Annotated in this window: 49 protein-coding genes and 3 pseudogenes (2 of these 52 cut by a window edge); 25 read left to right on the top strand and 27 right to left on the bottom strand. The window is 70.9% G+C overall.

Annotated elements, in window-relative coordinates:
- Window positions 1-452: the 5' portion of a M24 family metallopeptidase gene (locus ACFY36_RS13390; protein ID WP_499746211.1), read on the bottom strand. It extends 652 nt beyond the left edge of the window; the window shows 452 of its 1104 coding nt (coding positions 1-452); it begins with the start codon at window positions 450-452; its stop codon lies off the left edge, out of view.
- On the bottom strand, window positions 449-1936 hold the full coding sequence (locus ACFY36_RS13385) for an MFS transporter (RefSeq protein ID WP_499746210.1): 1488 nt from the start codon (window positions 1934-1936) through the stop codon (window positions 449-451). Before ACFY36_RS13385 ends, ACFY36_RS13390 begins: the two co-directional genes overlap by 4 nt.
- 87 nt (window positions 1937-2023) lie before the next feature.
- On the opposite strand from ACFY36_RS13385, the gene ACFY36_RS13380 reads away from it, so the two are divergent.
- The 4 genes from ACFY36_RS13380 to ACFY36_RS13365 are packed head-to-tail and all read left to right on the top strand — an operon-like array spanning window position 2024 to window position 6418.
- Window positions 2024-3184, top strand: coding sequence for a threonine/serine exporter family protein (locus ACFY36_RS13380; RefSeq protein WP_499746209.1), 1161 nt, complete (start codon window positions 2024-2026; stop codon window positions 3182-3184).
- Between the two features lie 35 nt (window positions 3185-3219).
- Complete coding sequence (gadC, locus tag ACFY36_RS13375; protein WP_499746208.1) at window positions 3220-4650, top strand: glutamate/gamma-aminobutyrate antiporter GadC; 1431 nt, start codon at window positions 3220-3222, stop codon at window positions 4648-4650.
- The gene (locus ACFY36_RS13370; protein WP_499746207.1) at window positions 4647-5084 is read left to right on the top strand and encodes a hypothetical protein; all 438 of its coding nucleotides are present in this window, start codon (window positions 4647-4649) and stop codon (window positions 5082-5084) included. Before gadC ends, ACFY36_RS13370 begins: the two co-directional genes overlap by 4 nt.
- A complete protein-coding gene (locus ACFY36_RS13365) occupies window positions 5084-6418 on the top strand; it encodes a dipeptidase (RefSeq protein WP_499746206.1) in 1335 nt (444 codons plus the stop codon). Before ACFY36_RS13370 ends, ACFY36_RS13365 begins: the two co-directional genes overlap by 1 nt.
- A gap of 69 nt (window positions 6419-6487) precedes the next feature.
- Here the strand turns inward: ACFY36_RS13365 and ACFY36_RS13360 are convergent, their stop codons facing one another.
- On the bottom strand, window positions 6488-7489 hold the full coding sequence (locus ACFY36_RS13360; RefSeq protein WP_499746205.1) for a hypothetical protein: 1002 nt from the start codon (window positions 7487-7489) through the stop codon (window positions 6488-6490).
- A gap of 196 nt (window positions 7490-7685) precedes the next feature.
- Here ACFY36_RS13360 and ACFY36_RS13355 point away from each other — a divergent pair, with 196 nt between their 5' ends.
- Complete coding sequence (locus ACFY36_RS13355; protein ID WP_499746204.1) at window positions 7686-8228, top strand: LacI family DNA-binding transcriptional regulator; 543 nt, start codon at window positions 7686-7688, stop codon at window positions 8226-8228.
- 27 nt (window positions 8229-8255) lie between these two features.
- Window positions 8256-8480 (top strand): hypothetical protein, encoded by a 225-nt coding sequence (locus ACFY36_RS13350; RefSeq protein ID WP_499746203.1) that lies wholly within the window; start codon window positions 8256-8258, stop codon window positions 8478-8480.
- On the opposite strand, the gene ACFY36_RS13345 is transcribed toward ACFY36_RS13350, so the two are convergent.
- The 7 genes from ACFY36_RS13345 to ACFY36_RS13315 all read right to left on the bottom strand — a co-directional run bounded on the left by ACFY36_RS13345 (window position 8454) and on the right by ACFY36_RS13315 (window position 18136).
- A complete protein-coding gene (locus tag ACFY36_RS13345) occupies window positions 8454-12854 on the bottom strand; it encodes a caspase family protein (protein WP_499746202.1) in 4401 nt (1466 codons plus the stop codon). The two genes, ACFY36_RS13350 and ACFY36_RS13345, sit on opposite strands and share 27 nt — an antisense overlap.
- Entirely contained in the window at window positions 12851-13705 is an 855-nt protein-coding gene (locus ACFY36_RS13340; RefSeq protein WP_499746201.1) for a hypothetical protein, read from the bottom strand. Before ACFY36_RS13340 ends, ACFY36_RS13345 begins: the two co-directional genes overlap by 4 nt.
- Window positions 13706-13715: 10 nt before the next feature.
- Window positions 13716-14342 carry a GmrSD restriction endonuclease domain-containing protein gene (locus ACFY36_RS13335; protein WP_499746200.1) on the bottom strand — a complete coding sequence of 209 codons (627 nt, stop codon included), beginning with the start codon at window positions 14340-14342 and terminating at the stop codon, window positions 13716-13718.
- 72 nt (window positions 14343-14414) lie between these two features.
- A complete protein-coding gene (locus tag ACFY36_RS13330; RefSeq protein ID WP_499746199.1) occupies window positions 14415-15275 on the bottom strand; it encodes a YhjD/YihY/BrkB family envelope integrity protein in 861 nt (286 codons plus the stop codon).
- 2 nt (window positions 15276-15277) lie between these two features.
- On the bottom strand, window positions 15278-15460 hold the full coding sequence (locus ACFY36_RS13325) for a hypothetical protein (protein ID WP_499746198.1): 183 nt from the start codon (window positions 15458-15460) through the stop codon (window positions 15278-15280).
- 57 nt (window positions 15461-15517) lie between these two features.
- Window positions 15518-15937 (bottom strand): DUF7144 family membrane protein, encoded by a 420-nt coding sequence (locus ACFY36_RS13320; RefSeq protein ID WP_499746197.1) that lies wholly within the window; start codon window positions 15935-15937, stop codon window positions 15518-15520.
- Between the two features lie 60 nt (window positions 15938-15997).
- Window positions 15998-18136, bottom strand: a complete 2139-nt coding sequence (locus ACFY36_RS13315; RefSeq protein ID WP_499746196.1) for a winged helix-turn-helix domain-containing protein — start codon at window positions 18134-18136, stop codon at window positions 15998-16000.
- Window positions 18137-18444: 308 nt separating this feature from the next.
- On the opposite strand from ACFY36_RS13315, the gene ACFY36_RS13310 reads away from it, so the two are divergent.
- Entirely contained in the window at window positions 18445-20994 is a 2550-nt protein-coding gene (locus ACFY36_RS13310; protein ID WP_499746195.1) for a winged helix-turn-helix domain-containing protein, read from the top strand.
- On the opposite strand, the gene ACFY36_RS13305 is transcribed toward ACFY36_RS13310, so the two are convergent.
- Window positions 20991-21461 carry a zinc ribbon domain-containing protein gene (locus ACFY36_RS13305; protein WP_499746194.1) on the bottom strand — a complete coding sequence of 157 codons (471 nt, stop codon included), beginning with the start codon at window positions 21459-21461 and terminating at the stop codon, window positions 20991-20993. The genes ACFY36_RS13310 and ACFY36_RS13305 overlap by 4 nt on opposite strands.
- A gap of 59 nt (window positions 21462-21520) precedes the next feature.
- Window positions 21521-21904 (bottom strand): annotated as a pseudogene (locus ACFY36_RS13300) (transposase); the annotation flags it as partial.
- A 443-nt stretch (window positions 21905-22347) separates the two neighbouring features.
- Here ACFY36_RS13300 and ACFY36_RS13295 point away from each other — a divergent pair.
- The 10 genes and pseudogenes from ACFY36_RS13295 to ACFY36_RS13250 form a co-directional block, all read left to right on the top strand.
- Complete coding sequence (locus ACFY36_RS13295; RefSeq protein ID WP_499746193.1) at window positions 22348-23214, top strand: formylglycine-generating enzyme family protein; 867 nt, start codon at window positions 22348-22350, stop codon at window positions 23212-23214.
- Between the two features lies 1 nt (window position 23215).
- On the top strand, window positions 23216-24754 hold the full coding sequence (locus ACFY36_RS13290) for an arylsulfatase (RefSeq protein WP_499746192.1): 1539 nt from the start codon (window positions 23216-23218) through the stop codon (window positions 24752-24754).
- Complete coding sequence (locus ACFY36_RS13285) at window positions 24751-25662, top strand: HAD family hydrolase (protein ID WP_499746191.1); 912 nt, start codon at window positions 24751-24753, stop codon at window positions 25660-25662. The genes ACFY36_RS13290 and ACFY36_RS13285 overlap by 4 nt, the downstream gene beginning before the upstream one ends.
- A 62-nt stretch (window positions 25663-25724) precedes the next feature.
- A complete protein-coding gene (locus ACFY36_RS13280; RefSeq protein ID WP_499746190.1) occupies window positions 25725-26666 on the top strand; it encodes a phosphoglycerate dehydrogenase in 942 nt (313 codons plus the stop codon).
- A 54-nt stretch (window positions 26667-26720) separates the two neighbouring features.
- Entirely contained in the window at window positions 26721-27065 is a 345-nt protein-coding gene (locus ACFY36_RS13275; RefSeq protein WP_499746189.1) for a hypothetical protein, read from the top strand.
- A 59-nt stretch (window positions 27066-27124) separates the two neighbouring features.
- Window positions 27125-28396 (top strand): hypothetical protein, encoded by a 1272-nt coding sequence (locus tag ACFY36_RS13270; protein ID WP_499746188.1) that lies wholly within the window; start codon window positions 27125-27127, stop codon window positions 28394-28396.
- Complete coding sequence (locus ACFY36_RS13265; RefSeq protein WP_499746187.1) at window positions 28393-29139, top strand: class I SAM-dependent methyltransferase; 747 nt, start codon at window positions 28393-28395, stop codon at window positions 29137-29139. Before ACFY36_RS13270 ends, ACFY36_RS13265 begins: the two co-directional genes overlap by 4 nt.
- 92 nt (window positions 29140-29231) lie before the next feature.
- A complete protein-coding gene (locus ACFY36_RS13260; protein WP_499746186.1) occupies window positions 29232-29756 on the top strand; it encodes a hypothetical protein in 525 nt (174 codons plus the stop codon).
- The gene (locus ACFY36_RS13255; protein WP_499746185.1) at window positions 29753-30202 is read left to right on the top strand and encodes an RDD family protein; all 450 of its coding nucleotides are present in this window, start codon (window positions 29753-29755) and stop codon (window positions 30200-30202) included. Before ACFY36_RS13260 ends, ACFY36_RS13255 begins: the two co-directional genes overlap by 4 nt.
- A pseudogene (locus ACFY36_RS13250) lies at window positions 30199-30753 on the top strand (ion channel); the annotation flags it as partial. The gene ACFY36_RS13255 and the pseudogene ACFY36_RS13250, both read left to right, overlap by 4 nt.
- 31 nt (window positions 30754-30784) lie before the next feature.
- On the opposite strand, the gene ACFY36_RS13245 reads toward ACFY36_RS13250, so the two are convergent.
- Window positions 30785-31726: a LysR family transcriptional regulator gene (locus ACFY36_RS13245; protein ID WP_499746184.1), complete on the bottom strand. Its 942-nt coding sequence runs from the start codon at window positions 31724-31726 to the stop codon at window positions 30785-30787.
- A gap of 91 nt (window positions 31727-31817) precedes the next feature.
- Between ACFY36_RS13245 and ACFY36_RS13240 the strand changes: the two genes are divergently transcribed.
- Window positions 31818-35213 (top strand): bifunctional proline dehydrogenase/L-glutamate gamma-semialdehyde dehydrogenase, encoded by a 3396-nt coding sequence (locus ACFY36_RS13240; protein WP_499746183.1) that lies wholly within the window; start codon window positions 31818-31820, stop codon window positions 35211-35213.
- Window positions 35214-35279: 66 nt separating this feature from the next.
- Here the strand turns inward: ACFY36_RS13240 and ACFY36_RS13235 are convergent, their stop codons facing one another.
- Together ACFY36_RS13235 and ACFY36_RS13230 are read right to left on the bottom strand one after the other, a co-directional pair.
- Window positions 35280-35714 carry a VOC family protein gene (locus ACFY36_RS13235; RefSeq protein ID WP_499746182.1) on the bottom strand — a complete coding sequence of 145 codons (435 nt, stop codon included), beginning with the start codon at window positions 35712-35714 and terminating at the stop codon, window positions 35280-35282.
- 41 nt (window positions 35715-35755) lie between these two features.
- Window positions 35756-36886, bottom strand: coding sequence for an FAD-binding oxidoreductase (locus tag ACFY36_RS13230; protein WP_499746181.1), 1131 nt, complete (start codon window positions 36884-36886; stop codon window positions 35756-35758).
- A gap of 87 nt (window positions 36887-36973) precedes the next feature.
- Between ACFY36_RS13230 and ACFY36_RS13225 the strand changes: the two genes are divergently transcribed.
- The gene (locus ACFY36_RS13225) at window positions 36974-38812 is read left to right on the top strand and encodes a pectate lyase-like domain-containing protein (protein ID WP_499746180.1); all 1839 of its coding nucleotides are present in this window, start codon (window positions 36974-36976) and stop codon (window positions 38810-38812) included.
- A 158-nt stretch (window positions 38813-38970) separates the two neighbouring features.
- Here ACFY36_RS13225 and ACFY36_RS13220 read toward each other — a convergent pair whose 3' ends face one another.
- Window positions 38971-39714, bottom strand: coding sequence for a serine hydrolase (locus tag ACFY36_RS13220; protein WP_499746179.1), 744 nt, complete (start codon window positions 39712-39714; stop codon window positions 38971-38973).
- A 10-nt stretch (window positions 39715-39724) separates the two neighbouring features.
- Window positions 39725-39976, bottom strand: a complete 252-nt coding sequence (locus ACFY36_RS13215) for a hypothetical protein (protein ID WP_499746178.1) — start codon at window positions 39974-39976, stop codon at window positions 39725-39727.
- Window positions 39977-40053: 77 nt separating this feature from the next.
- On the opposite strand from ACFY36_RS13215, the gene ACFY36_RS13210 reads away from it, so the two are divergent.
- The gene (locus tag ACFY36_RS13210; protein ID WP_499746177.1) at window positions 40054-40827 is read left to right on the top strand and encodes an ACT domain-containing protein; all 774 of its coding nucleotides are present in this window, start codon (window positions 40054-40056) and stop codon (window positions 40825-40827) included.
- A gap of 697 nt (window positions 40828-41524) precedes the next feature.
- On the opposite strand, the gene ACFY36_RS13205 is transcribed toward ACFY36_RS13210, so the two are convergent.
- The 3 genes and pseudogenes from ACFY36_RS13205 to rho all read right to left on the bottom strand — a co-directional run.
- Entirely contained in the window at window positions 41525-42088 is a 564-nt protein-coding gene (locus ACFY36_RS13205; protein ID WP_499746176.1) for a GNAT family N-acetyltransferase, read from the bottom strand.
- A 41-nt stretch (window positions 42089-42129) separates the two neighbouring features.
- The gene (locus tag ACFY36_RS13200) at window positions 42130-42657 is read right to left on the bottom strand and encodes an AAA family ATPase (RefSeq protein WP_499746175.1); all 528 of its coding nucleotides are present in this window, start codon (window positions 42655-42657) and stop codon (window positions 42130-42132) included.
- Window positions 42654-43748, bottom strand: a pseudogene (gene rho / locus ACFY36_RS13195) (transcription termination factor Rho); the annotation flags it as partial. The gene ACFY36_RS13200 and the pseudogene rho, both read right to left, overlap by 4 nt.
- A gap of 163 nt (window positions 43749-43911) precedes the next feature.
- Between rho and ACFY36_RS13190 the strand changes: the two are divergent.
- Together ACFY36_RS13190 and ACFY36_RS13185 are read left to right on the top strand one after the other, a co-directional pair.
- Complete coding sequence (locus ACFY36_RS13190) at window positions 43912-44769, top strand: hypothetical protein (RefSeq protein WP_499746174.1); 858 nt, start codon at window positions 43912-43914, stop codon at window positions 44767-44769.
- The gene (locus tag ACFY36_RS13185; RefSeq protein ID WP_499746173.1) at window positions 44766-46151 is read left to right on the top strand and encodes a class I SAM-dependent methyltransferase; all 1386 of its coding nucleotides are present in this window, start codon (window positions 44766-44768) and stop codon (window positions 46149-46151) included. Before ACFY36_RS13190 ends, ACFY36_RS13185 begins: the two co-directional genes overlap by 4 nt.
- Here the strand turns inward: ACFY36_RS13185 and ACFY36_RS13180 are convergent.
- The 5 genes from ACFY36_RS13180 to ACFY36_RS13160 are packed head-to-tail and all read right to left on the bottom strand — an operon-like array spanning window position 46148 to window position 52957.
- The gene (locus ACFY36_RS13180) at window positions 46148-46474 is read right to left on the bottom strand and encodes a TraR/DksA family transcriptional regulator (RefSeq protein WP_499746172.1); all 327 of its coding nucleotides are present in this window, start codon (window positions 46472-46474) and stop codon (window positions 46148-46150) included. The genes ACFY36_RS13185 and ACFY36_RS13180 overlap by 4 nt on opposite strands.
- Before the next feature lie 9 nt (window positions 46475-46483).
- Window positions 46484-49444: an HD domain-containing protein gene (locus ACFY36_RS13175; RefSeq protein WP_499746171.1), complete on the bottom strand. Its 2961-nt coding sequence runs from the start codon at window positions 49442-49444 to the stop codon at window positions 46484-46486.
- 23 nt (window positions 49445-49467) lie between these two features.
- Complete coding sequence (locus ACFY36_RS13170; protein ID WP_499746170.1) at window positions 49468-50874, bottom strand: PIN-like domain-containing protein; 1407 nt, start codon at window positions 50872-50874, stop codon at window positions 49468-49470.
- 45 nt (window positions 50875-50919) lie between these two features.
- Window positions 50920-52020: a glycosyltransferase gene (locus ACFY36_RS13165; protein ID WP_499746169.1), complete on the bottom strand. Its 1101-nt coding sequence runs from the start codon at window positions 52018-52020 to the stop codon at window positions 50920-50922.
- Window positions 52013-52957, bottom strand: coding sequence for a glycosyltransferase family 2 protein (locus ACFY36_RS13160; RefSeq protein WP_499746168.1), 945 nt, complete (start codon window positions 52955-52957; stop codon window positions 52013-52015). Before ACFY36_RS13160 ends, ACFY36_RS13165 begins: the two co-directional genes overlap by 8 nt.
- Before the next feature lie 133 nt (window positions 52958-53090).
- On the opposite strand from ACFY36_RS13160, the gene ACFY36_RS13155 reads away from it, so the two are divergent.
- Together ACFY36_RS13155 and ACFY36_RS13150 are read left to right on the top strand one after the other, a co-directional pair.
- Window positions 53091-54233 (top strand): LCP family protein, encoded by a 1143-nt coding sequence (locus tag ACFY36_RS13155; protein ID WP_499746167.1) that lies wholly within the window; start codon window positions 53091-53093, stop codon window positions 54231-54233.
- A 116-nt stretch (window positions 54234-54349) separates the two neighbouring features.
- On the top strand, window positions 54350-55201 hold the full coding sequence (locus ACFY36_RS13150; RefSeq protein ID WP_499746166.1) for an MEDS domain-containing protein: 852 nt from the start codon (window positions 54350-54352) through the stop codon (window positions 55199-55201).
- Here the strand turns inward: ACFY36_RS13150 and ACFY36_RS13145 are convergent.
- Both ACFY36_RS13145 and ACFY36_RS13140 read right to left on the bottom strand, forming a co-directional pair.
- Window positions 55198-55677 carry a nucleoside deaminase gene (locus tag ACFY36_RS13145; protein ID WP_499746165.1) on the bottom strand — a complete coding sequence of 160 codons (480 nt, stop codon included), beginning with the start codon at window positions 55675-55677 and terminating at the stop codon, window positions 55198-55200. The genes ACFY36_RS13150 and ACFY36_RS13145 overlap by 4 nt on opposite strands.
- A gap of 176 nt (window positions 55678-55853) precedes the next feature.
- Window positions 55854-56396: a DUF6082 family protein gene (locus ACFY36_RS13140; protein WP_499746164.1), complete on the bottom strand. Its 543-nt coding sequence runs from the start codon at window positions 56394-56396 to the stop codon at window positions 55854-55856.
- A gap of 201 nt (window positions 56397-56597) precedes the next feature.
- Between ACFY36_RS13140 and ACFY36_RS13135 the strand changes: the two genes are divergently transcribed.
- Window positions 56598-56891, top strand: partial view of an HD domain-containing protein gene (locus tag ACFY36_RS13135; protein WP_499746163.1) — the 5' portion only. The gene runs 285 nt beyond the window's last position; only the first 294 of its 579 coding nucleotides appear in the window; its start codon is at window positions 56598-56600; its stop codon lies off the right edge, out of view.

Below are 56891 nucleotides of genomic sequence, written 5' to 3'. Positions count from 1 at the left end.
TCCAGCAGGGCCACCTCGTCCGGACCCTTCACCGCCCGCAGCATCGGCAGCGACGCCGTCATCGACGTGTAGCGCGACTGCGGCAACGCGGCCTGAAGGCCGAGCAGGTGCATGGCCCAGGCGTTGTCCGAGATGGCGTAGTGGCCGGCCGGGTCGAGCAGGCGCGACACCGGGCCGTACGGATCGGTGCCGTCGGCCCAGTCCGTCGTCTCCACCACCGAATATCCGGGGGCCGCGGCCGCGTCCGGGCGTTCCAGCGTCGGCACGATCAGGTGCGGGTCGTGGTCGCCGTCGAGGACCAGCAGGGTGAGGCGCTCGGTGATCGCGGTCGGCTTGTAGCCGGTGAAGTACGTCAGGTCGGGCCCGGGCGTGACCAGCAGCCCGGTCAGGCCGGCCGAGGCCGCCTGGGCCACTGCGGCCTCCATGCGGCGGGCGAAGTCTTTCGCAGTCATGCCGATGCACCTTCCGGAAGGGGCTTGGTCGGGATCGTGTGGCTCGACGCGGCGGCGGCCGCGGCGAGATGGACGGCTTGGACGGGCTCCGAGCGGTGCCGGCGCAACAGGACCACCAGGGCGATGCCGGCCAGCGACATGATGGCAAGGAACAGCGACGCGGCGCTGAGCCCGGCGGCCAGCGCGTCCGCGGCGGGTTCGCCCTGATGGTTCTCGGTGGCGGCGGCGGAGACGGTCGCGGCGGCCGCCACGGCCAGCGACCCGCCGACGTACCGCGCCATGTTGGAGATGCCGGAGGCCTGGCCTACCTGCGAGGGGTCGACCGACGAGGTCGAGGCCGAGGAGGCGGGACCGTTGGCGAATCCGAGGCCGACGGCGAGGACGATCAACGGCACGACGAAGGCCGCGTACGTCCAGTCGGCCGTCACGAAGATCAGCGCCCCGGCCCCGAGCGTGGCCAGCAGGAAGCCGCCGGCGACCGCGACCCGCCCGCCCAGCTTGACCGCCAGCGGGGTGATCAGCGGTGTCACGGCGATCATGGCGGCGGCGGCCGGCAGCGTCGCGAGACCGGCCTCGAGCGCGGTCATGCCGAAACCGGCCGGGTCCTGGAAGTAGAGCGAGAGCAGGTACATCAGCGCGTTGATGACGCCGGCCACGAGCAGGATGGCGATGGTCGATCCGACCAGCACCGCGTTGCGCAGCAGCTTGAGATCGACCAGGGGCGCGGCCGCGCGCTTCTCCACATAGACGAAGCCGGCTCCGCCGAGGACGGCGATGACGAGGCAGGAGATGGTCGGCACGGACAGCCAGCCCCAGCTGCCGCTCTCGCTGAGCGCCAGCACGAGCGGGACCAGCAGCACGGCGACGAGCACGGTGCCGAGGATGTCGATCGACCGGCTGCGATGTTCGTCGCGCGATTCCTGTACGGCCGCGAGCGTCAGCGGAACGCAGCCGGCGGCGATCGCGGCGTCGATCCAGAACAGGCCCTGCCATCCGGTCGAGCCGACCAGCACGCCGCCGATCAGCGGCCCGATGGCGGCGCCGATGGCCGACGCCGCGCCCCACATGGTGATGGCCTTCATCTGCGCGGCGCCGGACGAGGCGACCGAGAGCAGGCTCATCCCGCAGGCCAGGATCGTCGAGCCGGCCGCGCCCTGGATCATCCGCCCGGCGATGATGCCGGCCGCGTTCTGCGACAGCGCGATCAGCACGCACGAGGCCACGAACAGGACGAGACCGCCGAGGAAGATGCGGCGGCGGCCGAAGACGTCGCCCAGCGCGCCCGAGGTGACGATGACCGCCGCCCCGACCAGCATGTAGCCGGTCACCGCCCACTGAAGCAGGTCGAGAGAGGCGCCGACGTCCTGGCTGATCGCCGGGAGCAGGATCGTGACCGCGGACGTGTTGGCGTTCACCACCAGCGCGGAGACGCACGCCGCGAGGAGCACGCCGGTGCCCGCGGCCCGGCTCGTTGTCACCGTCATGCGATCAGGGTCGCTGCCGACTCCGTGCGCCGGGATCCTTCGTTCCGGATGAATCCGTTTCGCACCGCGCACGGTTAGCTTCGGCCGATGGAGATCCTCGGGCCGCTGGTGGAGTGGCTGCTGCGCGGCAGTTTCGAGGGCACAGCACGCAGCGAGCGGATCGTGCACGACGTCGCCAGGCGCTACGGATATTCCGTCGAGGTCACGTTCCTGGCCGATTCGGCGCTGCTCACGATCGACGGCAAAGCGTATTCGTACAGCCGGGAACCTGGTGTCCCTCCGCTGAACCAAGTCACCGCCTTCAAAAGGCTCCTCCATGGGCTGCCCGATTTGTCCGAGAAGCAGGCCGCGGAACAACTACGGCGAATAGCCGCGATGCCGCCCCGCTGGAACAAGGCCTGGCAGGTCGTGGGGCTCGTGCTGTTCAGCGTCGGTTTCGGCATCTCCGTGCAGGCCACGTGGCAACAGGTCGGTGTCTCCGCGCTCACCGGCCTGCTGGTCGGCGGCCTCGTCGTGTCGGGCCGGATGCGCCTGGCTCAGCCCTTCATCGCGTCCGCGCTGGTCACGACCGTGGTTCTTCTGCTGTACGACCGTGGGTGGCTCGACGGCGGGCCGATCCAGCTCATCGTGCCCGCGCTGTTCTACTTCATCCCCGGCGACGCGATCAGCGCCGGTGCCCTCGAACTGGCCATGAACCGGATGACCGCCGGCGCCGCCCGCCTCATCTACAGCACGGTCGCCCTGCTCGTGCTGGCGTTCGGCGCGCTGGTCGCGACCGTGCTGCTCCAGATGCCGCCCAGCGTCCTCTTCGACGTCACCGTGCCCGGCAACCTCGGCCCGTTCGAGGTGTGGGGCGGGTGGGTGCTGTTCGCGCTCGGGGTGATGTTCGTCTTCCAGATGGCCCCGCGCGACTTCCCGTGGGCGCTCGGGCTCATCCTGCTGACCGCGGCCGCGGCCGAGCTGGCGACGCGGGCGCTGGGCGATCCGTTCGGCACCTTCTTCGGCGCCGTGGTGATGACCGTGGTGGCGTTGCGCCTGGGGCGCAGGCGGGGACTTCCCCCGGCGTACGTCCTCTATCTCGGCGCCTTCTATGTCCTGACCCCTGGCTCGCACGGGCTGCGCGGGCTGGAGAGCTGGATCGGCGGCGACCCGATCCAGGGCGTGGGCGGCGTCGCCGACATGGTCGGGCTTCTCGTCGCCATCGCCGTCGGGATGCTCGTGGGGGCGACTCTCACTCGTAAGGGGTGAGGCGTGTCCCATCCGGCGGCACCGATGATCCGAGCATGAGCACGACGGATACGGCGCGCACGACCAGGGCGGTCAACTACATCTCGTGGGTGGCGCTGGCCCTGATGACGACGAGCTCGGTGGCCAGCCTCAGGCCGGCGCCGACCATGGCGGTCTACGGACTGGCCAGCATCTTCCTCTATCTGCTTCCGGCCATCGTGTTCCTGCTGCCGACCGCACTGGTCTCGGCGGAACTCGCCTCCGGCTGGAACGGCGGGGTCTACAAGTGGGTCAGCGAGGGCATCTCGAAGCCGATGGGCTTCCTGGCCGTCTGGTGCCAGTTCGCGATGACCATCTTCTACTATCCGAGCCTTCTGGGTTTCGTCGCCAGCACCCTGGCGTACGTCATCAACCCGGACCTGGCGTCCAGCGGCGTCTGGACCGCCATCGTCATCATGGTCTGCTACTGGACCGGCGTCTGGGTCTCGTCCCGCGGCACCAGCGGCGTGGCCGGGCTGGCCAGCGCCGGCCTGGTCATCGGCACCCTGATCCCGGGCGTGCTGCTGGTCGTCCTGGGCGTCGCGTTCCTCGGTCAGGGCAACGAGTCGGCCGCCCCGATGACCGCCGACAACCTGCTCCCGGCGTGGGCCGGCCTGTCCAGCCTCGTGCTCATCGTCAACAACTTCCTGTCGTACTCGGGCATGGAGATGAACGCGGTGCACGTGTCGTCGCTGCGCAAGCCCGGCCGTGAGTTCCCCCGGGCGATGTTCCTCGCCATGGGCCTGGTGCTGCTCATCTTCATCCTGCCGGCGCTGGCGATCAGCTGGATCGTCCCGGCCGACCAGCTGTCGCTCACGGCCGGCGTCATGCAGGCCTTCGACGCGGTGTTCGCCGAGTTCAACTCGCAGTGGCTCACCCCGATCCTCGGCGTCATGCTGGTCGCCGCCTCCCTCGGCGGCATGCTGACCTGGCTCGCCGGGCCGTCCCGGGGCCTGCTGCTGATCTCGCGCCAGGAGGGTTATCTGCCGCCGTTCCTGCAGAAGCTCAACAAGCACGGCGTGCAGCAGAACATCCTGGTCACCCAGGGCCTGGTGACCACGGTCATCGCGCTGGCCTACGCCCTCATCCCGGACGTGTCCAGTGTGTACTGGATCTTCTCGGTGATCACGACCCAGGTCTATCTGATCATGTACCTGCTGATGTTCGTGGCCGCGGTGCGGTTGCGCCGCAACAACCCCGACCACCCGCGCGGCTACCGGGCCCCCATGCTGACCGGCCTGTGCGGCGTCGGCTTCGCGGCCTCGCTGGCGGCGCTGCTCATCGGCTTCGTCCCGTCGTCGCAGTTCGGTGACGGCAACGTCGGCGCCTATCTGGCGATCGTGGCCGGCGGCGCGCTCGGGCTGGGCCTGCTCGTGCCGTACCTGTTCTACCGCTCGCGCAAGCCGTCCTGGAAGACCGCTCCGGCCGAGGAGGAGGCAGTCGCGTGAACGTCTCCGTGAAGCACAAGAGCAACACCGTGACGTACATCGTCCTGGGCATCGTCTTCCTCGTGCTGTTCGGCACGGCGCTGTTCGCCTTCAGCAGCGCCCACGAGTCGCGGCAGGCCGAAGAGAAAGCCCAGGAGCTGCAGTCGCAGCTCTCCGCCGCCGGCATGCGGGTTCCGGCAACCGATCAGATCGTCCGGGTCCTGGGCGACGACGGAGGCGCGGTCTGCGACAACCCGGCCAACGCGCTGCGCCGGGCCACCCTCTACGGCCTGCTCACCAACGGCGCCGCCGGTCCCGGGCAGCGGCCGGTCATCGCCGACAACCGGGCCGTGCAGGGCCAGCTGATGATCATCAAGGTCTACTGCCCGCAGTACGTGGACGACTTCCAGCAGGTCATCGACGACCTCAAACTCGACGACGTGGCGGCGACGTGATGCGTGATCGGATCGACGAACTGATGGGCCGGGCCCGCACGGACCTCGCCGAGCTGGTCTCCATCCGCTCGGTCGCGGACCCCCGCCAATATCCGGCGTCCGAGTGCGCCCGGGCCGCCCAATGGGTGGTGGACAACTTCGCCGAGGCCGGTTTCACCGATCTGGCGCTCAAGGAGACCTCGGACGGGAGTCGCGCGGTTTATGGCGTACGGGCGTCAAGCGTCCCGAACGCGCCGACCGTGCTCCTGTACGCCCACTACGACGTGCAGCCCCCGCTCGACGAGGCCGCCTGGCGGACGCCGCCGTTCGAGCTGACCGAGTCGGGCGGCCGCTGGTACGGCCGGGGCGCGGCCGACTGCAAGGGCAACATCGTCATGCACCTGACGGCGTTGCGCGCGCTCGGCCCCGACCTGCCGGTCAACCTGAAACTCATCGTGGAGGGGTCGGAGGAACAGGGGACCGGTGGCCTCGAGGACTTCGTCTCGCATCACCCCGGCCTGCTCTCGGCGGACGCGATCCTGGTCTGCGACACCGGAAACGCGGCGGTCGGCGTGCCGGCCGCGACGGTCACGCTGCGGGGTCTGGTCAACGTGGTCGTCACCGTGAGCACCCTTTCCGGGGAGCTGCATTCCGGAATGTTCGGGGGTGCCGCGCCCGACGCCCTGGCCGGCCTGATCCAGATCCTGTCGTCCTTGCGCGACAAGTCGGGCAACACGACGATCGCCGGGCTGGACCATTCACAGACCTGGACCGGCGCCCCGTATCCGACCGAACAGTTCCGCTCCGACTCCGGTCTGCTGCCCGGGGTGGGCCTGCTCGGCGACGGCACGGTGTCCGACATGATCTGGGCCCGGCCCGCGGTGACGGTGCTGGGCATCGACGCCCCGCCGGTGGTCGGCTCGGCCGCGGCGATCCAGCCGCACGCCCGGGCCCGCCTCAACCTGCGGGTCCCACCCGGCACCGACGCGGTGAAGGCGCAGGACGCCCTGATCGCCCAGTTGCACGCGGCCGCACCGTGGGGCGTGCGGGTGACGGTCGAGAAGGAGGCCATCGGCCAGCCGTTCGAGGCCCGGACGGGTGGACCGGCCTATCAGGCGCTGGCCGCGGCCATGAAGGAGGCGTACGGCCGCGACATGACGACACTGGGCCAGGGCGGCTCCATCCCCCTGTGCAACGTCTTCGCCGACACCTACCCTCAGGCCGAGATCATCCTGATGGGCGTCGAGGAGCCGCAGGCCCTGATCCACGCCCCGAACGAGAGCGTCGACCCGGCGGAGATTGCCGCGCTGGCCCACGCCGAGGCGCTGTTCCTCCAGACGTACAAGAAATCCTGAGACCCTGTTCCGTTCCGCCCCTCGCCCGGCCCTCTCTCGAGGAGGGCCGGGCGAGCCCGCGTCCGCGGGTCAACGGCGTCGCCGCCTTCTCGCCGAGGCCCGGCGCCGGCGATTCGGCTTATTGGTGAACGGGCCGGTCCGCAGAATCGCCTCGACGAACAAGCCGCCGGCCACACCGGCCAGCGCGCCGGCGGCGAACAGGCGCGAACCCGCGCGCTGCTGTTCGCGCACGTCGACCAGTGTGGCCCTGATCCCGTCCGGTTGATGGCCCGACCATTGCAGCTCAAATATGTTCTCCGAGTTGGCCATCTTTTTCTTCTGTGCCTCGGGGATCGAGTCCTGGAGCAGCATGTCGGGCTCGAGCGGCGTGAGGTGTGTCGTCACTTTCCCGTTCCTGGAGGTGTGCCATAGCCCGGGCAGACCGAACCCCGGGTCGAACCGGGCTGATCCCGTGGGGCCGCAACCACCGATGACCGGCAGTTCCACATTGATGTGTCCCGCGCCCGATCGGGTCATGGCGTTGGGCAAATCGGCCGAGACGATGTAGTACCGGAAGGGATCCTGGAGATCGGCGAAGCTGCCCGTCGTCACCGTCTCGATGTCGTTCCCTGTGCCGCCTCCACCGGTGAAGTTCATCATTCCTGATACGAACCTCATCCTGGTGAGCGAGGCCGGAACGGCATCACCCATCATCACGAGGGCCCAGGACGAATCGGCGTCGACCCGGGATCCGGGTGGAATCGTCAGGAGGATCTCGATGCCTTTTGCGGAGCGCAGGTCTCCTAGACCGACGTAATCGATGTTCTCGGTCACGGTGACATCGAGGGCGACATCGGCGGCCGGGTCGGACACGCAGAAGAAGATCTGGCCTCGGAAGAAATAGCTCTCCGGAAGCGCGGTGCCGGATTCGTAGAGCGTCAGAGCGAAGAAGCCCGCGGCCAGTGAGGCGAGCGTCAGAAGGAGGGCCGCGTAGATATTGGCCGGAAGTGGTCTTCCGGGCTTGATTTCCAGGCCGCGCGCGGGACGGCGCCGCCATCGCGCGGCGAGCACCTCGATCTGCCGTCCCGCCACTGCCCGAAACCTACTGGGGGAGGGCGGCTCGGGGATTGTCCTGTCGTTGATCCGGCAGGTGGCCGTATCGCCGTTCGTACTACGGGGATAGGGGAGTGGAGCGTGCCGAAGCGGCAAGTGACGATGGAGTCGATCGCGAAAGGCCCGGACCGGGCTCATCCAGGTGTTCTTCCCGGGCCTGTCGTGCGGGTGGGAGATGGAACATCTCCGGGGCATCGAAACTGTCGCACAGGAAGCAGGGGCCGGGCTTGTCGTCTCGGTTCTGCGCCGGGGCGAATTCGTTCGTACGGACGGCGCCATCCTCGCCGCCACCAGCGGCCAACTGGCGGGGGGCCCGGGCCGCGCCGCGCTCGAAGAGGCGGGGCTGACCGGTTTCATCGAGCACGGCTCCTATTCGTACGAGACCGGGCTCGTGGCCGCGAAGCGGCTCCTGGAACGTGAGAACCGGCCGACCGCCATCGTCGCGTCGAGCGACAACATCGTCCTCGGTGTCCTCGACGGCGCCCGGCGGCGCGGACTCGACGTGCCCGGCGACCTGAGCGTCACCGGCTTCGACGACCTGCCGGCCTCGCGCTGGTCGCCGCCGCCGCTGACCACCGTCCGGCAGCCGCTGCGCGAGATGGGACGGCTGGCCGGCCGCACCATTCTGCGGCTGCTCGACGGCAAGCCCGTCGAGTGGCACAACGCCGAGCTCACCACCGAGTTGATCGCGCGCGCGAGCACGGCCGCGCCCCGCTGACTTGACAGGCGAGGTGATGATCAAAGGGTGACTCAGCCCTCTTTCGGGGTGTGCCCGAACTGCGGCAACGATGACATCATCCGCATACCGCCCGACCGGCTCTCCGGCGCTGCCGTGAGTGGCGTCGCGGTCCACGCGTTCCGCCATGTGCTGTTCGCGCGCCTGATCTGCCTCACCTGCGGGCTCGTGCGTGAATGGGTCGACGACCGCCGGGATCTCGACCAGCTACGGAAGAAGTTCGGCCGGCGGTAGTAGGCGCCGGCCGGCCGATCCGTCCACGACCGCTCCTTCGATGACGGCGCCGGATGTCGGTGGGCGCATCACGGCCAGGCCGACCGCGCCGGCGTCGGTGACGGCGACGATGCGGCCGTGGCCCAGCGCCGCGAGCTTGCGGACGCCGGCGCCCAGGCTGATCACCTGGACCAGGCCGAAGGATCTGTCGTAGACCTTCACCGAGCTGCCCTGGCCGACGAACAGCAGGCGCAGCCGGTCGTCGTAGCAGGCGGCCGTCACCACCGATTCGAGCGGGACCGTACGGAGCAGCTCGAGCCCCCGGGCACGGGCTCTGAACCGCCGGCCGGGGCCCGCCGGGATGCCGAACAGCAGGAGGTGGCCGTCCACAGTGGCCACCGCGCGGTGCTCGGCGGCGTCGATCAGGATCCAGGACGCCGGGCCGTGCGCGGCGAAACGCGCGATGGGCCGCAGGCCCCGGCGCTGGTGGATCCACAGGCTGAGGGCGCCGTCGCGTTGCACCGCGCCGAGGTGCGCGGCGCCGTCGCCGATCGAGGCGAGCAGCGAGACGACCGGGTTGCCGGAGTCGCCGATGCGGCCCACCGTCGCGGCGGCCTCCGTTCGCGCGTCGATGAGGCGTACGGGGCCGTCCTCGGTCGCCACGAAGATCTGGGAGCCGCGGTGCGCGGCCACCGCGCTGATCCAGTCCTTCCGCCCGGTCCACAGGTCGGTCACCAGGACCGCGCCCGGGCCCAGCCGCCAGCCTCGCAGCGAGCGGTCGGCGCCCGGCCCGTAGACGATCGGCGCCCCGTCGACGGACAGGGCGCAGAGATCCCACACCTGGCCGGCCACCCGCTGGGACACCACCTCGGCGCCGTGACCGTCCCAGACGCGCAGCTTGGCGTCCGCGGTGGCCGCGACGGCCACCGCGGCGCCGTCGTACGTCGCGCCGGCCAGGCACTGCACGCTGAGTTCGTCGGCCTCCCAGCTCGCCTCGCGGACGGTGCCGGGCAGCACGTCCCAGACCCGCAGGGTCCGGTCCTCGCCCGCCGTCACCAGCATGGGCCGGCCGTCGAACTCGGTCGGCAGCATGAACAGGACCCCGCCGCGGTGTCCCTGCAGCGGGGGCTCCGAGCGGGCGCCGGTGGCGATCGGCCGGCACAGGATCTGCCCGTCGTCGTAGGCGATGACCAGGATGGGAGTCTTGTCCCGCTCGACGATGGTGGCGCTGGCGACGGACCGGTCCGACACGGACGGCCGGGCCCCCGGGAAGAGCATCTGGTCGGAGGGCCGGAGGCGGCCCGCCATCACGTCGCCGCGGGGATGAGGTGGCTGATATTCCTCGTACGTCTCCGGGTCGCCGTCGATGGCGAGCGCGCGGCCGAACGCGCCGATGGACAGTGACAGCGTGCCGGTCTCGGTGTCCCACACCTCGAGGGCGCTGGAGCTGTAGGCGACGAAGTACAGCGTCCCGCCGCCCCGCCCGACGGCGCAGGACCGGGCCGGAGTGTCGCTGAACGCCTGGAACTCGGCCAGCAGGGTCCGCTGCTCGATGTCGTGGACGCGGACGACGTGGGTGACGCTCCTCGTGACCGCGACGGACCGGTCGTCGAGATGTCCCAGCGACCAGAAGCGGTCGTCGATGAACTGCCGGATCGGGGGCCGGTCGGCCGGTTCCCCGGTCTCCGCGTCCCAGGCCCACAGCGCCCCTGAGCTGCGGGGAGCCAGGACCATCAGCCGCCCCTCGATGTGCAGGAGGCCCACACCGGAGCTCGGATCGGCGTCACCGGAGGAGAAACTGCCGACGACCTCGCCGGTGGGGAACACATAGGTGGTCACCTGGCCGACCCGGTCCGGCCCGGACCCGCCGGTGACCAGATACATCAGCGGTCCCGCGCTGAGCACGGCCGCCTTGGCCGGTGGCCGGTCGGCGGCCAGGGTGCCGGCGAGCACGAGGTTACCGGTGGCGAAGTCCCACACGTCGACGCCGCGGTCGGAGTTGGCGGTGACCACGACGCGGCGCGCGTTGAGCAGGCCCAGGGCGAGCGCGTTTATCGACTCCGACGCCCGGCCGAGCTCACGGTGGGGTGTCTGGGGCCGCCACCGCGCCCAGTCCACCGTCCACAGCCGGTCGGCCCGCAGCCGCGCGATCGCGGCGCAGAGCTCGCGCGCGCCCTGCTTGTGGGCGGCCAGTTCGAGGTACGACAGCGCCTCCGCGCCGACCAGGATGGTCAGCCGGTGTGCCGCCTCACGATAGGCCGCCGCCGACGCGCGGCCCTCCGAGGTGACGACCGCGGAGAGGGCGGTCAGCAGGTTCGTCCGCTCGGCGGCGAGCAGATAGGCGGGGTCGGCCAGGAGCGGGTCCAGTGTGCCGCCGCGGGCGGCGTGCAGGGCCAGATAGTCGAGGGTGTAACCGCCGGCCGCCGTCCACGCGGTCCCGCCGTGCACGTCGAGCGGCACCCGGTCGTACAGGACCTGGAAGGCGGCCCGGTGGGCCGATGCCTCGTCGTGGTCGCGCCGCAGATATTCGGCCAGGGCCTCGTGGTAGAGGCGGTAGGCCGACCGGTCGCCGACCCTCGTCTCGACGATGTAGCCGGCCGCCGCCTGCATGACCCAGCCCACGTCGTCGTCGGTGGCCGCGACGCCGGTCATCGCCGTGGCCAGGGGCGCCCAGATGTTCTCCCAGGGCAGGCCGTCGCCCTGGGCGAAGGCCAGCGGAGTCATCAGCCGATGCGCCTTGCGGGCCGAGCCGCCGAGCCGGTGTTCCAGGTCGGAGCGCATGGCGATCGCCGCGTCGCGGGGCAGCTCGAACTTCTCGGTGTCGATGACGGACACGCGGTTGGCCAGGCTCCGGCTGTTGATCAGCGCGACCAGGAACGAGTTCTTCGCGGCCTCGGCGACGCGGCGGGCCACCTTCGCCGCGATCTCGGGCCGGTCGCGGTACGGCGAGTCGGGCGACAGCTCGACCAGGCAGCGCCGGGCGTACGTGAGCATGCTGGCCGGGTCGGCGTAGGCCGGCTCCTCGGCGTCGAGCCGGATGAACGTGCGCATCTCGAACCGGTCGACCAGATGCGGGCGCATGCCGAGGAGCAGCTTCAGCCCGGCCGCCGCGGCCACCCGCACCAGCGGGACGAGGATCTGGTCGACCACGGCGTGCGGGTCCGCGGCCTCGTCGATCGCGTCGATCACGACCGCCCGCTCCGGCCGCCGCCCGGTGAGCCGCCGCGCCAGCTCGCCCACGGTCGATGGCGGCACCTGGACCGCGGCGCAGACGGCGTCGAGGAGCCGCTCCGGGGTCATGCCGCGCGCGTAGATCGGCATGGCGATGGAATCTTCGGGCGGCAGGGTCCCGGGCGGCAGGTCCCCGACGCCGGGCACCCGGCCACGGAACTCCGGCAGGCTGAGCACGGCCAGACGCCCCAGGATGGCGGACTTGCCGGATCCGGGCCCGCCGGTGACGACGCGCGCCTCGTGGTCGTCCTCGCCGCGGAGCCAGTCGCACAGGTCCGCGAGCATCCGGTGCCGGCCGGTGAACAGCCAGTGGTCGCCCGGGATGTCCAGGCCCCGGGCCCGGAGCAGGAAGTGTGACCGCATGTCCTTCATGCGGTCGGGCCGGTCCTTCAGCAGCAGCTGGGTCAGCAGGTCGAGGCCGTCGAGCGCCGGGTCGTGCCGCGGGTTGGGGAAGAACTGGCTCTCCCGCTCGCTGATCCGGTAGTGCCGGGCGTGCTGCCACGACGGCGTGCCGGGCGAGTCGTTGATCACCTCGATGAGCGCGTCGATCGACAGGTGCGGGGGTCCGTAGCGGGCGACCTGCGTTCCGCGCAGGGCATGCACCAGGGCCTCGGTGAAGGCGCAGGAGGTGGCGTACTCCTGGGGGCGCGTGGCCGAGATGATCGAGACGTCCGGGTGGCCCTCGATGATCGGCGTGAGGTCGACGGCGGCGGCCGCCTTGCGCGACACCTCGGCCGCGCCGGCGCCGGACTCGCAGGTGTCGAGGATCAGCAGGACGCGGCGGACCGGGGTGTCGTCGAAGATCCAGGAGGCGAGCTCGGCCGCTTTGAGACCGGTCCGCCGTACGGCGTCCGGGCGTGTCCCGTTGAGCAGCAGGACGAACTCGCCGTCGTCCGTGACCTCGGCGTGCCCGGTGTAGTAGACCGCCACGATGTCGGTGCCGCGGCGGTCGGCGGAGGTGAAGAAGGCGTCGAACGCGTCCTTGAGCTGCTCGCGTGTGGCGTTGATCCCGAAGCCGGGCACGAGCTCGTATCCGAAGTCGTGGACGAGGACGTCGGCCGTCATGCCGAGCGCGCGCCGGAGCTCGGGCCGGTCGATGCCGTCGAAGTGGGCGTGGGTGGTCGTGGCCAGCCCGATGAGGAAGCGGCGGGCCGGCTCGCTCATCGGCTGATGCCCAGGCCGGCTCCAATCGCTTCCCCGGCCTCCCGCGAGGTGAGGTACGCCTGAACGGAGTGGGCCGATGATCCGTTGTGCACGATCACCGACGTGACGTCCGGGCCGAACCCGGGCCGGAGGTCCTTGACGAGCGCGACGACGTCGCCCTCGTCGGCCAGGTTGGTCCAGGAGCGGACCGGGCCGGGCCAGCTCGCGCGGCCCGCCACCGGCGCCGGCTGCAGGCGGTCGAAGATCACGTTGGGGATGCCGAGCGGGGAGCCGATGGTGACCAGCGTGTGGATGTTCCACTCCGGGTGGGCGCACAGGGCCTCGTACGCCACCACCGATCCGAGCGAATGGGCCACGATGACCCGGGTCTCGGCGTCGATCAGGGAACTCAGCGACGCGACGGCCCGGGCGCGGGTCTCGGGCACTCCGAAGTAGTCGGAGACCTGCCGCAGCACGGAGATGAACAGCTTGGGGGTCAGCCCGGCGAAGAAGCGGGACCGGGACAGGGCGAGTACACCCCGCTGGAGGCTGCGCGGGGTGCGGAGCAGGACGCGCCGGTCGGGTGGCTCCACCGCCGGATCGAGGCGGGCCGCCTCGGCCCACCACAGGGCGAGAAGCTCCTCGGACGCCTCGGACTCGGACTCGGGGCCGGGGCCGGCCGACAGATATCGCGCCTCGGGCCGGAACAGGTCGCCGAAGAACGCGCAGCGGAACTCGGCGGGGGACAGGACGTCGGCGTGGCCGGCCAGGCGGAGTCCGCTCGCCAGCGCCGGCCACCACATCGAGTGGAGCAGTTCGTCCCCGCGGTGTTGCTGGGCTATGCCGTGGACACCGACGACCAGAGAACCCACGAGGCCCAAATTAGCAGTAAGTGTCCAGGGTGTTCTGCAACGCGGTCTTCTCGGCTTGTTGGAGGCTGAGGTCCCAGTAGTACTTCACGCCGATCCACATCCGGGCGTAGGTGCAGCGATAGGCGGTGCGCGACGGCTGCCAGGTGGACGGGTCCTGGTCACCCTTGGACTGGTTGACGTTGTCGGTCACCGCGATGAGCTGGGGGCGGCTCAGGTCGTTGGCGAAGGACTGGCGCTTGGCGGTGGTCCACGAGCTGGCGCCGGAGCGCCACGCCTCGGCCAGCGGGACGACGTGGTCGATGTCGACGTCGGAGGCCGCGGTCCAGGTGGCGCCGTCGTACGGGGAGTACCAGCTGCCCGAGGTGGCGGCGCAGGCCGAGCTGGTGACCACGTTGGAGCCGTCGCGCTTGAGGACCGTCTCGCGGGTGTTGCAGGCGCCGCTGATCGTGATCCAGTGCGGGAACAGATCGCGGGAATATCCGCTGGTCGAGCCCTGCGCGGCCACGGTCAGGGCGTTCAGCTGGGACTGGGCCGTGGTGGCGGAGGGGATGTTGGGCGGGGTGGCCGCGGCCGGGCCGGCCAGGGCCACGGAGAGCCCGAGGGCCAGGGTGACGAGCAGGGCGAGGCGACGTTTCATCTTCAGCTCCCGGGGGGCAAGGGATCGATGAGGATCAGTCTCGGCCGCCGGGGTGAACGTGGGGAGATCCCGTCAATGTCCTACGTCTGAATGAATGCCGCGGATCATCCGGCCCAGCCGGCCGGGGTCGGTGGCGATCGCCTGGCCGGCCGCGGCCGTGATCAGGTAGGCGAAGGAAAGCACATAAAGCCAGCCGATGTAGGTGAAGGCGACGCCGATCGTGCCGAAGCGGGCCGAGCTGATGTCGAGCGCGTGCGGCAGGTAGACCGAGCCGGCCGGCCGGAGCACCAGCATGGCGGCGGCGAACAGCACCGCGCCGGGCACGAGCAGCCGGGCCCGGATCTGGCGCGCGGACAGGATCCACGGCACGAACAGGGCGCCGCCGAAGTCGGCGGCCAGGGTCACCAGGGCCACCGTCAGATACGGCGCCGGCGCCTCCATCGCGGCCCGGACCAGCAGTTGGACCGCCACCACGCTGAGCGTGAGCACCACGACGGCCAGGAGCCACCGCCAGGCGTGCTTCGGGCTGCTGCGCGGCCGGGGCAGGTTCCAGATGGTCGCGTAGGCGCGGGTGAACGCCCGGGCCAGGCTGGTCGTGGAGACCAGCACGATGAGGCCGCCGACCACACCGAACGCGCCGACGCTGCTGCCCGAGACGGCCTCGTTCAGGACGCGGGCGACCTCGTCGGGCAGCTTCACGAGCTCGGCCAGCTTCTCGTCGAAGGTCCGGCCGAGCAGCACGGCCGCCATGATCAGCAGCGGGAAGATGGACGTGAAGAGCTGCGCGGCCAGCGTCATCGCGCGATCGAAGATCTCGAGGCGGACGATGGTCGCGAGGGTGCCGAGGCCGACCCGGCCGGGCCAGCGGGTGGACGCCCACGACCACAGGGCTTCCGCCCAGCGCGGCGCGCTGAGCACCGGCCGGGTCGTCACCGTCAGCGGCTGTCGGTGCTCACCGGGGCGAGCGGAGTGGCCTCGGGCGCCGGCTCCGACTCGGCACGGTTCTTCCGGCGGCCGATCACCACGGCGGCCACGCCCGCGGCGGCCAGGCCGGTCGCGGCGAGGATGGCGGGCCGGCGCGACTTGGCCGACTTGCTCTTCTTCTTGGACTTCGTCATGACCGGATCCTCCGATTCCGTACGCCTGGGATGCCTCACCCGTAGAGGATGGGGCGGTCAGCCGTCGTAATCCCGCCGGACCTCCTTGCCGTGCGCGGTGATCGCGTAGATCGTGATCATGTTGAACGAGATGATCAGCAGCGAGTACACCGGGAACGCGGCGAGGAAGGCCAGGTTGGACAGGCAGCTCAGGAAGGCCAGGACGACCGCGAAGATCCGTCCCCAGCTCTGACCGGCGAGCAGGCCGAGACCGACGACGATCTGGATCGCGCCGATGATCAGGTGGGTCCAGCCCCAGGCCGTCCAGCTCGTGGCCACCAGCAGCCGGGACTCGTCGATGGCGAACAGCTCGTGCCGGGCCATGGCGATGATCCCGAGCGTGACCTGCAGAATGCCGACGATGGCGAGCAGCACCGCGGCGAATACGACCCAGCCCGCCCACGCGGTGGCCCGGGTCGGTTCATTCTGTACGGACATGGCCCTCAGGGTGAGCCGCCGGGGCGGGATCGGCCTCACCCGTCAGGAATGAGCGAGCCTTCAGTCGAGCAGGCCCAGCTCTCGCCCCTGGACGACCGCGGCGGCCCGGGTGGTGGCGCTGAGCTTGCGATAGACGGCCGCGACCTGGGTCTTGACCGTGTTGCGGGACAGCCGCAGCTCACCCGCGATCTGGTTGAGGGTGAGGTGGGTCGGCAGGAGCAGCAGCACCCGCTGCTCGGCCGCGGTGAGCCCGGCCGTGTCGGCCGCCGGGTCCGGCGTGTTCTCGCGGCCCACGTCGGCCATCAGCGCCCGGTAGCGCTCGGCCAGCACGCCGGTGGTGGTGAGCTGGTCGAGGGCGAGCCGGGCCCGGACCGCCGCCCTCGCCGCCGCCGGGTGGTCCCCGGCGTCCAGGGCCACCCGGGAGAGCCGGATCGAGGCCGACGCGACCAGCCACGGGAACGGCCGCGCCCGCTCCATCGACTCCGCCGCCTCGCCCATCAGCAGCCGGAACGCGGTGGCGTCGCCGGCATCGAGGGCCACCCGGGCCTGGACCAGGTGGGTCAGCACGGCCCAGCCGCACGTGCGCAGACCGGCGCCGAGCAGGGCCGCCGACTCCTCCGCGTACGCGCCGGCGGCGGCGCAGTCGTGTTGATCGGCGGCGTGCCAGGCCAGGCCGGCCAGGGCCAGCGCGGACGGCGCCGGATGCTCCGGGCCGGCCCGGGCGGCGCGCGCGAACCGGGCCGTGGCCAGCACCGTGTTGCCGGTGAGCTCCTCGGCCACGCCGAGCAGGGTCATCGTGGTCGCGTACCAGTCGGAGCCGGGGCGGTCGGCGCGGGCCGCGCGGCGGGCGTTGCCGAGCATCCCGTCGACGCCGCCGGGCGCGAGCGCGGCCCGCAGCCGGTCGATCGCGGCCGCCGTCCGGGCGTCCGGCGCGGCGTGACTGCCGGCGGCGGCCAGGCAGGCCGTGGACTGCAGGGTGCGGCCGGCGAACGCGTACACCCAGCCGGCCCGCGCGGCGAGCCGGACGTCCTGTTCGACCCGGCCCCGGCCCAGGCCGTCCAGGGCGTCGGCCACGGCGCCCGCGCGGCCCTCGTCGATCAGCCGCCGGCCGTGGCGCAGCACGAGGCGGGCGGTGGCCCGCGCGTCGCCGGCCGCGGCCGCGTGCCGCACGGCCGGCTCGGCCTGGTGACGCCCCTCGAACCAGGTGGCCGCCCGGCGGTGCAGCGCCGCCTCGGCGGCGGGCTCGCGGCGGCGCAGCTCGGCCACCAGCATCTCGCGGAAGGCCGGGTGATAGCGGTAGGAGCGGGCGGCCGGGTGGATCGGGTCGACGAAGACGTTGCGGACGGCCAGCCCGGCCAGCAGCTGACCCGAACCGTGCCGGCGCAGTACCGCGTCGCAGACGCTGCCGGAGAGACTGTCCAGGGTGGCCGAGCGCAGCAGGAACCGCACGGTGTCGGCCGGCTCGGCGGCCAGCACGACGTCCCGGAAGTACTCGCTCAGATAGGCGTCGGCCCCGGTCACCTGATCGGCCGCGCGAATCGCGTCGGCGCGCCCGCGCAGGCTCAGGGCGGCCAGATAGACCCCGGTGGGCCAGCCCTCGAACCGCCGGTTCAGCCGAAGCGCCTGCTCGGCCGGGAGCACCGTGCCGGTGGCCCGGATCAGGTTGAGCGCCTCGGCCCGCGACAGCCGCAGGTCGGCCGGGCCGAATTCGGCGCAGCGGCCCTGGCTGCGCAGCCCGCCCACGTGCAGGCCGAGGCGGCTGCGGGCGCCGAGGGCCAGATGCGACCCGGCCGGCATCCGCTCGGCCAGGGCGAGCACGAGCTGCTGGCCGGGCGTGCCGCGCAGCAGGTGGGCGTCGTCGATGACCAGCACGTCCGGCGCCGCGGCGGCCAGCCTGGGCACGGCCTCCTCGGCCAGGGCCGACGCCGGGGCGGACAGCGAGCGCCACGTCGCCGGCTCGACCGGGCGGATCTCACCGATGGCCCGCGCGATGCGGCGCAGCAGCCGGTGCGGGTCGCGGTCGGCCCGCTCGGCGGTGACCCAGGCGAACGAGCGCTGGTCGCGGGCGGCCCACTGGCGCAGCGCGATCGACTTGCCGTAGCCGGGCGGGGCGACGAGCAGGATCAGGGGCACGTCGTCGCGGACCGCGGCCAGATCGTTGATCAGCCTGCGGCGCGGCACCAGCTCCCCACGTGTCATCGACGCCTGACCCCCGTCCGCCAACGTGAAGCCGGTCGATGGACCGGCGAGATCGAGTAATCATCAGATCGCACACAGTGCAGTCGCCGCAACGTGTCGTCGCACAACTTTCACCACTCGCTTGCCTCATGACCTGGCAACTGTCCGGTCACGTCGTCCACATACGGAATCACCCAGGTCGGGTGATGTGACTGTTGATGATCGGTAGAAAACTCTGCGTAGACACCGGGGTCCCCTTGGCGGGCCGCGAAAAGCCTGGGCGGCGTCGGTGCGAACAAAGGCGGGGCGATCGCATATGGGGGTACTGGATGCATGGGGAGATCGCTACCGAGCTGACGACGACCGACGGCGAACCGATCATGACGATCAAGCTGGAGCCGCCGGGCCTTCCACCGTGGTGGGTGGTGCGCGAGCGCCTGCGGGAACGCCTCGACAGCGGCCCGGCCCGCCGTCTCACCGTTGTGACCGGGCCGGCCGGCTCCGGCAAGAGCAGCCTGGTGGCCGACTGGACGGCCAGCGGGCACGCCGGCAGCCGGGTCGCCTGGCTGACGCTGGAGCCTGAGGACGACCGGCCGGAGACGTTCTGGTCATATGTGGTGGCCGCGCTGAGACGGGCGGGTGTGAACGTGCCCAGCCAGTGGAGCGAGGGCGCCGAGCGGTCGTTCCTGGTGCGGCTCGTGGTCGCCCTCTCGGCCCAGCGCGAGCCGGTCGTGCTGATCCTCGACAACGTGCACGCGATCACCCGTGCTTCCATCCTGGACGGCCTGCACTTCATGGTCGAGCACGCCGGTCCGCAGCTGCGCTGTGTGCTGGTCGGGCGCACCGATCCGCCGCTGCCGCTGCACCGCTACCGGCTGGCCGGATCGATCACCGAGGTCCGCCACGACGAGCTGGCCTTCACCCCGGCCGAGGCCGACGCGCTGCTGACCGCGCACGGCACCCGGCTCGGGCCGAACGCGGTGGCCGAGCTGACCGAGCAGACCCACGGCTGGGCGGCCGCGCTGCGCCTGGAGGCCCGTGCCCTGCCGATGTCCGGCGACAAGAAGGACGAACTCGCCGATTACATCCGCGACGAGCTGCTCGGCGAGCAGACAGCGGCCACCCGCGAGCTGCTGCTGCGCACCTGCGTGGCCGAGCGGTTGCCGGCCGGGCTGGCCGTCGAGCTCAGCGTCCGCCGCGACGCCGCCCAGGTCCTCGACCGCCTCGCCCGCCAGGGCGTCTTAGTGACCGCGACGGCCGGCGGCGAGCGGACGTACGTGCACCATCCGCAGATCCGCGAGGTGCTGCTGGCCGCCCTGAGCGAGGGGCCGGTCGACCGCGTGACCGGCCTGCACCGCCGGGCCGCCCGCTGGTACGCCGGGTTCGGCCGCTACGCCGAGGCCCTGCCGCACGCCCTGCGCGCCGAGGAATGGGTGCTGGCGGCCACCTCGGTGGTGCGCAGCCTCGGCATCACCGATCTGCTGGACGGCCGGGGCGCCGCCGCCTTCACCTCGATGCCGCCCGACCTCGACCGGCCCGAGGCCGCCGTCGTCGCCGCGGCCGTCGCCCACTATCTCGACGACCCGGAGGCGTGCGCGAAGCATCTGCTGCGGGCCGGCGAGATGGCCGGCGGGCACGACATCTCGCTGCCGCTGAGCCTGGCCGCGGTCGAGGTGGCCCGCGCCCGGGGGCACGGCCGGCCCGGCGATCTGGCCGCGGCGGCCGAGCTCGCCTGGCGGCTGCTCGACGACGCGCTGGCCGGCGGCGTCGCCGTGCCGCCCGCGCTGGCCTCGCTGATCCGGCTGGCCCGGGCCGAGAGCCTGCTCTGGCGGCACGATCTGACCGGCGCCTGCGCGGTGCTGCAACCGTCCGAGAACGACGGCGGTGAGGTGCTCGGCCGGCTCGCCCTGGCCGAGGCGCTCTGCGGCCGGCTGCGCCGGGCCAACGAGCACGCCCGCCGGGCCCTGGACCGCACCGGCGCCGACGACGGTCCCGGCGACGCGGCGGCCGACGTGGCCCTGGCCTGGGTGCACAGCGACGAGTACGACCTGACGGCGGCCCGCGTGCACGCCGAGCAGGCGGCGGCGCGGCTCGACGAGCGCCCGGACGCCCTGCTGGCCGGCCTGCTGGTCCTGGTACGGGCCCGCGTGCACCGCGGCGGCGGCGACACCGCCCGGGCCGTCGAGGCGCTCGCCGCGGCCCCGGCCGGCCCTCAGCCGCCGTGGCTCACCGAGATGCTCACGCTGACCCGCGACGCGCTGCTCGCCCCCAGCCGGCCGCCGTCGGCGGCGGGCACGACCGCGCACCACGCCGTCGCCGAGGCGATGGCCGCGGTGGCGGCCGGTGACACCGCCCGCGCCCGCGGCGTCGTGACGTCACTGGGCGAACGGCCCGGGCTGCCGCTGGACGTGCGGGTCGACGGCTGGCTGGTCACGGCCGCGGCCGAGCTGAGCGACGGGCGCCGCGACCGGGCCCGGCGGGCCCTGCACCGGGCCCTGGCCCTGGCCGAAGCAGAACGGCTCCGGCGGCCGCTGCTCGAGACGGCGGCCCCGGTGCGGCGATTCCTGCGCGAGGACCGCGATCTCGCCGTACGGCACGACTGGCTCGGTGTGACCCCGCGCCCGGCCACCGTGCCGATGACCGCCGCCCCGCCGTCCCAGGCGGCGCCGGCGGCGCCGGTCATGGTCGAGCCGCTGACCGCGAAGGAGACCGAGGTCCTCGGCTATCTCGCGCAGCTGTTCAGCACCGAGGAGATCGCCCGGACCATGTACGTCTCGGTCAACACGGTGAAGACCCACGTGCGCGGCGTGCTGCGCAAGCTGGCCGCGACCCGCCGCAACGAGGCGGTCCGCCGGGCCCGGGACCTGGGTCTGCTCTAGTGCGGTGTCCACGAACGTTCGCCGGAGGGGTTCCGGTGGTGTTGTGGATCCTCGCCCACAGGGGTGGACGAGCGACTCCCCGCCAGTGCAGGTGGGGCGGGCCTCCGCCGGCCAACTGACCCGCCGGCCGCCGCCCGGGGTCGGTGGCGGCGGGGGTCACGCCGGGCCGTGAGGACACCGGGCAGGTGTCGTCCGGCTCGACGGTGCATGACTACCTGCGCCATTGCTGGGGTGCAGGTGGTGGCGCCGCCCGGAGTGCGGGCGGCGATGGTGAACGCCGCGGCAAGATCGCGATGCCCGGCGAACTGACAATGCCGGCAGACCATGGTCCTGCCGCGCGGTTTGCTGATCTTCTTCCGGCAGTGGGGGCAGGTCGAGGAGGTGCCGCGTTCGTCGACCAGATACACCCTGACCCCGGCCAGGGCGGCTTTGTCTTGCAGGATTTGCAGGGGCGGCCGATCTGCCACTGCCGGAGCCGCAGGTTGTGCCGCCGCCCCGCCGCCAGATCGAGCACGCCACGCGGATCCCCGACGGTCAGCGTGCCGACCTGGTGCTCGACGGCCCACCCGATGACGGTTTTGGCGGCCTCGTGCAAGGCCTGCCGCACACGGCGGCGGTGCCGGCCTTCGATCAGCCGGGCCCGGCGGCGGGTCTTCCGCCAGCGCCGCGACCCCCGCTGGCCTTTGCTGGGAGCCCGGGTGGCGGTGGCACGGCGGCGGGCTTCGGTGTCGGCCAGGTGCAGCCGGTGTTCGGCGCGGATGGCCCGGCCGGAGACCAGCAGGGCGTGCCCGTCGCGGGTGGCGACCGCGAACGGGTGGATGATCCCGCAATCCACGCCCGCGGCCCGGCCGGGATCAGGTTGCTGCCCGGCCGGATACGTGGCGACCGGGAGTTCGGCGGTGACGTCGATGCACAGTCGGCCGTCGGTGAACCGACCGTACGGTCTCGGCCGGGTACGGCACCAGCCGATCCAGTCGTAGCAGCAACGGCGGGCAGCCCCGTGCGACCGGCAGCCGCAATCGGCGGCCCTCGACGGTGAAGGTGCCGTGGTACCAGCGGATCGGCATCAACGAGCGCCGGCGACGCGGATACCGCACCTCAACAGCTCCACCCTTGCGGCAGGCGGCCGCGGAAAACCACGCATCGGAGTAGCGGCGCAACACCGACGGGGCACCCACACTGTCGGGTCAGGCGTAGCCCGATCCGGGCGGTGCGGTGCACTACCGGATCGGGGCTAGCGCCGCGACGTCTAGGCATGGAGCAGGGATGTCACGACCGTCGAACCCGGTCAACGTTCATGGACCGCACTAGCTCATCCGGTGAGGGTGACGACCGCCGCCGGGTGAGGAGGAAATGCTCAGCGACATGGAGTGGATTCCGGCGGGCAAGTTCTGGATGGGCTCGGACGACCACTACCCGGAGGAGGCGCCGGCGCGGCAGGTGAGCGTCGGCGGCTTCTGGATCGACCGCTATCCGGTGACCAACCGGGAGTTCGCGACCTTCGTACGCCGTACCGGTCACGTGACGGTGGCCGAGCGGACGGTCGACCCGGCCGACTATCCGGGCGCCCGGCCGGACCGGCTGGAGCCCTCGTCGGTGGTGTTCGTATCACCGTCGCATCCGGTGGACCTGCGGGATCCGTACCAGTGGTGGGCCTATGTGCCGGGCGCCGACTGGCGGCACCCGACCGGGCCGGGCAGCTCGATCAAGAAGTTGCCCGACCACCCGGTGGTGCACGTCGCGTGGGAGGACGTCACCGCGTACACCCGATGGGCCGGAAAGGAACTGCCCACCGAGGCCGAGTGGGAGTTCGCGGCCCGCGGTGGCCTCGACCGCGCCGAGTTCGCGTGGGGTGACGAGCTGAACCCGGGCGGGCGGCACTGGGCCAACACCTGGCAGGGCGAGTTCCCGGTCCGCAACACGAAGGCCGACGGGTACGAGCGCACGTCGCCGGTCGGGCGTTACCCGGCCAACGGCTACGGGCTCCACGACATGATCGGCAACGTCTGGGAGTGGACCGCCGATCCGTACGCCGACCATCGGAGTCCCTGCTGCTCGGTGGACAAACCGGACAGCGCGCGCAGGGTCATGAAGGGCGGCTCCCACCTGTGCGCCCCCAACTACTGCCGCCGGTACCGGCCGGCCGCGCGCATGGCGCAGCCCATCGACACCGCCACCTCGCATCTAGGTTTTCGCTGCGTGCGGAGAACGGAGCTCTGACATGACCGAGAGGCCCAACATCCTGGTGATCTTCGGTGACGACATCGGTATCACCAACCTGAGCTGCTACAGCGACGGCCTGATGGGATATCGCACACCGAACATCGACCGGATCGCCGCCGAGGGCATGCGCTTCACCGACGCGTACGGCGAACAGTCCTGCACCGCCGGCCGGGCCTCGTTCATCACCGGGCAGAGCGGTTTCCGCACCGGCATGACGAAGGTCGGCATCCCGGGCGCCACGATGGGCCTGCGCGACGAGAACCCGACCATCGCCACCCTGCTGAAGGGCCGCGGTTACGCCACCGGCCAGTTCGGCAAGAACCACCTCGGCGACCGCAACGAGTTCCTGCCGACCGTACACGGCTTCGACGAGTTCTTCGGGAACCTCTATCACCTCAACGCCGAGGAGGAGCCCGAGCTGCCGGACTATCCGGACCCGGCCGACTTCCCCGAGTTCCGGCAGCGGTTCGGGCCGCGCGGCGTGCTGCATTCGTGGGCGACCGACACCGACGACGACACCGTGCATCCGCACTGGGGCCGGGTCGGCAAGCAGCGCGTGGAGGACACCGGCCCGCTGACCAAGAAGCGGATGGAGACCGTCGACGACGAGTTCATCGCGGCCGCCAAGGGCTGGATCACCGAGCAGCACGCCGCCGGGAAGCCGTTCTTCGCCTGGGTGAACACCACGCACATGCACCTGCGGACGCACACCAAGCCGGAGAGCGCCGGGCAGGCCGGCCGCTGGCAGTCGCCGTACCACGACACGATGATCGACCACGATCGGCACGTCGGTGAGCTGCTGGCCCTGCTCGACGAGCTCGGCATCGCCGAGAACACGTTCGTCATGTACAGCACCGACAACGGCCCGCACATGAACACCTGGCCGGACGGGGCGATGACGCCGTTCCGCAGCGAGAAGAACACCAACTGGGAAGGCGCCTTCCGGGTGCCGCTGGCGGTCCGCTGGCCGGGGAAGGTGCCGGCCGGGGTGGTCTCCAACGAGATCGTCGGCCACCACGACTGGCTGCCGACGCTGCTCGCGATCGCCGGTGATCCGGACGTCGCCGACGACCTGAGGATCGGCCGTACGGTCGGCGGAACGCCCTACCGCGTGCACATCGACGGGTTCAACCTGTTGCCGTACCTGACCGGCGAGGCGCCGAAGAGCCCCCGGCCCGGCTTCATCTACTTCGACGACGACGGCCACCTGGTGGCGCTGCGCTTCGACAACTTCAAGGTCGTCTTCGCCGAGCAGCGGGCGGCCGGCACCATGCAGGTCTGGAGCGAACCGCTCATCCCGCTGCGCATCCCCAAGCTGTTCAACCTGCGCACCGACCCCTTCGAGCGGGCCGACACCACGTCGAACACCTACTACGACTGGTTCATCGACCACGCCTTCCTGGTCATGGCGGCGCAGGGCGTCGTCACCCGGTTCCTGGAGACCTTCAAGGAGTTCCCGCCCCAGCAACGCCCCCAGTCGTTCACCATCGACCAGGCCATGGAAGCGATGCGGGAAGCCGCCTGGGGTGGACGGTGACCACGTCCGTCCTCCCGTCCTGGCGGGAGACCCCCTCGCGTCAGCGGATCCTCGAGTTCGTCGCGGTCGCGGTGGCCGGGATGCCACCGGAGGACCGCGTCGCGGTCTTCGACAACGACGGCACGCTGTGGTGCGAGAAGCCACTGCCCGTGCAGGCCGACTTCCTGCTGCGCCGCATCGGTGAGCTGGCCGACCGCTATCCGGCGCTGCGCAGCCGCCAGCCGTTCAAGGCGGTCTCGGAGTCCGACCACGAATGGCTGGGCGGGGCGATCACCAAGCACTACCAGGGCGACGACGCCGATCTGCGCGAGATGGCGGCGGGGCTCCTGCAGGCGTACGAGGGAACGACGGTCGACGAATTCGCCGAACTCGCCCGGGACTTTCTCGTGAAAGGCGAACATCCGACCCTCAACCGGCCATACGTCGACACGGCGTACCTGCCGATGCGGGAGCTGCTCGACTATCTGGTGGCCAACGGTTTCAGCTGCTACATCGCCACCGGGGGAGGACGCGACTTCCTGCGCACGGTGAGCGCGGAGGTGTACGGCATCCCGGCCGACCGGGTGATCGGCAGCTCGGTGGCGCTCGAATATCGCGACGGCCGGATCGTGCACACGGCCCGGCTCGACGTGTTCGACGACGGCCCGGCGAAACCGGTGCGCATCTGGAGCCGCATCGGCCGCCACCCGATCCTGGCCGCCGGCAACGCCAACGGCGACCTGCCGATGCTGCGGGCGGCGGGCGGCGGCCGCCGGGAACCGCTGCGCCTCGTGGTGATCCACGACGACGCGGAGCGCGAGTTCGCGTACACGGCCGGCGCGACCGAGGCCATCGCCGCCGCGGAGGCGGAGAACTGGGTGGCCGTGAGCATGGCCGGAGACTGGTCACAGGTCTTCGGCCCTCGGTGAGGGGGGAAACCGAGGGTGCGCGGGGAGGGCGATCCCCGCGCACCCGAGGTTAGTTTTGGACCATGAAGCTGCTACTTCCGGACAGCATCGAGCTGGACCTGTCCCTGCCCTCGGGCGTGACCACCTCCGTGTACGCGGCCGGCAAGCCTCTCACCGACGATCACCTCGACGCGTCCGCGGTCGTGGTGTGGGGCAACCCGGGTGATCAACTGCGCGACATGGCGGCGCGGCTTCCGTCGGTGCGCTGGGTGCAGACCTTGGCCGCGGGGCCGGACGCCGTGCTGGCGGCGGGCTTCGGGGACGACGTCGTGATCACCTCGGGGACGGGCCTGCACGACCTGACGGTCGCGGAACACACGCTGGGCCTCACGCTGGCGGCGGCGCGGCGTCTCAACCTGCTCGTACGGGCGCAGGTCGGCCACCGGTGGGCCCAGGAGCTGGGCGGCAACCAGCCGGTGCACGACCCGGACGCCTTCCGCACGCTGCGCGGGGCGAAGGTGGTGATCTGGGGCTTCGGGGGGATCGCGGCGACGCTGGCGCCGTACCTGACGGCGCTGGGGGCGACGGTCACCGGGGTGGCGCGTGAGGCGGGCACGCGGCACGGCTTCGAGGTCGTGACCGCCGGCGCCTTCCCGTCGCTGCTGCCGCAGACCGACGTGCTCATCTCGATCCTGCCGGCGACGCCGTCCACCGCGCACGCGCTGAACGCCCCGGTGCTGGCGCTGCTGCCACCGCGGGCCTGGGTGATCAGCGTGGGCCGGGGCACGACAGTGGACGAGCGGGCGCTGCTCGAGGCGCTGCGGTCGGGGCGGCTCGGCGGCGCGGCGATGGACGTCTTCGAGACCGAGCCGCTGCCGGTCTCGTCGCCGCTGTGGGACGAGCCGAACGTCATCATCACGCCGCACGCGGCCGGCGGGCGGCCGGTGGGCGCGGCCGGGCTGGTCTCCGAGAACCTGTCGGCGTTCCTCGCGGGCCGGACGCTGCGGAACGTCGTGCGGAGATAGACGGCTTCGCGTCGATTCCTTGTCCGGGGGAGGGGGCGGGCCTACCATCGGCGGATGGAACGCCAGGGTTCGGCGGCCATGTCGCGGGCAGCGTTCGCGGCCGTCGTGATCGCAAGCTATCTCGTGGGGGCGGCCTTCCTGGCCGGGGCCCTGCTGGTCTTCTCGGGCGCGGTCACCGTCGCCGGGCTGGGCGAGGGCACCGTCGCGCAGCGCGCGGTGGCCGGGTCGCTCGCCCTGATCCTGGGCGGTCTCACGATGGCCGCCGCGACCATGAAACTCGTCGAGGGCCCCGGCGGGCCCGGGCATGTGGTGCGCCGCGCTCCCTTCTGGACCGGCGTCGACGCCGAGGACAGCGACGTCGACCGGGCCGGCGCGCACCCCGGAGTGGGCGAGTTCTGACGCCGCCCCCGCGATAGGGTGGCCCGGATTCGTGTCGTCCAGGCCTCGGGGGGATCGGCATGCGCGGGTGGCGTCGGCCGGTCGCCACCGCCCTGGTCCCGGTTCTGCTGGCGCTGGCCGGCAACCTCGCCACCAACACTGTGGACGTCGACGAGGTGTGGTGGGTCCCGGCCGTCTGGGCGGTCACCATCGTTCTCGCCTTCGTGACCGTCGGGCTCGCCGTGCGCCCCTCGGCCCGCCCGCCGGCGGTGGCGCCCGGCGGCGATCTCGATGAGGCCTGCGACTGGCTGGCCCGGGCCCTGCGCGATCGTTACGTGCAGGCCGAGGAGCAGCGGCGGGTGCACACGCCTCCGGTTCTCACGGTCCGGGTCCGGCCGGCCCACGCCGGCCTGTTCGACAGCTGGGCCAACGTCCGGCTCGCGCCGCTGGGCTCCGGCCCGGGACCGCTGAAGCTGAACGGGAAGATGCCCGAGATCGCCCGGCTGTACGGCCGGATCCCGTCCGGGCGGCTGGCCGAGGACCATCCGCAGCTGGCGCCGGGCGTCGCCGCCCAACTCGTCGGGGCCGGGAAGATCCGGCCCCTCCTCGACGGATTCGACGACATCGCGGAAGGCCGGCGCCGCCCGGCGATCGAGCAGTTGAACGTCGCCACCGCGGTGCCGGTCGTGCTGACCTCGCGGCCCCGGGAGTATGCGGCGGCGGTGGCCGGAGGCCCGGTGCTCAGCGGCGCGGCCGGCATCCGCGCGTACCTGCTCGGGCAGCTGATCCCGGCCGTCTATCCGGAGCCGCCGGCGGCCCGGCGGTGGTTCGCCTTCCTGTCCGGCCACTGCGACCGGCGCCGCACCGGGGACGTGGCCTGGTGGCAGCTGCGCGAGCGGGTGCCGCGGGCCCTGCGCGTGGCCGTCTTCGGCGCCGTGCACGGTGCGGCCGCCTTCCTCACCCTGCTGTTGTTCCAGCAGTTGTTCGTGCACTTCAGCGACCAGGGGCGGGCCGCGGTGGGGCCGATCCTGGCGGCGTCCGGGCTCCTGGCTCTCATCGGCGGGTTCACCACGGGCTGGGCCGCCGGCGTCGGCGGGATCTTCGCAGCGTTCGGCGGATCGGCCGTCGGGCTCATCGCCGCCGGCGTCGCGGTTCCGGCCTGCCTGGCGTACGTCCTCACCTCCACCGCCTGGGGTGAGTGGTGCCTGATCACGAGGCCGTACCTGGCCGTGACCGGCCGCCTGCCGTGGCGGGCCGTCCGCTTCCTCGAGAGCGCCCGCGAGCGCGGCGTCCTGCGCCAGTCCGGCGCCGTCTACCGTTTCCGCCACGACGAGTTAGCGAGAGCCCGATGACCCTGTACGCCCACGCCAAGCTGTACGACCTCATGTTCCCGGGCGGCGGCGCCGCCGTCGACTTCTACCGGGCCGCCGCGAGCAAGCAGGGTGGGAGCGTCCTGGAACTCGGGTGCGGCACCGGGAGCAAGCTGATCCCCATCGCGGCGGGCGGGCAACCGTGCACCGGCCTGGACTTCTCGGCCGACATGCTGGCCGAGGCCCGCGGCAAGGCGGCCGAGCGCGGGGTGGCGGCCGACTGGCGACAGGGCGACATGCGGGACTTCGACCTGGGCCGCACGTTCGACTTCGTGTTCATCGCGGCCAACTCGCTGCTGCATCTGCACGAGACCGCGGACCTGGTGAGCTGCTTCCGGTCGGTGCGACGGCATCTGGCGCCGGGAGGACGGTTCGTCTTCGACGTCTTCAACCCGAACGTGCGCCTCCTGGCCGAGGCCGACGGCGTGCGGCGGCGCCGGAAGGCGCTGTCGTTCACGGACCCCGATCGCGGCGCGGTCACCGTCGAGGTCACCGAGATCTACGACGCGCCCGCCCAGGTCACCCGGGGGACATGGCACCTGTCGACCGCGGCCGAGCCCGACTTCGTCGTCGTGCCACTGGAGATCAGGAGCATCTTCCCGCAGGAGCTGCCGCTGCTCCTCTCGCTGGGCGGCTTCCGGCTTGCCGACCGCTTCGGCGACTGGTCGGGCGGCCCCTTCGCACCGGGCGCCTCCCTCCAGCTCTGCGTCTGCGAGCCCGCCTGAGGGAAGCGGGTCTCATCCCCACGAGATGAGGCACCGTGTGCGAGCGGGGCGGCACCATGAGCCGACGGGCCGCTACGGATGAGGTGGGCGCGATGGCAGACGGTCTCGGCAGGTGGCGTGATGCGGCGCTCGGTGCGGTCTTCCAGGCGCAGGACGCGACGGTTCGGATCTTCGTCGATGTGCGTGAGGCGGGGACCGGGGCCGCCGGCCGATTGAACAAGGGCTTGGACGGGCTCGCCGGGCGCGGGGCCACCGAACGGGAACAGGCCGCCGCTGGTCTGCTCGGGCGGGCCGCGCGGGCCAAGACGACCTTCGACGCGGCCGTCATGGCCGTGGCGACCTCCGAGCTGGCCGATCGTGTGGTCGACGCTCAGCTCGAGCGGGTGCTGCGGCCGCTCGTGCGCACCATCCTCGACGATGTGCTCGCCCTGCTGGCCGAGGAGCCGGAACGCATCCAGCCGCTGGTCCGCGGTCAGCGCGACACCATGGTCGACGAGCTCGTCGGCCGCATCCGCAACGGCGCCGCGGCCGGGGACACCGCGGTCGACCGGGTCACCACCCGCGTGCTGCGGCGCGGCGGCGACCCGGTCCCGGTGCCCCCGGCCGAACCGCGGTGAGCGGCACCGGCCTGGCCCAGCCGGTGAAGGTCTACGCCGGGCCGGTCAGCCGCCTGATCGCCTATTTCATCGACGCGCTGCTGGTCACCGGCTTCGGCGCGGCCACCGTGGCCGTGCTGGCCATGGTCGGCGAGGTCGCCGGCATCCTCGTCCGCGAGATGCAGAGCCTGGTGGCCGGGGCGTTCGCGCTGGTCCTGCCGGCCGTCTTCGCCGTCTACTGCGCGGTCTTCTGGCTGCTCGCCGGGCGTACGCCGGGCATGGCCCTGCTGGGCCTGCGGGTGGTCACCGCGGGCGGCCGGCCGATCGGCTGGTTCGCCGCGCTCGTCCGGGGCCTGGTGCTCGGCTATTTCCCGATCGGTGCCGCGTGGATGCTCGTGGACCGCCGGCACCAGGCGATCCACGACAAGATCGCCCGGACCGCGGTGCTGCGCCTGAGCCCGGGATGACGGCCAAGCGCTCCTACCTCCCGGTGATCGTGCTGATCGCCACCACCTACGTGCTCGCCACCTCGCTCGACGGCTACTGGTCGATCTCGGTCGTGCTGCTCGTGCAGGCGGGCACGGTCTGGTACGCGCTGCGGGTCTCGGCCATCCGCCGCGGCGTGCGGGCCCTGGCCGACGTGGTGGTGATCGGGGCGCTGGTCACCGCCGCCTGGAACGTCATCGCCGACGCCGAGCGGATCCTGCTCGCGGCCACCTTCGTCACCGGCAGCGCGCTCTACCTGATCGCGCCCATCGCGATCGTGCGCGACGTGGCCCGCCGCCCGGACGCGGACCGGGAGTTGATGCTGGGGGCGCTCTCGGCGTACCTCATGCTCGGAATGGCCTTCGGTTTCGCCTATCGCTGCATCGCGACGCTCCAGCCGGGCCCGTTCTTCGGGCGGCCCGCGGGCGATGGGACCCTGGCCGACACGCTGTTCTTCAGCTTCGTCACGCTGACCACCACCGGTTACGGCAATGTCGTGCCGGCCGGCAACCCGGGGCAGACCCTGGCCGTGCTGGAGGCTCTGGTCGGGCAGCTCTTCCTGGTCACGGCCGTGGCGAAGGTGGTGGAGGCGTGGCGTCCGCGACTGTGGCACCGGAGCTCGCCGTCTCCTCCAGAGTCGTCCGGAACGCCCGCGCCGCCGGCGACGCCGCCCCGGCCACCCGCTGAGCGGTGAAGATGGTCCGCCGGGGCAGCAGGGGCAGGTCGAGCAGGCGGCACGAGGTCTGCCGGCCGGCCCAGACGAGGTCGGGGATCAAAGCGACCGCGTTGCCCGACTCGACGAGGCGGATGTGGGCCTGCAGGTCGGCGGTCTCGTAGCGTACGTCCGGCTCGAAGCCCGTGCTCCGGCAGAGCTGCTCGGCGAAATGCCGGGAGGCGGCGCCGCGCGGCTCCATCACCCACGGCATCTGCCGGGCCTCGTCCAGTGAAGCCACCGGCCGCAAAGAAAGATCAAGAGCGGGCAGGGCCAGCCGGATCGGGTCGGTGGTCAGCGGGCGCCGGTCGAGGCCGGGATGGTGTGGCGCGGCGTGAGCCGGGTATTGCTCTGCGATCACCATGTCGAAGTCGCGGGCCCAGGTCTCGCGCAGCGCCTCCTCCGGTTCGCGCTGCACCATCTCGACCCGGACGTCGGGAAAGCGGGTGGCCATGGCGAGCAGGGTGGCCGGCATCAGCGCGAGCGCCGCCGACTGGAACACGGCGACACGCACGCGCCCGCTCACGCGCGTCCCGGCCGCCTGGAGGCGGGCCTCGGCCCGTTCCAGGGTGTCGAGCACCTCTCCCACCGACTCGACGAGGACCTCGGCCTGCGGGGTCAGCTGGACGCGGCGGCCGGCCTTGCGCAGCAGCGGCGTGCCGGCCTCCTTCTCCAGCTGGCTGAGCTGCTGCGACACCGCCGACGGGGAGAAGTTGAGTGCCTCGGCCACGGCCGCGATGGTGCCGCGGACGGCCAGCTCGCGCAGCAGCACGAGACGCCGGATCTCGAGCACGGGCACCCCCTGAGAAGCGTAAGAAGAACTGAAGAGTACTCGTCATGAACCGTCGCTTTTCCTGAACGGAACTCGGAAGGACACTTTCGGCATGACTGACGTCGCCCACTCCCAGGCCTTCACCCCGGCCGCGGACAACGAACTCGCCGGCGAGGCGGTCGCCCTGGTCCGCCGCTGGCTGCACGAGGCCGCGACGATCCCGGTGGGCGGTTCCGCCGCGCAACTCGCCGGTGTCCTGAAGGACCCCAAGGGCCTCGCCTTCGCCGTCGGGTTCGTCGACGGCGTCGTCCGCCCCGAGGACCTGAAGGTCAGCGCCCGCGCCCTGCACGCCCTCGCGCCGGACGTGCCGCGCTTCCTGCCGGCCCCGCTGCGCGCCGCGGTGCGCCTGGGCGGCACCCTCGCCCCGGTCATGCCGGGCGTGGTCGTGCCGATCGCCCGCCGCGTGCTGCGCCGGATGGTCGGCCACCTGATCGTCGACGCCACCGACGCCAAGCTCGGCAAGGCCATTTCCAGGATCAAGCGCCGGGACGTACGCCTGAACGTGAACCTCCTGGGCGAGGCCGTCCTGGGCCGCGGCGAGGCCACCCGCCGGCTGCGCGAGACCGAGCGGCTGCTCGGCCGGGCCGACGTCGACTACGTGTCGATTAAGGTGTCGGCCACCGTCGCCCCGCACAACCCGTGGGCGTTCGACGAGGCCGTCGGCCACATCGTCGAGCAGCTGACCCCGCTGTTCCGGCTGGCCGCCACCGCGCCGTCCAAGAAGTTCGTGAACCTCGACATGGAGGAGTACAAGGACCTCGATCTCACGATCGCGGTCTTCACCCGCCTGCTCGAGAAGCCGGAGCTGCGCGACCTCGAGGCGGGCATCGTCCTGCAGGCGTACCTCCCGGACGCCCTGTCCGCGATGATCCGCCTCCAGGAGTGGGCCGCCGGCCGCCGCGCCAACGGCGGCGCCGGCATCAAGGTCCGCCTGGTCAAGGGGGCCAACCTGCCGATGGAGCAGGTCGAGGCGAACGTGCACGGATGGCCGCTGGCCACGTGGAACACCAAGCAGGACAGCGACACCAACTACAAGCGGGTCCTCGACTACGCCCTGCACCCCGACCGGGTCGGCAACGTGCGTCTGGGTGTCGCCGGCCACAACCTGTTCGACGTCGCCTACGCGTGGCTCCTGGCCGGTCGTCGAGGCGTACGGCCGGGAATCGAATTCGAAATGCTTCTCGGCATGGCCGAGGGCCAGGCCGAGGTGGTCCGGCGCGAGGTCGGCGGGTTGCTGCTTTACACCCCGGTCGTACGCCCGGAGCAGTTCGACGTCGCCATCGCGTACCTGATCCGCCGCCTCGAAGAGGGCGCCAGCAGCGACAACTTCATGTCGGCGGTGTTCGAGCTGGACAAGAACGAGGCCCTGTTCACCCGCGAGCGCGACCGCTTCCTGGCGTCCCTCGCGGCCCTGGACGACACCGTGCCGCCGCCGCACCGCGTGGCCGACCGGTTCGCCGCCGTGGCGCCGTCCAAGCCCGGCCACTTCGAGAACACGCCCGACACCGACCCGTCCGTCGCGGCCAACCGCGACCTGGTCCGCTCGGTCCTGGCCCGCGTGCCCGGCTCTTCGCTCGGCGTGGCCACGATCGACGCGGCCCGCGTACGCTCCGAGTCGCAGCTCGACTCCCGCCTGAACGCCGCCGTCGCGGCCGCCGCCGACTGGGGCTCGTTGTCCGGCACGGCCCGCGGCGAGATCCTGCACCGCGTCGGCGAGGCCCTCGAAGCACGCCGGGCCGACCTCATCGAGGTGATGGCGTCCGAGACCGGCAAGACGGCCGACCAGGCCGACCCCGAGGTCTCCGAGGCGATCGACTTCGCTCACTACTACGGCGAGCTCGCGGCCGCCCTCGACGACGTCGACGGCGCCACCCACGTGCCCGAGAAGCTGACGCTGGTCACGCCGCCGTGGAACTTCCCGGTGGCCATCCCGGCCGGATCGGTGCTGGCCGCCCTGGCCGCCGGCTCGGCCGTGGCGCTGAAGCCGGCCGGGCAGGCCGAGCGGTGCGGAGCCCTGCTCGCCGAGATCATCAAGCCGGTCCTGCCCGACGCCGGCCTGCTCACCCTGGTCCAGGTCGAGGAGCAGGCGCTGGGCCGCCAGCTCATCGGCCACGCGCTGGTCGACCGGGTGGTGCTGACCGGGGCGTACGAGACGGCCCAGCTCTTCCGCTCCTTCCGCCCCGACCTGCCCCTGCTGGCCGAGACGAGCGGCAAGAACGCCATCATCGTGACCCCCAGCGCCGACCTCGACCTGGCCGTGAAGGACGTCGTCGCCTCGGCCTTCGGCCACGCCGGCCAGAAGTGCTCGGCCGCCTCCCTGGTCGTGCTGGTCGGCTCGGTGGCCCGCTCGCAGCGCTTCCGCCACCAGCTGATCGACGCGGTGGAGTCGCTGACGGTCGGCTGGCCGTCCGACCCGGAGAGCCAGGTCGGCCCGGTCATCGAGCCCGCCGCCGGCAAGCTGCTGGACGGCCTGACCAAGCTCGGCGCCGGCGAGAGCTGGCTGCTGGAGCCTCGCAAGCTCGACGACAGCGGCCGTCTGTGGAGCCCCGGCATCCGCGACGGCGTCCGGCGCGGCTCGGCGTACCACCGCACCGAGTACTTCGGCCCGATCCTCGGCATCATGACCGCGGCCACCCTGGACGAGGCGATCGACCTGGTCAACGAGGTCGACTACGGCCTCACGTCGGGCCTGCACACGCTCGACCCGGCCGACCTGGGCACGTGGCTCGACCGCGTCCAGGCGGGCAACCTGTACGTCAACCGCGGCATCACCGGCGCCATCGTCCGCCGCCAGCCGTTCGGCGGCTGGAAGCGCTCCGCGGTCGGCGCCGGCACCAAGGCGGGCGGCCCGAACTACCTGGTCGGCCTGTCCGGCTGGCAGCCGGCCCCGTCGCTGTCGGACGCGACGGTCGACCACCCCGCGGTTCGTGAGCTGCTGGCCGCGGTGGACAGCGAGTTCCTGACCCGGTCGGCCCGCAGCGACGCCGCGGCCTGGGCCGCCGAGTTCGGCCGGCTGGCCGACGTGTCGGGCCTGTGGGCCGAGCGCAACGTGCTGCGCTACCTGCCCGTGCCCGTCTCGGTCCGTCTCGCGTCCGGCGCCCCGGTCGAGGAACTGCTGCGGGTCGTGGCGGCGGGCCTGCGGGCCGGAGCCCCGCTCCGCGTCTCGTCGGCGGTGGAACTGCCGGTCCGTCTCCCGGTCGAGGTCACCGTCGAGGACGACGCCACGTGGGCCCGGAGCCTGGACGGCGTCTCCCGCGTACGCCTGATCGGCGGCTCCCTGGCCCAGGTCACGGCGGCCACCGGTGGCCGCCCCGACCTGGCCGTGTGGCACGGTCCGGTCACCGAGGCCGGCCGTGTCGAGATGCTCCCGTTCCTGCACGAGCAGGCCGTCAGCATCACCGCCCACCGCTTCGGCAACCCGGACCGCCTGGCCACCACGGCCCTGTAGGTCCGGCGAACGCCCGGCCGGTCCATTCCGGACCGGCCGGGCGTTCGCGTCCAGGGACCGTGGTGCTCAGTCGAGGCAGAACTCGTTGCCCTCGATGTCCTGCATGACCTGGCACGACTCGTTGTCCTCGTCGGCCGGCAGCAGCCGGACGCGCTTGGCGCCCAGGGCCTCCAAGCGGGTGGCCTCGGCCTCGAGGACGGCCAGCCGTTCGGCCCCGGCCAGGCCGGTGCCGACCCGGACGTCCAGGTGCACGCGGTTCTTGACGACCTTGCCCTCGGGAACGCGCTGGAAGTAGAGGCGCGAGCCCTCCCCGGTGGGGTCGGCGATGGCGAACGAAGAGCCCCGCTCGGCCGGTGGCAGGGAGGCCTCGTACTCATCCCAGGTGGCGAAGCCCTCGGGCGCCGGCGGCTCCACGTAGCCCAGCACCTCGCACCAGAAGCGGGCCACCCGCACGGGCTCGGCACAGTCGAACGTGATCTGGATCTTCCTCACCGGCGCCATCGGGCCACCATAGTGGTTCCGCCCCGTCGCTTACGCCCCAATCAACGGGGGAGACCGGCCCGGACCTGGTCGCCGTGTGCGGGCACCGCCCCGGCGATCGGCGGGGCCAGGACGCCGATGGTGATCAGGGTGAAGGCGGCGTCGCGGTGGCAGACGGCGCTCGGGTGCTCCGGTTCGGCCGCCAGGGCGCCGCCCAGGTGGCGCAGCTCGACGATGACCTGCGGGGAGCCCGACGACGGGCCGGCCACGGCCAGCAGGGCGTCGGCGGCCTCGGCGGGCAGCTCGCGAAGCAGGTCGGTGGCCTCGTGGACCGGCATCGGATCGGCCGGGTCGGCATGGATGGAGCCGATGGCGGCGTACGGGATCGTCTGCACCGTGTCGATCAGCGGGGTGGCGGCGGCTCGGAGGGGGGCGAGCACCTCGGCGCCTTCGTCGACAGAGCCGGTCCAGGCGAAGCGGACGGCCACCGTGAACCGGCCGGCCAGCGGTGGCGGGACGCCGGGCAGCGGCGGCAACTGGAGGAAGGCGATCGACGTGGTGGCCTCGATCGGCAGCGACGACGTCCACGAGCGCCAGGCGTGCAGGACCGTTCCCGCGTCGGCGCCGTCGAAGTAGAGGGCGCCGGCGTACAGCGTGGCCAGCGGCACCAGGTCGAACTCGAGGGCGGTGACGATGCCGAGGGCGCCCTTGCCGCCGCGCACGCCCCAGAACAGCTCGGGTGACTCGGTCGCGGTGACGCGGCGCAGTTCGCCGACGCCGGGGGCCGCGCCGCACAGTGGGGCCAGGCCGTGCGGGGCGGCCGCGTCCAGCACCTGCTGCCAGCGGACGCCGGCGCCGACCCGGGCCCAGCCCTCGGGGTGCACGACGCACTCGTCGAGGCGGCCCGTGTGCACGAGGACGGCACCGTCCAGGGTGTCGGCCAGCCCGTGGCCGGTGGCCTGCACGGCCACCGGGCGCCCGGCCGACGCGGCGAAGCGGACGGCCGCCACCACGTCCCGCGCGTTGCGGGAACGACTTGCGGTTCGCGGAAGAACGGCTTTGAGGAATTCTTGAACGCTTTGTCCGGCACCGATTCCGGAACCGGTACCGGGCCCGATGGTCCCGCTGCCTTGACCGTTCGGGCAACGTCGGTTCCGGAACCACGGCGAGATGTCCGATGGCTGGCGATTCACGCATGGGCATGCCTTGACATGGCGGGGCGTCTATTGCTTCCTGTGATCCAGTTTGTTGCCTCCCCGTTAACGGAAGGACCTCAACGCATGCGCCTTCGGGCTTTACTCGCCGTCGGGCTGACCGTGGTCACCGCGGCCTCGCTCACCGGCACCTCCGCGTCCGCCTCACCCGCGGCCGCCACCAAGAACGCTCCGGCGTTCGGCTCCAACGTGACGATCTTTGATCCGAGCACGCCGATCGCCGAGATACAGGCCAAGCTCGACGCCGCGCACGCCCAGCAGGTCGACAACGAGATGGGCACCCAGCGGTACGCCTTCTTGTTCAAGCCGGGCACGTACGGCACCGACGAGCACCCGCTGCAGATCAAGGTGGGCTACTACACCGAGGTCTCCGGCCTCGGCGCCTCACCGAACGATGTCGTCATCAACGGCAAGGTGGAGGTCTACAACCGCTGCCTGGCCGACGGCGGCACCAGCAACTGCCTGGCCCTGGTCAACTTCTGGCGTACGCTGTCGAACCTGTCCATCAAGGTCAACGGAGCCGGCCAGGACGGTTGCCGGGCCGGCGCCAACTTCTGGGCGGTCTCCCAGGCCGTCTCGATGCGCCGGCTCCAGGTCGACGGCGGTTTCACGCTGATGGACTACTGCACCGCCGGTCCTCAGTACGCCAGCGGCGGCTTCATCGCCGACTCCAAGTTCGGCAACGTCACCAACGGCTCGCAGCAGCAGTGGCTCACCCGCAACAGCAGCGTCGGCCAGTGGTCGAACGCCGTCTGGAACCAGGTGTTCGCCGGTGTCGAGGGCGCGCCCGACGACGCGACGTTCCCGAACCCGCCGTACACCACCCTGGAGCAGAACCCGCTCAGCCGGGAGAAGCCCTACCTGTTCGTCGACGCCAAGGGCAAGTACAACGTCCGCGTCCCGTCGGCGCACCGCAACACCAGCGGCACGTCGTGGGCCGAGGACCAGACCGCGGGCCGGACGATCCCGCTCAGCGACTTCTTCGTCGCCAAGCCGTCCGACCCCGAGTGGCTGATCAACGCTCAGCTTCTGCTGGGCAAGAACCTGCTGCTCACCCCGGGCGTCTACGACATCGACCAGAGCATCCAGGTGCGCCGGCCGAACCAGGTCGTGCTCGGCATCGGTCACGCCACGCTGACGGCCGTCAACGGCGCCACGCCGTTGAAGGTCGGCGACGTGCCCGGCGTGATCGTCGCCGGTGTCACGATCGACGCCGGCCTCAAGGAGTCGAAGACGCTGCTCCAGGTCGGTGACAAGCACGGCCTGAAGATCAGTTCCCCGGCCAACCCGACGACCCTGAGCGACGTCTACTTCCGGGTGGGCGGCCCGCACGTCGGCAAGACCGACACGGCGCTCGAGGTCAACAGCGACAACGTGCTCATCGACCACACCTGGGTGTGGCGCGCGGACCACGGCGTCGAGGGTTTCTCGGGTGACACAGAACGGTGGAAGACCAACACCGGCCGGTACGGCGCCATCATCAACGGTGACAACGTGGTGGCGACGGGCCTGTTCGTCGAGCACTTCCAGAAGTACAACACCGTCTGGAACGGCGAGAAGGGCACCACGGTGCTCTACCAGAACGAGCTGCCGTACGACCCGCCGACGCAGGCCGACTGGATGAACGGCAAGGTCGAGGGTTACGCGGGTTACAAGGTCGGCGACAAGGTGCGCAACCACACGCTCTACGGTGGCGGCGTCTACGTCTTCAACCAGAACAACCCGTCGATCCACACCGAGAACGGCTTCGAGGTCCCGAACCGGCCCGGCGTGAAACTGCACCACATCATGACGGTCAACCTGGCCGCCGGAACCATCGATCACGTCGTCAACGGCGTGGGCGAGGCGGCCGACACGACCAAGATCGGTGTGCCGGTCTACGTCAACGAGTACCCGGCCCCGTAGGTCTTCAGTGAGGGAATGGGCCCGGATCACTCCGGGCCCATTTTCATGGATGCCTCCTGGCGGGGAAAGGCACCCATCCCACTTGTAATTCTGCCTTGATCAACGGCCTCCGCCACTGGACTATCGGCCAATACCGGTTCTGTCCAACATCTGCCACCTCAACGGAGGACCTCGCCGATCTCTCTCATACCGGCCAGGACCTCGGCGGTCCGGTCACCCTGGGCGGGATTCCAGTTCGTCAGTACGGCGTACGGCTGCACCCCTCGAAAGCCGGCCTCAGCCCGGATGCCGTCGTCGGTGCCGGTCTTGTTGCCGAACTCGGCCGGATGCCACAGCGGGTCGGCGTGCCAGGCGCTCGCCACCATCGACAGGTCGGTGTTGGTGCCCAGCCAGGCCCGCATCCGCCGTTCGACCCCGGTCCTGCCGGTGGCGACGCGTTCCATGAGGGCGGCGAGCTCCCCGGCCGACCCCGTCGAGAGGGTGGGCGGGTGGTGGGGTTCGCGCTTGTTCCGTACGAAATCCAGCAGAGCCGTCTTTTCGAAGCCCAGCCCGTCGATGGTGTCGAGGCCGATCCGCTGGAGAAGCACGTTGGTGGCGTAGTTGTCACTGACGGCCGCGATCAGCGCCGCCACGTCGGCCACGGGCAGGGCGTCCACGGCCAGCAGATGCCACAGCCCCGAGTCGGCCACCGCGAGCGCGGGATCGCGGCGGAGCAGCTCACCCGGGTCGAGCTCGCCGCTCTCGAAGCGCCGCGCGGTCTCCATGAGCAGGAGAAGCTTCCCGACGCTGGCGGTTCGAAGCTGCGATCCGGGCTCATGGCCGGCCAGTCCCGGCACCGAGATCGACCACGACACCCCCGGCGTAGCTGCCACCACCCGGTCGACGACTTCCTGCACACTCATGATCAAGACCTTAGAGCGGCGGCAGCATGCCTTCACCGCCGCAGGGCGCGCAAACGTGGAAAACGGGCGCGCCGAGATAACCGGCCGGCGTGGAGACCTTCCCCGACCCGTCACAGCGGGGACAGGGCAGCCAGCCCTCCTCGATGAGCCGCCGGAACCGCCCCTCCTCGCGCCGCCGGGCGCGTCTTCGCAGCAGCCGGCGCAGCCCCACAAGCGCGATGGCGACTCCGACGACGACGAGCGTCAATCCGAAGAGGCCCATGCCGCACGGTAGCCCGTTTTCCTCACCGACACAGCCAGTCATTGGTTCTGACACGCAGCGCGCGCAACCTTGACCGCATGAAGCCGATCGACCGATCCCGCGCGTCCCACTGGGCCGCCGACCTGATCGAAGTGGCTGCCGTGTTCTTCGCGGTCGGCACCGCCCACCTGTTCGTCACATTGCTGGGCGAACGGGCCCACGGCGAGGCGATGCTGGTCGCCAGCGGCGGCATCCTGATAGCCGGGGCCCTGTTGCGCCGCCGCTGGACGCGCCGCCGTCGCCCGGCCCCGAACCGCCACACCGCGATGCCGGACCTGCTGGCCATCCCGGCCGGGGACCGCGAGTTGATGCGCCTGCGCACGACACTGCCCGACCGCCCCGGCACACTGGCCCGCTTGAGCGGCCGCCTGGCCGACCAGGGCATCAACATCCTGGCCATCCAGATACACCCGGCCGAGCACGGAGCGGTGGACGAGCTGCTGATGGCAGTCCCGAGAGGTGTGACCCCCACCGCCGTGATCGACACGGTGACCACCGGCGGCGGCGAGCTGACAGAACTCACGAGAGCCGACATCCACGACTTGGTGGACCCGGCAACCCGGGCCCTGACGATCGCCCGCCGCTCACCCACGGTGGAGGAGGCGATCCGCAGCCTGTTGTCCGCCGACCTGACCGAAAACCCGGTCCCCCAAGCCATCCACAGCGCGGCCTTGCACGACGCGGCCGGCCACCCGCGCTACTTGACGCGCCATTCCCCAGCTTTCACCCCGACCGAGGTCTCCCGAGCCCAAGCGATGATCGACCTCTGCGAGTGGACCCGCTCCCACCCCACCAGCCGTAACAACAATTGACCCGCCGCCCGCGCAGACCGCCGGGTGGCGGGTCGCGCCCAAAGCGAATAACCCCGATTGCGCGCTGACCGCAACGGCGCACAGGCGAGCCCGCCGGGTAGGCGAAATCGTCTTGCCGCCTGGTCCTCGACACGTTCTGCTGCCGCGGCCTCGGCTGGCTTGTCCGCGCGGGCCGGCAGGCGCCGCTTGCGGAGGCGAACGGCGATCGTCCGCGGCGGCCGGCTCCGCTCTTGTCGGGGCCCGGCCGTTCATGTCCTGATCTGAATAATTTTCACTGACCAGCTGGTCGGCCCGGCCTTAGGCATAGCGGCGGGAGATTACGCGAACTTCATCGCACCTTCGTAGCAGAAACGGCGATGGCGGAACGCTACCGTGCGCCGGTGCCAAATCCGAGTCGGTCGTCGGAGACAGCTGCGTCGCGGTTCATTCCTCTTCGGTGGGCAACCCCGACGCAGAATCCGGAATCGACGCCGGGAGGACTCGCAGATCAGCGTCGTTCCGTCCGGCTCTCTTGCCGGTCTGCCCGATGTGCCGAGGGACGACACACTGGTTCGTGAGCGAGACAGCCTTGCGACGTTCGTCGTGCTGGCCGGGCGGCGTCATGGGATCCAGCACAGGTGGGGCATTGCCGCGGGCGAGGTGACCGGCGACCGTCCTCGTACGTCGCGCCCGGGACGAAGTGAAGCGTTGCGCCGGTCTAGGACTGGCCCCACTGCTCTTTGGTGATCTCGAAGCGCACACCGCCGAGCTCGGCGCCCTCGACCTTCATCATGTCCGGGGGAGTTTCGAGGGTGCCGGTGAACGTCAGGCCGGCCTTCTTCATCACGTTCTGGGAACTCTTGTTCAGGGCCATCGTGTCGGCCCAGACGTTGCGCACGCCGAGCTCCGTGAACGCCTTGTCCAGCAACGCCTTCGAGCCCTCCGTGGCGTAGCCCTTGCCCCACGCCGCCTGGCGCAGCCGGTAGCCCAGCTCCACCTCGTCGAGCGGGCCTCCCCGCTCGGGGCGCAGCAGGAACCAGCCGATGAAGGCGCCGCTCTCCTTCTCCTGCGCCGCGAACAGCCCGAACTTGCCGTCCCACCTCTCGTAGGCGGTCAGCAGCCCGGGCAGGATCTGCTCGCGGACGACCTCGGGCGCCGTCGGCTCGCCGCCGGACAGGAAGCGCATGACGGCCGGGTCGCTGTCCAGTTCGATCAGCAGGTCGGCGTCGTCGGCGGTGAACTGGCGCAGGGTCAGGCGTTCGGTGCTCAGGTAGACACTCACGCGCGCATCCTGGTCGATGCCGGCGGAAGAGATCAACGCATTTACCGGCCGTGCACCGAGCCGCGGATGACGGCGATTCGCGTTTCGAGGGGAGCGGCCGGCACCTCGACGAGGGCAAAACCCGCTTGGCGGTACGTCTCCTCGTGGATCCGCTCGAACACCAGTGAGTCCTCGAAGCTGATGCGGCGGGCGGCCGTCGGCTGAACGAAACCCTGGTGGCGGACGAAAAAGACCGTCCGCTCGTAGAGATGCCCGGTCCGCTCGATCTCGGCGCGCAGAGCGGGGGACGGAGCCAAGCCGGCGTAGCGGCTCAGGGCCAGCGTGCAGATGGGGGAGCGGTCGAAGAAGGTGATTCCCCGATCGGCGGCCGCGAGTTGGCGGCGGCGCTGGAGCGCGACGATGTGGTCGATGAAGTCCGGCTCCTGCCACGGCTCCGCGACGCCCAGGGCCTGGCGCAGCGCGATCACATCCGTGGCCGCCTCCTCGACCACCGCATAACCGGCGGTCTCCAGATGGCGCAGCAGGGCCGTCTTTCCCGACCCGGGGGTGCCCGTGAGGATGTATCTCACGCGGCCAGGGCCAGCGCGGCCCGCCGCAGGAAGTCGCGGTTCGAGGCCGTGGCGCGGAGCTGGTCCAGCAGTTGCTTCATGGCTTCGCGGCGGTCGGAGCCGGACAGGGCCCGCCGGACCTGGGTGACCACCGCGCGTTCGCTCGGGGTCAGCAGGGTCTCGTCGTGGCGGGTGCCCGAGGCGAACAGGTCGATCGCCGGGAACTGGCGGGACTCGGCCAGCGAACGGTCGAGTTTCAGCTCGGCGTTGCCGGTGGACTTGAACTCCTCGAAGATCAGCGTGTCCATGGCCGAGCCGTTCTCGACCAGCGCCGTGGCGATGATGGTCAGGGAGCCGCCGTCCTCGATGTTGCGGGCCGCGCCCAGGAAACGCTTCGGCGGATAGAGGGCCGTCGAGTCGAGGCCGCCGCTCAGCGTGCGGCCGCCGCCGCGGGCCATCAGGTTGTACGCCCGGCCCAGGCGGGTGATGGAGTCGAGCAGCACGACCACGTCCTCGCCCCGCTCGACCAGGCGTTTGGCGCGTTCGATGGCCAGCTCGGCCACGGCCGCGTGCTCCTGCGGCGGCCGGTCGAACGTCGCCGCGATCACCTCGCCCTTGACCGTGCGCCGCATGTCGGTGACCTCCTCGGGGCGCTCGTCGACGAGGACGACCATGAGGTGGCATTCGGGGTTGTTCACGGCGATCGCGTTGGCGATCTGCTGCAGGATGATCGTCTTGCCGGCCTTGGGCGGGGCGACGATCAGCGCGCGCTGGCCCTTGCCGATCGGCGTGACCAGGTCGATGACCCGGGTCGTGAGAATGTGCGGCTCGGTTTCGAGGCGGAGCCGCTCCTGCGGGTAGAGCGAGGTCAGCTCGTAGAAGTCGGGGCGCTTTCCGACCGGGTCGATCTGGAGCGTGGCCGGTTTGGTGCCGACCCGCTTGGCGGTTCCGTGGACGCGGTCGCCGCGGCGGAGGCCGTGACGGCGTACGTCATGGATGTTGACCGGAATGTCCTTGGGTCCTGGCAGGTAGCCGTCGGCGCGCAGCCAGGCGCGGTCGTCGACGATGTCGAGCAAAGCATCGACAGGAATGGATGAAATGGGTTCGCTCATAGAGCACTCCTGAAGGAGAGTGGGAAAAGGGCCGGAAACTCACGGCCGAAAAGGGGGATCTCCGGGGGCTGTACGCCACAGCCGGAACCCAACTGCCGCTAACGGTAACATGGGGGCCACCGCGAGTTTGCCCCCCGTACGTCTGCGGGGTATGGAATGCGGCGTGCACCACGCCAACCACTACTACGGTCATTCGGCCGTCCTGGCCCGCTACTGCGGCCTCGACGACACCGAGGCCCCCCGCATCCAGGGCTACCTCCAGCACGGCTGGAACATCGGCGACGGCCTTGCCCCCGACCACGAGTTCGTGCCGGGCGTGGCCAAGTTCGTCTGGTCCGAGCGGGTCCGCCGCCGCGCCTGGTCGCTCGGGCGGCGCGATGTGTACGTGGTCGGCGCGCCCTGGGCGTACCTCCTGGCCCTGGAGCCGGACCAGGCGCCGCAGCGCGAGGGAACCATCTGGTATCCCTTCCACGGCTGGGAGGGCCAGCACATCCTGGGCAGCCACGAGGGCCTGATCGCCGAGATCAAGGAGACCGAGCCGGGTCCGGTGACCGTCTGCCTGTACTGGCAGGAATATCGCGACCGGAGCGTGCGGGCGACGTACGAGAAAGCGGGTTTCCGGGTCATCTGCCACGGCTACCGAGGCGGCTGGTGGAAGGACCTGGATCCCGGGTTCCTCTACCGCCAACTCGCCGAGCTGCGCAAACATTCCCGGGTGGCCTCGAACCGGCTGTGCAGCGCCGTCTTCTACGGCACGCTGGCCGGCTGCGAGCCGGCCGTCTACGGCGACCCGATGCAGCTGGAGAACGAGAAGTCCGCGTTCGGCGGCCAGGCCCGGATCCTGCGCGAGTGGTCTGACATGATCGGCGCCGAGGTCGACCTCCGCACCGCGCGCCGCATCGCCGTCGCCGAGCTCGGCGCCGACCGTCTCCTGCCACCGGCCGAGCTGCGCCGCCTGTTCGGCTGGCCGGTCCCGCGCAGCACCGAAGACATCGAACTGACCGGAGTTATGACCCCATGACCGTGACCCTGCTCGGCGGCGAGATGCTCAACTGGTCCGACCGTTCTCCGGCGGGCTCGTCCCTGCTGCCTCTGGTCAAGACCATTTCCGGTCGTACGCTCGTAGCCGGCCCCCACACGCAAGAGCTGATCTCCGCCGTGCCCGCCGGCCAGGTCACGGTCCTGCTCCGGGGCCAGACCGACGCCGAAGAGGTGGCCGCCCTGGGCGCCGAGGTGTGGTGCGGCAGCCTGGAGAAGGCGGCGGCCGCCCCGGCCTTCGACACGATCGTCGCCCTCGACGGCCTCGACCGCCTCTGCTCGGTCGAGGCGGAAACCCTCGACGGCTGGGACGAGCGCCTGGCCCACCTGCTGGCCATGCTCCGCCCCGGAGGCCGCCTGCTGCTGGCCGTGGAGAACCTGTTCGGCCTGCACCGCCTGCTGACCCTGCCCCGCCCCTTGACCGACGACGAGTGGCTGGTCCCCGACGACCGCGACCCGCGCCGCCCGGCCGGCCTGGCCGCCCTGCGCGACCGCCTGTCCGCCGCCGGCTTGTCGACCGAGCGCGAGTACGCCGTGTACGGCGACGCCCTCCTCAGCCGCTCCCTGCTCACCGACCGCGACGTGGCGGGCTTCCTCTCAGCCACCCTGGCCGGCTTCCACGTCGAGGACTCCCTGGCCGACGCGGCCACCCTGGCCACCCGGGCCCTGCGCCACAGCATGGCCGCCGACCTGGCCCCGTCCTGGCTCGTGATCGCCGACCGCGACGCCGGCAACCGGCCCACCCCCGACGCCGTGGTGGACGGCCGCGCGCTTTCGGTCGCCGAGCTGCCACCGGGCCGTACCCTCGAGGACCTGCTCTCCGCGGCCGCCCAGCAGCGCGACCTGCCCACCATGCGCGAGCTGCTGACAACGTGGCAGAAGAGCCCCGCCGCCGGGGTACCCGCGGCCCAGGTCGTGGTCGCCCCCTCGGGCGATCTGACCCCGCTGGCCCCCGCCGGCGACCCGCTGCTGGCGCTGCGCCACTTCGCGGCCGCCGCCATCCACGGCGACATCGCCCACCTGTGGCCGGCCCCCGCCGAGGAGGCGGAGCTGACCGCCCTGATCGCCGCCATGACGGGCCGCGAGGCCGAACCCGCGGACATCCCGCCGCTGCCGCCCCGCCCCACCCCCGAATCGGTGCGCGAGCTGACCGCCGACCGCGACCGCCTGACCCGCGAACTGGCCGAGGCCCGAGCCAGGCACGCCTTCTACGAGCAGCAGATCCGAAGCCGGGACGCCGAACTGAAGCGCGTCCGCCAGATCAACGCGGTCCTGTCCGCCACGGCCCCCGGAAAGGCAGTCCTGGGCGGCCTGAAGGCAGGCCGCCGAGCCGTCCGAGCGGTAGTCAAGCGAGGACGCGGTTAGGCGCACTTGATGCAGAAGCGAGCGAACGGCCGCACGGCGAGCCGTTCCGCGCCGATCGGCTGGCCGCAGCGCTCGCAGACGCCGTAGGAGGCGTCATCCACCCGGCGCAGCGCGTCGTCGACTTCGGCGATCCGCTCCCGGGCCGCGGCCAGCAGGGCCGTGAGCTGGGCGCGCTCGAAGCCGATGGTCGCACCTTCCGGATCGTGCTCGTCGTCAGCGTTCGAGTCCCTTGATGCCGCGAACAGAGCTTCCAGATCACGGGCCAGCGTCGCCGCTTCGGCTTCAGCACTCACCCGCAGCCGCACCAGCTCATCCCGGACCATCACCGAAGCTTAGGACGGCCGTGGAAACTCCATGAGGTTGAGACGAAGCTCGCTGACGGTCGACACCAGCGTCGGGGCGTCGATGTAGTCCATCAGCCCGGCCCGCCGCATGAGCACCATCAGGTCACGGACGCCGGCCTTGCTGAGCCGATTGTCCCGCCCCTCGACGGCCAACTCGTCGGTCTGCTGCCGATCGAGCAGGCGTACCACGAACGCCAGCGCGTGCCGCATGAGATCAGGCGCTGGTCCAGCCTCGGAGAACACCGGATTCGGCAGGACAACCACCAGCCCGGGTAGCCGGATGCCGTCCCACCGTCCGCGATCGATGTTGTGCGGGACGTCCACGGTGGGAATGAGCACCGTTGTCCGTCGGCCATCGTTGTCGTACGCCCAAAGTTGCCGTAACGCGGGATGCGCGTCAGGCGGCGGATGACCCGCGACGGAGCGAAGCCACCGCGGCTTCTCCTTCGCCGCCCGGCGCCAACGCAGATCAAGAAGCTGAGCGTTCAAGGTGACTTCGATGCTTGTGATCTCCCAGCTGTCGACGAACAACTCGCCGTAGAAGCTCGCCGGGTCGGGGCGGCACAGCATCGGCACGTCCGGCAACGCCGCGGACCAGTGCTTCCACGACCGCATGACGTCACGCAGGGAGGAGTGATTCGGGGCCGCGGCCAGCAGCAACTCGGCCCGCGCGGTGACGTCGCTCTCGACCGAGGCGAGCTCAGTGTGCGGCTCCAGCTCGGTCAGCGACATCAGCCGGCGGGAAGTGGCGCTCTCCACCACGTACGCGGGTATCTCGGCGGCCGCCGCGGCGGCCATCGCCGGATTGAGCGGCGCCCCATCGAGCAAGGGCGCGACCAGGCAGTTCGCTTCCGAGGCGGCGGCGCCTGGCGACAGCCGTTCCTCCGCCACCAGCCGGCGTAGTTCCTGGCGTACGTCACCGGCGAGCGTCTGGTAGACGCTCCGGAGCAGCCGGTCGAGCGCCGGTGTCCGTTCCAGCTCCGTCCGTGCCAGGTTGGTCCGCGGGCTGTCATGCCCTACCGAGTTGACGAGGCAGACGATGTCCGTGGCCTGGTAGCCCGGCGAAGCCGTGGTGACCCGTACGCCCTCGACGCAGATGCCGAGCTGCCGCTCGACGAGATCCCGATCGAACTGACCGAGGAACGGCGGACTGGTCAACGCGGCGAGGTGGCTCTGCCCGGGCACCCGCCGCCGGTTCACCGCGTACGCGATCTCCACTCCGCCCATCATGGCGCCGCGCACTTCCACGTGCTGCATGCGGTCGGCCAGGGCTCCGAACAGCGCCGCGGACAGCGCCTCGCGGACGTTCTCGTGCCCGATCGCCACCTCTTCGCCGTCGCCGGTCGTCACGGCCACCGAGCAGCCGGGCACGACGACCCACCGTCGCAGGGTCTCGGTCACGTCAGCCAGATCGGCCGAGGGCCGCAGGTGAAGCCGGACGCTCGTGCCGTGTTGCCGGCACAACTCCGGATTCTCGGCGCTGTCCTTCGGCAGCAGCCGCATCAGATAGCTGCTATGGACCGACTGCAACGTCAGCGACCGGGCGGAGTCGTCGTCCTCGTGCGCCGTAATGATCTCGACGTGGTCGGAAACCATGAAGACCGCGAGAAAGCCGATGCCGAAACGGCCGATAGGGCTGAACGAATGGTGCGCGCGCCGGAAGGCGGGGCTCTGATAGCGGGATGAGCCGGCCCGGAGGAGGTACTCCTCGAGGACCTCCCCGGTCATCCCACTGCCGTTGTCCTCGACGCTCAGCACGCGCTCGCCGGGGTCCCACCGGACGACGACCTTGCCGCCGGCGTCGTCATGCTGCAACCGGACCGCGTCGATCGAGTTCTGGACGAGCTCGCGGACCACGACGTTCGCGTCGTTGTAGAGCGTGTGACCGATCAGAAGCTCGAGCATCGGCGCGGGATCGAAGCCGAAGCGAAAGCTCCGAGCGACGAATCCCGTGGCCTGGACGAATTGTTGATCGACTCGCTGCCACGGGTAGTCGTGCCCACTGCCGAACTTCGGGGCCGACCGAGCCAGAATACGATGACATCGGGTGACCTCCGCTTCCGTGTACCGCAGGTATCCGGTCAGCGCGAAGAACTGCGCCGCGTCGGAGACCACTGCGTGCACCTCGATGACGGATCGGGGCAGCTGGGCGTCATGGTTGCCGTCCGGGTCGACGGCGACCTGCGATCGCACGGCGCGAACGGGTGTGCCGGCCGTCCAGCGAAGGTCTGTCCCGGCGTCGCTCGCATGCAGAAGGCGCTGTGGCACCGAAGGCCTACGGCTGCCGGTGATGGCGAGCAGGTCCGCACTGAGAAGAAGCGCCGCCAGGTACTGCAGATTCACCGCCTCATCCCGGGTCGGGCCGTACGGCCGGCTGACCGGGTATCTGTCGGTGTCGTCGAGGTCCATACGGTGGTGGTTGCCGCACAGGAGAGCCAGATCGCTTCGTACTTGCCGGTCGAACGGCTCGACCAGCGCGCCCACGAGGCGGGACAGCCGCCGATCGAGGCCGAGGCGGACATCGGGCTCCCCGAGGATCCAGGAAGCCAGACGAGTAGCGTGGTTCTGGCGAACGAACTCGTCGTAGAGAAATTTCTCTCGCTCCCCGGCCGGCAGCTGTGCGACCGTCATGCCGAAGTCGCCGGAATCCAGGTCGCGAAGAAACGTCGCGAAACCTGTCTCTCCCCGCGCCTCGTACTCCCGTTCGGTCACGACCAAGCCGAGATCGTGAAGGTACGTCGAAAGGGTGAGAAGCAGCCAGTCCCACGACGTCATGTGGATGCGCGTTGATGGGGAGATCAGCCACTCATAGAGGTCGAGCATTTCGTCGATGTTCGCCGAACCGCCGAGAGCCTGGCTGATCTCCCCGCGGAGCACGGCCAGGTCGATGCCTGAGGCGGACGGCCAGCGCAGTGCCTCGGCGGCCAGGGACTCGGCGGAAGTAGTCATCGATCTCGCTTTCTGCACCGGGATCACTGGTCGGACAGGCGCAGCGCCGTGCCGATGAGTCGCCGTACGCGGCTGAGGTCGGGTGGAGGAAGCGACCGCAGGACAGCCGTCATCCACGGTGGCACCCAGGCGGACACGATGCCACCGGACAGGGGGATGTTCTCCTGAAGCCATGACTCCGCCGGTCGCGCGAAGCTGACAGCGGGAATGTCCACGGCCGGCTCGTCGAAGGCGGCGTTCCGGATGCCGAGTTCGGCGGTGATCCCGATCAGCCACCAGGCGAAGCGGGAATTGTTCTGGAGCAGCGCGGCCGCCTCGGGGCTCAGGAGCCCGGCCGAACGGCGGGCCTCCTCGGCCAATGGGCCCGGATCGGTCCTGCCCGCCGAGAAACCGGTGACCTGACCGGCGCCGTCCGCCGCCGGCTCGGCGCTGGTCTGTGCCGAGACCCGGTCGAACTCGTCATAGGTGCCCGCCGCCAGTTCGGCGCCGAGGAACCGCTGCGCGCCTCGGAAGAACTCCTTAGGCGTCAGCACCAGCAACTCGGCATCGGCCCGTGCGGCGAGTTCGTCGTTCAGCGCGGGCCACGGTCGCATCGGTGATCCGTTGCTGTCGTGCTCGTACCAGTCCGGTTTCGTGTCCCGGGACACAAGCAGCACACGCCGTGGGCGAGGCAGCGTGCCGGCGTGCCGGATGATCTCCTCCCACAACAGGAAGTCTCCCGCCGAGTGCAGGTCGGTGCTCTTGCCCTTGTCCTCGAAGCCGGGTGGGATGCGGTTGGGGAATCGGTAGGTCGTTGCGTGATCCACCAGACGCCGCAGTTCCGCCTCGGCGATCGGCTCACCGATCCGGGAGCCGAACAGGGCGGCGATCTCCGGCAGGAGAGGGTCGTCGGAGCCCATCGAGGCCGGCGTGAGATCGGTGGATTCACGAAGGCGCCGCACGTGACCGATGAGGACTTGGTGCCATTCCCGGAGCTGGCTGTCGATCGCCTTGTTGGTCATCGATCCGGTCAACTCGTCCGCGCCGTGATCGTCGCGGGCCAGGTCGCGCAGCAGGGCGGCTACCGCGTCCCGAGCGCGCCCGATCGAGCGGGCCGCCTCCTGAAAGCTGGTGTCGACGTTCTTGCTCGCGGAAATGAGTGCCTGGTGCCGGTCCCTGACGGTGCGCGTGCGGTTGCGGACGAACTCGAGGCCGACCTGGTGCGGTAGCCAGAGCCGATGCTGCGCGGCGACCAGATGCAACGCCTCGAGCACCTGTTGACGAGCCGTCGGCGTGTAGCGGTACAAGTCGAGGAGCACATTGGTGTCCAGAACCACGACGGCGGAGCCGAAGAAGGACCGCGCGGCATCATCGTCGACAGAGACCGGCAGAGGGGACAGCCAGGCCCGGTAACGGGTCAGCAGCAGCGGCTCGTCGTCCGGGGTGCTCATGCGTCACTCTTTATCACAAGGCTTCAGGCGAGCGGGCTGACGCGGCTACAGGAGCGAGTCGTAGAGGTCCTCGAGGCGGCGGGACTGGGTGGTCACGTTGAAGTTCTCGGCGGCGTGGGATCGGGCTCGCTGTCCCATGGTCTCGCGCAGGGCCGCGTCGTCCAGGAGCTTGCGCAGGTTGGCCGTCAAGGCCTCGCGGTCGCGCTCCGGGCCCAGCAAACCTGTCTCGCCGTCGATGACTGCTTCGGGGATGCCGCTGTGGTGGGTGGAGACCACTGGCAGGCCCAGGGCCGCCGCCTCGACGATTGTCGTGGGCAGGCCCTCCGTGTCGCCGTCGGCAGCGGTCTTCGACGGGGCGGCCAGCACCCGCGACTCGGCGAGCAGGCGGTAGACCTCGGACGCCGGCCGGGCGCCGGTGAATGTTGCGTCTGTGCCGGTTCTGGCGGCGTACGCACGAATCTCCGGAAGCAGCGGGCCGTCGCCGATCAGCACCGCTCTGGCCGAGCCGAGCGCAGCGAGGGAGGCGATCAGGTCGTCGGCGCCCTTCTTCTCGACGAAGCGGCCCACGAACGCCACGTCCCACTTCTTCTCCGCGGCCGGTACCGCTGCCGGGACCGGAACGCCCGTGTAGTGGACCCGGACCTTCGCCGGGTCGGCGCCCCAGCCGATCGCCTTGTCGCGGATCACCTCGGAGACCGCGATCAGCAGGTCGGCCCGCTGGAACACCGCGCGCAGGTTGCGGCGGTAGCGCAGGCCGTGCGCGCCCGAGGACTGCGGCTGACGGGTCACGTCGTGGCCGTGCAGGGTCACCACCAACGGGACGCCGATGCGCTTCGTCTCGCCCGAGACCAGCCAGCCGTCGCCGCCGAAGTGGGCGTGCACCAGATCCGGTCGCGCGCCGGCCAGCAGCAGGCGCAGGCGGGGGGAACTGCCGGTCAGGCGCAGGCGCAGGAACGTGCGGCTGTCCTCCGGCGACGGGTACGCGATCAGGTCGGTGTCGCGGGACAGGATCGAGTCGACCTTCGTGGCGCCCACGTAGACCGGCTGCCAGCGGGTCAGGCTGTCGGCCTGGTTGCGGATGAAGGTCTCCGAGGCCGGCAGCATGGCGCTGCGCCAGACGGCGACGCGCCGGGCGGGCTCAGGCATCGGCGGTCTTACGGCCGAGGACCGCGTCGCGCAGGCGGTGGCGGACGGACGGGGGCAACGCCCAGATCTGGAGGTACGTCACGTAGTCGATGGCGCCGGGACGGCCGTTCGACCGGGCCTCGTCGAGGAGCTCGCGGAACACCTTCGTGCTGCGGGTCGGCGCGGCCATGGAGCTGAGGACGCTCATCGTGAAGGCAGCGTACGCCCGCGGGGTGAACAGGTCGCGGCTGGCGCGCAGCCAGGCGAGCTGTTCCTCCCACGGGTTCTGCAGGCTGATCCGCTCGCGGTTCTCGTCCTGGTGCCACAGCACCAGTGCCTCGGGGGCGTACAGCAGCTCGACGTCCTCGTGCTGGAGGGCGCGCAGCGTCCAGTCGAGCTCCTGTTGCCGGCGCAGGCCCACGGTGAAGGGCACGCGCTTCAGCAATTCGGTCGGGGCCATGATGGTCGACGTCTGGATGAAGCCGTCGCCGTAGAACAGGCCGCGCCGCACGGTCAGATATTCGCTGAGCGGCTCGCCGGCCTCGGGCAGGCGGCGTGGCATGACCGAGTCGGCCCTGGGGGTACGGCTGATCATCCTGGTCGCGACGATGGGGGAGGCCAGCTTCGAGGTCGCCGCGAGGGCCAGCTGCGTCTCCAGCTTGGCCGGCAGCCACTCGTCGTCGTCGTCGAGCAGGGCGACCCAGCGGCCGCGCGCGTTGGTGACGCCCTGGTTGCGGGCGTTCGGCGCTTTTCCGCTCTCCGGAAGCTCGACGACCCGCAGCCGATCATCTTTCAGGAGGGAGAGCGCCGACGACGTCGGGGCGTCCGGGCCGTCGATGACGACGATGACCTCGAGGTCGCGGTGCGTCTGCCCGAGCGCGCTCTGCACGGCGCGCACGGCGAGCTCCGGGCGGTTGCGCGTCGGGATGACGACGCTGACGTCCGGTTGTGAGGACATGGCGACCTGCTTACGAGGGCTGGGAGAGGCGGAAAACCGGACATTAGGGAGCCTCGGTGAATGCCAGGGGTGATCTCAGCAACTCAGCAGCGAACTTCCATGGGCTTTTGATGAAGGCGAGGGAGTCTTGATCGTGCGGAAGAAGAAGAGCCCCCGGTGGGCCCGGCTGTGCGTCGGCTTCGGGGCCCTGCTCATGATCGTGGGCGGCGGGTCGGTCGTCGCGCTGCAGGCCACGGTCAGCGCGGCCACGAAATCGATCAAGCAGCAGGACCTGCTCGGGTCGTCGACCACGGTCGAGACCGAGAAGCACGCCTCGGTCACCGGCGCCAAGAACATCCTGCTCGTCGGCATCGACCAGCGCGCCTCGGCCAAGCCCGGTGAGCCCACCCGCTCCGACTCGATCATCCTCATGCACATCGGCGCCGACCACAAAAGCGCCTACCTGATCTCGCTGCCCCGCGACAGCTACGTGCCGATCCCGGCCTACGACAACGGCGCCCAGAAGTACGCCGGCGGCAAAAACAAGATCAACGCCGCTTTCGCGTACGGCAGCAGGGGCCTGACGGGCAACGCGGCGCTGTCCCACGGTTTCGAGCTGCTGTCGCTCACGATCAAGAAGCTGACCGGGATCACGCCCGACGCCGGCGCGATCATCGACTTCCAGGGCTTCCAGCAGATCGTCAACGTCCTGGGCAAGGTCTGCATGTACGTCGACGAGGACACCACCTCGATCCACATCGGCCACACGGCCGATGGGAAACAGGCCGCGCCGTACGACATCAATCCCGACGGCACCCTCAACCACAAGATCAAGGGTGTGACGGCGAACTTCTACGCCAAGGGCAACCACTGCTTCACCCCGACCGAGGCGCTCGACTTCGTCCGGCAGCGCGACCTGCTCGCGAACAACGACTTCGACTACGGCCGGCAGCGCCACCAGCAGCAGTTCCTCAAGGCGGTCGTGCAGCAGACGGTCAAGGACGGCCTGAACTCGCCGACCAAGCTGCCGGGCCTGCTCAGCGCCATCGGCAAGGCCGTGACGGTCGACTCGGGCGGCATCTCGCTCGAGGACTGGGTGTTCGCGATGCGCGGCGTCAACCCGAACGACCTGGTCACCCTGAAGACGAACGACGGCAAGTTCAACAGCGAGTCCATCCCCGGCGTCGGCAGCGTCCAGCTGCTCAGCGACGACAGCCTGGCCCTGCTCCGGGCGGCCAAGAACGACACGGTGGCCCAATTCGCCGAGTCCCACCCTTCCTGGGTGGCGACGACCTGAACCGCTCAGACCACAACTTCACCCGTACGGGTCACGCACCGCTGACGTTTCGTAGCGTACGGTGAACGACACTTCGCGACGAGGGGGAGCGGCGCGGACCTGAGGGGGTGTCGCGCGTGGGCGGGCTGAAAGTGCTTGATCAGCTCGAGCTCGGCGACCACGTCTGCTGGACCGTCGACGACGACGCCGTACGGCTGGACGCGGTCGTCGACGTTCTGGCGTCCGGCCTACGCTCACGCCAGAAGGTCTGCTACCTCGGCCCCGATCCCCACCGGGTCGTCGACGGGCTGGCCGAGCGCAACGGGGCCGCCCGGAACGCCCTGGCCACCGGCCAGCTGGTGGCCGAGACCCCGGAGGGCAGCTACCTGTCCGGCGGTTCGTTCGACGCCGAGGCGACCGTGGAGCATTTCCTGGCCGAGAAGGAAAAGGCCCGCGCGGAGGGCTACCAGGGTCTGCGCGTGGTCGGCGACATGTCGTGGGCGTCGCGGGGCGTGCCGGGCGCCGAGTCGCTGGACTGGTACGAGGCCCGCATCAACGAGGTGTTCGTCGACGGTTTCGTGGCCGGCGTGTGCGCGTACGACCGAAGGATCTTCGATCCGTTGACCTTGCGCCGTCTCACGCTGGCCCATCCGGGCGCGGCCGGCCCGCTGCTGCCGTTCGACCCGGCGTCGTCGCTGCGCTGCCGCCGCACGACGGAGCCCTTCGGCATGAAGCTGACCGGCGAGGCCGACATGTCGAACCGGTTCGCGCTCGAGTCGGTGCTGGCCGGCCTGATCGCCGACCTCCCCGAGTCCGGCGGCACGGCGATCCTCGACGTGACAGGCCTACGCTTCGCCGACACGGCCGCAGCCCGCGTCGTGATCCAGGCCGTGGCCGACAGCGGCGACCGCGTGCGCGTGCGGGGTTGCCTGCCCGTGGTCGGCCGTCTGCTGCGCTTCCACGGCCTCACCCAAGAAGCGATGCTCTAGTCCCAGAACCCGTCGTGTACGGCGGTGGCGCTCGGCAGGGGCACGGGCCCGTCCACCACGATCTCGCGCCCACCGTGAGCGAAAACCTCACGGCAGGGCAGCCGCAGTGGCGGAATCCCTTCTTCCTCCTCGACCATGCCGGCCAGATCGGCCTCGGACAGGGCGAAGACGACCCGCCCGACCCCGGACCAGTAGATAGCCCCCGAACACATGGCACACGGCTCGGTGCTGGTGTAGAGCACGCTGCCGGCCCGCTCGTCGAAAGACAGCCCTCCGGCCAGCCGAACGAGATTGGTCTCGGCGTGCCCGGTGGCATCCTCCCCGGTGACCACGCTGTTGCGAGCCTCGAGAACTTTCCCGTCCGGCGTCAGAAGCAGCGCCCCGAAGGGATGATCGCCCCGCTTGCGCGCTTCCCACGCGAGTTCGATCGCCCGCTCCAGGTGCCCGAGGTCAGCGTCCGTGATGCTCGTTCCCATGATCACCACCATACGTCCGGGACGCGATTCACCTGCCTGGAGGACATCATCGGGGTGTCGTACCCGCCGGAACTGTGCGTCCCGCTAGGCTGTGCCGGTTCGATCTTCCGGGAAATCGCAGGAGCGCAGGATGTCGGTTGTGGGCCCGGTCGTGTGGCGGCGCAGTGCCAGGTGCGTCAGCGACCATCACTGTGTGGAGGTCGCCGACCTCGGCTGATTCGCGGCCTTGCCCTCTTGTGCCAGTCTCCATGTAGTCGCCAGAACAATCGAGGCACCTCGCTGTCGAAAAAGCGCTCGAGATAGCCGCGAAGCTGCGCCTCGGGCAGATCACGTAACTCCCACGCCTGCTTCCAGGTGTTGACGATCGCATTGCAGTAGTAGAAGACGTCCTCGTCCATGCCGTCCGGCGCTATCCGCGCGCCCCAGCACTGCCGGTAGACAGGCTCGTCCATTGCGAGTTTCACGAGCACGTCCGTCTTGTCCATGAGCGCGCGGAGACGGTCGTCGCGCAGTTGGCGGCGTTGCACCGCCAGCCCGGCCAGGACGACGCCCAGAGTCAACGCGGCGATCATCGCCGAGGCGGCGCCATACGCCTGGCCGATGTCGCTGAGCCGCGAGTAGTCGCCGCCCGCGGCATACAGGCGGCCGAGGACGAGAGGCGTCACCAGGACGCTCGCCATCGCGGCCGTGAACGCGAGGGCGCACATCGCCGTCAGCACCCACCGGACGACGATCCCGGTGTGTTCGGTCGTCCGAGAATCCGCAGCCGTGATGTCGACTCCCAGGCGTGGTTACCTCAGTCTGCCCGACGTCATCCGTTCAATCGGTATTCATTCATGCTGGGCAAACCGCCTTTCCAAGAGTGGCGGTGGCGCGTGATCTCATACGCGCGCAACGTGGCGGCTAGAGTCGCAGGGGTTATGGAGATCCCCACGGATGAGCGGATTCGGGTGCTGCATGAGCGGTGTGCGCCGAGCCGGGAAGCGTTTGAGCTTGTCTATACGCACTGCCTGATTGTCTGTGCGGTGGCCGAGCGGCTGCTGCGCGGGCGGGAAGGGGAGTTCGACGTCGCTCTGGTGCGGGCGGGGGCCCTTCTGCACGACATCGGGGTTTATCGGCTCGGGCCGGGGGAGAGCTATCTGCGGCACGGGCTTCTCGGGCATGAGCTGCTGGCCGAGGCCGGGCTTCCGGAGCCTTTTCGGCGGTTCTGCTCC

The organism is Actinoplanes sp. NPDC000266 (genome assembly GCF_042899005.1).
In the GTDB taxonomy this organism is placed as follows: Bacteria; Actinomycetota; Actinomycetes; order Mycobacteriales; family Micromonosporaceae; genus Actinoplanes.
The sequence above is the reverse complement of the archived record's forward strand: the minus strand, read 5'-3'. Positions and strand labels throughout refer to the sequence as shown.

Excerpts from the sequence above, each read along its gene's own strand:
- ACFY36_RS13385 (WP_499746210.1), bottom strand. The coding sequence starts at position 1,936 with ATGACGGTGACAACGAGCCGGGCCGCGGGCACCGGCGTGCTCCTCGCG.
- ACFY36_RS13380 (WP_499746209.1), top strand. The coding sequence starts at position 2,024 with ATGGAGATCCTCGGGCCGCTGGTGGAGTGGCTGCTGCGCGGCAGTTTC.
- gadC (WP_499746208.1), top strand. The coding sequence starts at position 3,220 with ATGAGCACGACGGATACGGCGCGCACGACCAGGGCGGTCAACTACATC.
- ACFY36_RS13365 (WP_499746206.1), top strand. The coding sequence starts at position 5,084 with ATGCGTGATCGGATCGACGAACTGATGGGCCGGGCCCGCACGGACCTC.
- ACFY36_RS13355 (WP_499746204.1), top strand. The coding sequence starts at position 7,686 with ATGGAACATCTCCGGGGCATCGAAACTGTCGCACAGGAAGCAGGGGCC.
- ACFY36_RS13345 (WP_499746202.1), bottom strand. The coding sequence starts at position 12,854 with ATGAGCGAGCCGGCCCGCCGCTTCCTCATCGGGCTGGCCACGACCACC.
- ACFY36_RS13335 (WP_499746200.1), bottom strand. The coding sequence starts at position 14,342 with ATGAAACGTCGCCTCGCCCTGCTCGTCACCCTGGCCCTCGGGCTCTCC.
- ACFY36_RS13325 (WP_499746198.1), bottom strand. The coding sequence starts at position 15,460 with ATGACGAAGTCCAAGAAGAAGAGCAAGTCGGCCAAGTCGCGCCGGCCC.
- ACFY36_RS13320 (WP_499746197.1), bottom strand. The coding sequence starts at position 15,937 with ATGTCCGTACAGAATGAACCGACCCGGGCCACCGCGTGGGCGGGCTGG.
- ACFY36_RS13315 (WP_499746196.1), bottom strand. The coding sequence starts at position 18,136 with ATGACACGTGGGGAGCTGGTGCCGCGCCGCAGGCTGATCAACGATCTG.
- ACFY36_RS13310 (WP_499746195.1), top strand. The coding sequence starts at position 18,445 with ATGCATGGGGAGATCGCTACCGAGCTGACGACGACCGACGGCGAACCG.
- ACFY36_RS13295 (WP_499746193.1), top strand. The coding sequence starts at position 22,348 with ATGCTCAGCGACATGGAGTGGATTCCGGCGGGCAAGTTCTGGATGGGC.
- ACFY36_RS13290 (WP_499746192.1), top strand. The coding sequence starts at position 23,216 with ATGACCGAGAGGCCCAACATCCTGGTGATCTTCGGTGACGACATCGGT.
- ACFY36_RS13280 (WP_499746190.1), top strand. The coding sequence starts at position 25,725 with ATGAAGCTGCTACTTCCGGACAGCATCGAGCTGGACCTGTCCCTGCCC.
- ACFY36_RS13275 (WP_499746189.1), top strand. The coding sequence starts at position 26,721 with ATGGAACGCCAGGGTTCGGCGGCCATGTCGCGGGCAGCGTTCGCGGCC.
- ACFY36_RS13270 (WP_499746188.1), top strand. The coding sequence starts at position 27,125 with ATGCGCGGGTGGCGTCGGCCGGTCGCCACCGCCCTGGTCCCGGTTCTG.
- ACFY36_RS13265 (WP_499746187.1), top strand. The coding sequence starts at position 28,393 with ATGACCCTGTACGCCCACGCCAAGCTGTACGACCTCATGTTCCCGGGC.
- ACFY36_RS13260 (WP_499746186.1), top strand. The coding sequence starts at position 29,232 with ATGGCAGACGGTCTCGGCAGGTGGCGTGATGCGGCGCTCGGTGCGGTC.
- ACFY36_RS13240 (WP_499746183.1), top strand. The coding sequence starts at position 31,818 with ATGACTGACGTCGCCCACTCCCAGGCCTTCACCCCGGCCGCGGACAAC.
- ACFY36_RS13235 (WP_499746182.1), bottom strand. The coding sequence starts at position 35,714 with ATGGCGCCGGTGAGGAAGATCCAGATCACGTTCGACTGTGCCGAGCCC.
- ACFY36_RS13225 (WP_499746180.1), top strand. The coding sequence starts at position 36,974 with ATGCGCCTTCGGGCTTTACTCGCCGTCGGGCTGACCGTGGTCACCGCG.
- ACFY36_RS13220 (WP_499746179.1), bottom strand. The coding sequence starts at position 39,714 with ATGAGTGTGCAGGAAGTCGTCGACCGGGTGGTGGCAGCTACGCCGGGG.
- ACFY36_RS13215 (WP_499746178.1), bottom strand. The coding sequence starts at position 39,976 with ATGGGCCTCTTCGGATTGACGCTCGTCGTCGTCGGAGTCGCCATCGCG.
- ACFY36_RS13210 (WP_499746177.1), top strand. The coding sequence starts at position 40,054 with ATGAAGCCGATCGACCGATCCCGCGCGTCCCACTGGGCCGCCGACCTG.
- ACFY36_RS13185 (WP_499746173.1), top strand. The coding sequence starts at position 44,766 with ATGACCGTGACCCTGCTCGGCGGCGAGATGCTCAACTGGTCCGACCGT.
- ACFY36_RS13180 (WP_499746172.1), bottom strand. The coding sequence starts at position 46,474 with ATGGTCCGGGATGAGCTGGTGCGGCTGCGGGTGAGTGCTGAAGCCGAA.
- ACFY36_RS13175 (WP_499746171.1), bottom strand. The coding sequence starts at position 49,444 with ATGACTACTTCCGCCGAGTCCCTGGCCGCCGAGGCACTGCGCTGGCCG.
- ACFY36_RS13170 (WP_499746170.1), bottom strand. The coding sequence starts at position 50,874 with ATGAGCACCCCGGACGACGAGCCGCTGCTGCTGACCCGTTACCGGGCC.
- ACFY36_RS13165 (WP_499746169.1), bottom strand. The coding sequence starts at position 52,020 with ATGCCTGAGCCCGCCCGGCGCGTCGCCGTCTGGCGCAGCGCCATGCTG.
- ACFY36_RS13160 (WP_499746168.1), bottom strand. The coding sequence starts at position 52,957 with ATGTCCTCACAACCGGACGTCAGCGTCGTCATCCCGACGCGCAACCGC.
- ACFY36_RS13145 (WP_499746165.1), bottom strand. The coding sequence starts at position 55,677 with ATGGGAACGAGCATCACGGACGCTGACCTCGGGCACCTGGAGCGGGCG.